The organism is Actinopolyspora lacussalsi subsp. righensis (assembly GCF_900116555.1).
GTDB lineage: Bacteria > Actinomycetota > Actinomycetes > Mycobacteriales > Pseudonocardiaceae > Actinopolyspora > Actinopolyspora lacussalsi.
In genome coordinates this window covers 172,592-230,262 of record NZ_FPAT01000008.1, presented here as the reverse complement: position 1 = coordinate 230,262, position 57,671 = coordinate 172,592, and the positions used below count along the sequence as shown (strand labels likewise).

Here is a 57,671-nt window from a genome sequence, read left to right as displayed (position 1 = left end):
TCCGGACGGCGGGCTGTTGGCGTACCGCAACGTTTCCGAGGCGCTCGCGGACACCCCGTGGTATCTGCGGTTGTTGCGGGACGAGGCAGTGGTCGCCGAACGGCTCGCCTTCCTGCTGGGCACTTCGAAGCTGGTTCCCGAGTTGCTGGTACGCGCTCCCGAAGTGCTGCGACTGTTGGCCGACACCGCGGAACTGTCCGAACGGGATCCGACGGAGGTGGCCGGTTCGCTGTGCAGCGCGGTGGCGCGGCACAGCGATCCGGAGCGGGCTGCCTCGGCGGCACGTTCGCTGCGCAGGCACGAGTTGCTGCGGGTGGCGGCGGGAGATCTGCTCGGGGTGATCCAGCCGCACGACGTGTTCGCCGCGCTCTCCACGGTGTGGGTGGCGGTGTTGCAGGCCACGTTGGACGCCGCTGTCCGTGACGTGGCGGCCAGGTCGGAGTGGTCGGCTCCCGACGGTGGGGTCGACGGTGCCGCGCGGCCCGCCAGGATCGCCGTGATCGGGATGGGCAGGCTGGGAGGTGCCGAACTCGGCTACGGTTCCGACGCCGACGTGATGTTCGTCTGCGAGCCGGCCGAGGGGGCGGACGACAGTACCGCCGTGCGGTTCGCGACCGCTGTGGTCGAGCAGGTGCGCAGGCTGTTGGGCAAGCCGAGTCAGGACCCGCCGTTGGAGGTGGACACCGATCTACGGCCGGAAGGGAGGTCGGGGCCGCTGGTCCGGACGCTGGACTCCTATCTGAACTACTACCGGAGATGGGCCCAGATCTGGGAGGCCCAGGCGTTGTTGCGGGCGCGTCCGGTGGCGGGGGATGCCGAGCTGGGGGAGAGGTTCCGCTCCGCCGTGGACCCGATCCGCTATCCGGAAGGTGGACCGGACGCGGGCAGGGTACGTGAGATTCGACGTATCAAGGCACGGGTCGATGCCGAGCGGTTGCCGCGCGGTGCCGATCCGACCACCCACACCAAGCTGGGGCGCGGCGGACTGGCCGATGTGGAGTGGACGCTGCAGCTGTTGCAGCTGCGTTTCGCCCACGAGTTCCCCGAACTGCGCACGACCTCGACGATCGGTGGGTTGCGCGCCGCTGCCGGTGCCGGACTGCTGACCGAAGAGGACGCGGCGACCCTGGAGAGCGCGTGGACGCTGGCCATGCGGGCGCGCAACGCCGTGATGCTGGTGCGGGGCAAGGGAAGTGATCAGCTTCCCAAGCACTCCAGGGAGCTCAACGCGGTGGCCGCGGCGTTGGGCTATCCGAGCGGCTCGGACTCCGGTCAGGTGATGGACGACTACCTGCGCGCGACCCGGCGTGCCAGGAGCGTGGTCGAACGGGTCTTCTACGAGGACGTGCTGAGTTGACCGGAGTTTCCGGGGGCGGGAGCCCGGCAGGTGCGACCTCCACCGGTTCTCGTCACCGTCGACCGGGCGGTCGGAAAGCTCGGCCGGCGGGCCGGACGCGCTGCTCCGAATGCCGGAATAAGATCGCGACGAAACGTCGTTGCAGGGACCATGAAGGCTATCGCGCTCACCGAATTCGGCGAACCCGACGTTCTTTCGTACCAGGAGTTGGACGATCCGCTGGTGGGTCCCGACCGAGTGCTCGTCGAGACCAGGGCGGCGGGGGTGAACCCGGTGGACTGGAAGATCCGCCGTGGTTACCTGCGCGGTCTCTTCCCGCACCACACGCCGTTGATCTCCGGTTGGGACCTCGCGGGCGTGGTCCGTGCCGTCGGGCCCGCCGTGACCGAGTACGAACCCGGGGACGAGGTCGTGGGCTACGTGCGCGAGGACCACGTGCAGCACGGCACCTATGCTGAGCTGGTCGCCGCTCCGGTGCGCACCCTGGCCCACAAACCGGGCGCGGCGGACTTCACGCAGGCCGCGGGACTACCGCTGGCCGGACTCACCGCGCTGCAGATGCTGCAGGCGGTGGAGACCGGCACCGACGATTCCGTGCTGGTGCACGCCGCGGCAGGCGGTGTCGGGCACCTCGCGGTACAGATCGCGTTCGCGCTGGGGGCCTCCCGGGTGATCGGGACCGCCTCGGAACGCAATCATGATTTCCTACGGGAGCTGGGAGCCGAGCCGGTCACCTACGGCCCGGGGTTGCAGGGGCGCGTCGCCGAGCTCGTCGGTGGTGACGGCAAGGTCGACACCGCGATCGACATGGCCGGTGGAACCGCGCTGCGCGAAACCCCGGAGATCCTGCGGGACAGCTCGCGGCACGCCTCGGTGGAGGATCCCGAGACCGTGCTGCAGCAGGGCGGGCACTACGTGTTCGTCCGACCGGACACCGAGGACCTGACCTGGTTGAGCAAGCTGATCGATCGCGGTCAGCTGCGGGTAGAGGTGCAGCGCACCTTCCCGCTGCGCGACGCGGCCCAGGCGCACGAACTGCTGGAGCAGGGCCACGTGCGGGGCAAGCTGGTACTCACCGTCGACTGAACCGAAGCCACCCACCCGTGAGAGTGCGTCGGGCGCGGTGCCGTGCTCGTGAGGCCCGCACCGCGCCCGGCGTGGACGAATCCTGCCGCTCGGTTGTTCTCCGTGGGTGGGTTGCTGGGCCGAACCCGGTGATGACGGTGCTTGTTCGGCGCCTGCCGCACGCGTTCAGCGGCAGGCCGAGTACCAGCGCTCGACGTCACGGATGCCGAGCCGTTCCCCGATCCCGTGGCAGCGGCTCACGCGGTGTCTCACTGCTCCGGTCCGCTGCTGTGATTGTGCTCGGTCTCGGGCGTTCGGCGGTCGACGTGGCGCCGTTGTTTTTCGTACGCGCCGTGCAGGAGATCAACCAGGGTGGCCACGGTCCGTTCCGCCGGATTCACGACAGCCACCCAGCCGCGAGCACCGTACACGGGATGGGGCATGAACACGTCCGATTCACCGAATTCCCGCGATTTCTTGTCGCTCGAGTCGAAGTCGCGGGGGGTTTCGCCGGTGAGCTCGATGAATGTCGACCGGCCGACATCGACATTCACGCGGTATCGGTCCGCTGCCCCCAGGTTCGACGACGGCTCGCCGGGATAGTCCTTCGTGACGACCGTGGCGAACGGCTGGTGGTGCCGCGGGATTCGCCCGTCCGGTGAGTAGTAGAAGAAGTGGTCGCCCCAGGCGATCTCGGGAAACTCGCTTCCCGCGCCGGGCGCGAGCTCGAGGATTCCTTCGAATTCGCGGACCGCGCTGAGGATGTGGTGCATACTCATGGTTCGAGCGTGGCATTGAAGTGCTTGTGGAGGGTTAGACCGCTGTGAATGATTCGGGGGCACACCGGGGGAGTCTCAACACCTCCGCCGTTGCCGCGGCCGCGGGCTACTCACCCCAACAGGTCCGTGATCTCGAACGGCTGGGAGTCATCCCGGCTGTCCCTCGAACCGTGAACGGATACCGTGAGTTCTCCAGCGTCCATCTGCTCGCGCTGCGCACCTACCGCAACCTGGCCGTCGCCATCGGCCCGGTGGAGGCGAGAGATGTTCTTCGGCGAGTGCCAACCCTTCCCATCGACGAGGCGGTGGCGCTGATCAGTTCTTTGCACGGCAAGCTCGTCCGTGCGCGGGAGGACGCCCTCGAAGCCCAACGAGCGCTGCTGTCGATACGCGACGAAGCCGTGTACGACTCCGAAACCGGTGCGGCGGACACCATGACGATCTCGGAACTGGCCACGGCCCTCGGCGTTCGCACATCGACGCTGCGGTTCTGGGAACAAGCCGGATTGGTGGCCCCGGAACGCGTGACCAGTCGCAGCGTTCGCCGATATCCCTTGTCCGCGATCCGAGAGGCTCGCATCACCGCCGCGCTACGCGCAGCGGGTTACCGGATCCCCGATATCCGTAAAACCATGCACGACATCCGAGAGCTCCACGAGATCGACGATCCGATCGCGGCACTACGAGCCAGAATCGACGTCATCGCGCAGCGCACACTCGCCCTTCTCACAGCAGGCACCGATCTCACGGAAATCATCCGGAACGGCTAGCCCGCTACCTCCCTGATACGACTTCCGCGCCGAACAGGCGGCGAGCGGAACAGCACACGACAGAGTGGGCCCCGCCGCGGCGGGGCCCACTCGTGTCACGCGGTGCGTCGGTCGATCACACGTCGAAGTACATCGCGAACTCGTGCGGGTGCGGACGCAGCCGGATCGGGTCGATCTCGTTCTCCCGCTTGAGCGAGATGAAGTTCTCCAGCAGGTCCTCGGTGAACACGCCGCCTTCCAGCAGGTACTCGTGGTCGGACTCGAGGTTGTCCACCGCGTCGCTGAGGCTGGAGGGAACCTGCGGCACGTTCTTGGCCTCTTCCGGCGGCAGCTCGTAGAGGTCCTTGTCGATCGGGTCCGCGGGCTCGATCTTGTTGCGGATGCCGTCCAGGCCCGCCATCAGCATCGAGGCGAAGCCGAGGTAGGGGTTACCGGACGGGTCGGGGCAGCGGAACTCTACGCGCTTGGCCTTCGGGTTCGTCCCGGTGATCGGGATGCGCATGCAGGCCGAGCGGTTCCGCTGCGAGTAGACCAGGTTCACCGGTGCCTCGAAGCCGGGCACCAGGCGGTGGTAGGAGTTCACCGTGGGATTGGTCAGCGCCAGCAGGCTCGGGGCGTGGTGCAGGATGCCGCCGATGTAGTACCGCGCCGTGTCCGACAGTCCCGCGTACCCGGACTCGTCGTGGAACAGCGGCGAGCCGCCCTGCCACAGCGACATGTGGCAGTGCATACCGGAGCCGTTGTCACCGAACAGCGGCTTCGGCATGAAGGTCACGGTCTTGCCGTGCCGCCAAGCGGTGTTCTTGATGATGTACTTGAACAGCTGCAGGTCGTCGGCGGCGTGCAGCATCGTGTTGAACTTGTAGTTGATCTCTGCCTGGCCGCCGGTGCCCACCTCGTGGTGGGCCCGCTCCACCTCGAACCCGGCCTTGGCGAGCTCGGTGCTCATCTCGTCGCGCAGGTCGGCGTAGTGGTCGTACGGCGAGACCGGGAAGTAACCGCCCTTGTAGCGGGTCTTGTAACCCAGGTTTCCGCCGTCCTCGGCGCGGCCGGTGTTCCACCAGCCCTCGATCGAGTCGACCTCGTGGAACGAGGAGTTCGCGTCCTCGGAGTAGCGCACCGAGTCGAAGATGTAGAACTCGGCCTCGGAGGCGAAGAAGGCCGTGTCGGCGATGCCGGACTCGTTCAGGTACTGCTCCGCCTTGCGGGCGATGTTGCGCGGGTCGCGGCTGTAGGGCTCCAACGTGAACGGGTCGTGCACGAAGAAGTTGAGGATCAGCGTCTTCTCGATCCGGAACGGGTCGATACGAGCCGTGTACGGGTCGGGCAGCAGCAGCATGTCCGACTCGTGGATCGACTGGAAACCACGCACCGACGAACCATCGAAGGCCAGCCCCTCGGTGAAGGTGTCGTGGTCGAACGCCGAAGCGGGAACGGTGAAGTGCTGCATGACGCCCGGCAGGTCGCAGAACCGGACATCGACGAACTTCACGCCCTCGTCGGAGATGAAGCGTAGGACCTCGTCTGGATTCTTGAACACCCTCGATGGCTCCTTCACGCATTGGTGCCGCTCACCGGCCATTCCTCGTCGCCGGCTCGTGAATGAGGCTAGGGGGGCGGTGTTGCTCGGTCGTCACCCGCGTGTTTCGCCGACGTTAACGAAACGGTCCGTTGTCTCCGGGATGGAGCGGGCGTCAGTTCGGAGCGCTCGAACGCCCCCGTATGCTGGTCACGTGGGTAGAATACTCGGTTCCTGGCTCTCCGGCCCCGCATCCGTGCGGGAGTCGGGGCAACCGGAGCAACGCTGGCGGGGCGAACGTCTGGGACTGCCCGAGCAGGGCTCCGGATCGGTGGCGCCCACGGGACGGCGAGCACTGGGTTTTCTGGTGGACATCGTGCTCGCGGCGCTCGTGGCAGGGCTGTTCACGGCTCCGGAGCTGCCCGGAAACTGGAGTCTGGTCTCGTGGGCGCTGATCACGGTGCTGCCGGTCGCGTTCTTCGGGTTCACACCCGGAATGGCGGTGACGCGGATCTGGGTGGCACGCGTCGACGCGACCCCGAGCGTGGGGCTGCCGCGTGCGCTGCTTCGCTGCGTGCTGACTGCCGTGCTGGTGCCCGCCGTGCTGTGGAACCTCGACGGGCGTTCCTGGCACGACAGGCTCAGCGGCACCGTGGTGCTGTGTCGCTGACCTCGGACGGGCCGCTGACCTCCTCGGACGGGCCGTGCTCTCGCGCGGCGTCGACTTGGCCGTGACAGCCGGTGTGCCGCTGAAACCGTGTAACCGACAACAGCCGTGCGATTCCGACAGCCGCCGTGTAACACCACGGCGGATCGGTTCACTCCTTCGGAGGAGCCGAGTAATCCGCCCTTCATCGGGTGGAAAAGCGGGCGGAAAGCGCGGCACGCGCCGCGCTCTGCCGTGCTCGGTTACTTCCTGCGGCTCGCGCGCTGCATGTTGCGCATCTTCGCACCCTGCGGCGCGGGACCCTTCGGCATCGGGTTGGCCCTGTTGCCCAGCGCTTCGAGCTGCTTCTCCAGCGAGTCGATCTGACCGGCGTTGATGTTGCGGGGCAGCTTCATGATGTTGGACTGCAGTTTCCGCAGCGGAACCTGCTCCTGCCCGTCACCGACCATGATCTCGTAGATCGGTGTCTCGCCGACCAGCCGCGAGATGCGCTTCTTCTCCTGGGCCATCAGGCTCTTGACCCGGTGCGGTTCACCCTCGCCGACGAGGACGATTCCGGGCTTGCCCACGAGCCGGTGCACCGCGTCCAGCTGGCTGTTGCCGGTGATGCCCTGGGTCAGCTCCCACTTGCCGCGCATGTTCTCCAGCGCCCAGCCCGCCGCGCCCGGTTGGCCGCTGGCCTTGCTGTAGACGTTGCGCTGTACGCGCCTGCCGAACACGATCACCGCGCCCAACGCGCCGAGGGCCACACCCACGGGCAGGAAGAACCACTCCAACCCCCAGACGAGGCCGAGCAGGAACGCGACGACCGCCGCACCGAGCAGTACCGCCAGCATCAGCGGTACCAGCAGCCGGTCCTCTCGGCGTTGCATCTTGAACGCCTCGAACAGCTGTTTAAAACGACCTCTCGACGCCTGTCGTCTCTGTTTGGCCGCTTCTTTCTTCGCGGCTCGGTCCTGCTTGGCCATAGCTCCAGGATACGGCGCGGTCCCTCGGACGCGTCCATACGGTCCGGGGCGTTTCCCGCCGCGAAACGCGCCGGAGGGAGGCATCGCCGTCGTACACTGCCCGCCAGGACCGTCGCTCACGGAGGTGCTGCAGGTGTGCCGGGCTGCCGTGTTCCAACTGGACGCCACTTACCGGGCCGTCGGCGCGTCCCCACCGCCGGAGCTCGGGAACATCCGCTCCGCTCCGCGTGAGGAAACACGTCGTGATCCGTGGGAGGAACTCCCGTTCGGTTCTCCGGCCGGTGTGTGGCGATCGTTGGCCCGGCTCCGTCCCGCCGGGGTGCATCGGAACCGGATGTGGCGCAGTCCGCTGCGCGGGCCCTGGCTGACCTCGGTGCTCGGTGCCGTGCTGCTGGTGACGCTACCGCTGGTGACCATCACCGGGCTGCTTTCCTACATCGCCTACGGCCCGCGGTTCGGACAGGCGTTTCCCCGTGAGGTCGGTTGGTTGCGGCTGCCCGCCTTCGACTGGCCGACCAGCCCGGCCTGGTTGTACGTGCTCAACCAGGGGACGCACGTGATTCTCGGGCTGGTGCTCATCCCGGTCGTGCTGGCGAAGCTCTGGTCGGTGGTGCCGAAACTGTTCGAATGGCCCCCTGCCCGCTCGCCGGCCAAGGTCCTGGAACGCCTCGCGCTGCTGCTGTTGGTCGGGGGCGTCCTCTTCGAGATCGTCACCGGTGTCCTCAACATCCAGTACGACTACGTGTTCGGCTTCAGCTTCTACACCGCGCACTACTACGGCGCCTGGGTGTTCATCGCGGGATTCGTCGTGCACGTGGCGCTCAAGATCCCCCGCATGCTCGCCGCGCTGCGATCACGTTCGCCGTGTTCCGTACTGCGAACCACGCGGGCCGAAACCCGTCCCGAACCGTTGGACAGCACCGGTCTGGTGGCCGCCGAGCCCGCCGCGCCCACCATGAGCCGTCGTGGCGCGCTCGGTCTGGTGGGAGCCGGATCCCTGCTGCTGGGGGTGCTCAGCATCGGCCAGGTGGTGGGAGGCCCCGCTCGTCGCGCGGCCCTGTTGTTGCCCCGCGGCAGAAGCTACGGTTCCGGTCCCAACGACTTCCAGGTCAACCGCACTGCCGAGGCAGCGCGGATAGATCCCGCCGATACGGGGGAGAGCTGGCGGCTGGTGCTGCGCTCCCGGAACGGGGCCACCCGGTTCTCCCGACGGGAGCTGCTGGGAATGCCGCAGCACACCGCGACCCTGCCGATCGCCTGTGTGGAGGGGTGGGCCACGACCCAACGCTGGAGCGGGGTACGGCTGCGTGAGCTGGCGGTGCTGGTCGGGGTTCCCGATCCGACCTGGGCCAGGGTGAGTTCGATCGAGACCGTCGGTGCGTTCCGGGCGGCCACGCTGCAGTCCAACCAGGTGCTCGATCCCGACGCGCTGTTGGCGCTGCGGGTCAACGACGTCGACCTCGCCATGGACCACGGTTACCCGGCCAGAGTGATAGTGCCCGCGTTGCCGGGGGTGCACAACACCAAGTGGGTGCGTGACATCGAATTCGGGAGCGATTGAGATGCGCGTGTTGCTCCGCCGGTTCTCGCGGGCCTACGGTGCCGCTCCGCACCAGCTGCTACTGGTACTGGGGGCTTTCGCGCTGACCGCCTACGTGGTGGTGGTGCTCGTGCCCGATCCGAGCTTCACTCGGATGTTGGTCTGGTTCCTGGCCGCGGTGGTGCTGCACGACCTGGTGCTGTTCCCCGTCTACGCGGGGGCGGATCGGCTGCTCCGCGCCGGTGCCCGTCGCGGGAGGACGGCCGTGGGGTGGATCAACCACGTACGCGTGCCGGTGCTCGGATCCGCGTTGCTGCTGCTGGTGTTCCTGCCCGGCATCATCGAGCAGGGGGAGTTCACCTACTACGCGGCGACCGGACAGACCCAGCAGCCCTTCCTGGGACGCTGGTTACTGCTCACCGCCGCGATGTTCGCGCTTTCCGCGCTGTGGTACCTGGTTCGCGTCATGCGCTCCCGGCACCTCGGCGTCGGCAGGGACGGGAATTGATCCACCAGCCACGACTCGCCGATGCCGTCCCCCGGAGCGCGTGGGCGTCCCCCACGCGCTCCGGGGAGCGGTTCAGCGGGAGAGCAGGTTGCTGGCCTCCTGGGCGGCGGTTCCCGCCTGCGCCAGGTGCGCGAGGTTCTCCGACAGCGGCATGCCGCGGTGCTCGGTCGCCTTGGCGTACAGCCGTCCCGCCCGATAGCTGGAGCGGACCAGCGGGCCCGCCATGACGCCCGGGAAACCGATGCGCTCCGCCGCCTTGGTGTGCTCGACGAACTCCTCGGGCTTGACCCAGCGGTCCACCGGGTGATGCCGGGGGCTGGGACGCAGGTACTGCGTGATGGTGATGATGTCGCAGCCCGCCTCGTGCAGGTCCCGCAGGGTGGGCTCGACCTCCTCGGGCGTCTCGCCCATGCCGAGGATCAGGTTCGACTTGGTCACCAGACCCGCCTCACGCGCGAGGGTGAGGACCTTCAGCGAGCGGTCGTAGCGGAACGCGGGGCGCATCCGCTTGAACACGCTCGGCACGGTCTCGATGTTGTGCGCGAGCACCTCGGGGCGCGACCCGAACACCTCGGCGAGCTGGTCCGGCTCGGCGTTGAAGTCGGGGATCAGCAGTTCGACACCCGTACCGGGGTTGAGCTCGTGGATCCGGCGCACCGTCTCCGCGTACAGCCACGCGCCGCCGTCGTCGAGGTCGTCGCGGGCCACACCGGTCACCGTCGAATAGCGCAGCCCCATGGCCTGCACTGACTCGGCGACCTTGCGCGGTTCGGTGGTGTCGAGCTCGGCGGGTTTGCCCGTGTCGATCTGGCAGAAGTCGCACCGGCGGGTGCACTGGTCACCGCCGATGAGGAACGTGGCCTCCCGGTCCTCCCAACACTCGAAGATATTGGGACAACCCGCCTCCTCGCAGACGGTGTTGAGGCCCTCGCGCCGCACCAGCCCCTTGAGTTCCTGGTACTCCGGACCCATGCGAGCGCGCGTTTTGATCCAGGACGGCTTCTTCTCGATCGGCGTCTGACTGTTGCGGGCTTCGAGCCGCAACAACTTCCGCCCCTCCGGCGCCACAGTCACGACCACAGGCTACGCCCCGACCACCGGTGCTCGACAATGACCGAACTCACCCGATCCCGCTCTTCACCGAAACAGCGTGCCGCCCCGGCGCGGCTGTTCGGCGGGTCCTTACCCGAGGTCTCCGTCCCGGAGCGAGAGCCGGTGGGAGGTTCCGCCGAGCGGGTAGCTCGCCGACCCGCCCGGAAAAACTTCGATCAGAACGGTTCGGGAGAGATCCCGGTCAGCTCCGCGGTGAGCTCCCACAGCCGTGCCGCGCTCGTGTCGTTCCGCGCGGCCGGATTGAGCCGGGCCCGTTTGGGATGGCCGCGGACCTCGGCCAGTCGTGCCGGCCCGAAGTAGTCGCCGCCTGCCACGTTCGGTGCGGTGGCCGCGTACAGCTGTGGCAGTGCTCCGAGTTCCACCCGTTGGGTGATCAGTGTGTTGCCCTTGCTCACCGCGGCACTGACGACGCCGGGGAGCGCGCGGTGCCGTGCGGAGTTGGGGGCCAGTTCCGTGGCGGTCATACCGGGGTGGGCCGCGGTGCTGGTGATGTCGAGTCCGGCCGATCGGAGTCTGGAGTCGAGTTCCCTGGTGAACAACAGGTTCGCCAGTTTCGACTGGGAGTAGGCACGCAGCGGCGAGTAGCGGCGGCGCCGGAAGTTCGGATCAGTGGTGTCCAACCCGCTGCCGTGGTGGGCGAGGCTGGAAAGCGTCACCACCCGGGAGTGCCTTCCACCGCGCAACGCTGGCATCAGCAGCCAGGTCAACGCGGCGTGCCCGAGGTGGTTGGTCCCGAACTGCAGCTCGAAACCGTCCGCGGTGTGCCGGAACGGCGTTGCCATCACACCCGCGTTGTTCATCAGCACCTCGAGGCGGTCACCGGTGCGTTCCCTGATTCGCGAAGCCGCCTCGCGTACCGAGCTCAGGTCGGCCAGGTCGAGCTCGACGACCTCGGGGCGCACGTGCGCCGATCCCTCGATTCGCTCCGCGGCCTGCTTGCCGCGTTCGGGGTCCCGGCAGCCGAGCAGCACCCGTGCTCCCCGGGAGGCCAGCACCTGTGCGCTTCGCAGTCCCAGCCCAGAGTTGGCGCCGGTGATCAGCACCGTCCGCCCCGACTGGTCCGGTACGGCGGTCTCGTCCCATTTGGTCATGACCGCATTTCTATATCCCGCCGAGGTTTCGAACAACTCTCGCGTTTGGGGTTTCAGACCGTGACCGGCGCCGGGGTGTGCGGTTCGGTGTGCTCAGCGGCGTGCAGCAGGCGCGACAACGCCGCTCCGGAGCGGCTTATCTCGGCATCCGGCTCCGAGTGCTCGGCCACGCCGGCTGTCAGCGCCAGCAGGCGTCGCTCCCGTTCCACGGCTTCCCGCAGTTCGCCCTTCGGGGCAGTGGCGTGTCGGTCCAGCGCCGCGCGCAGCACGGGATTCTCGGCCGCGGTGTCCTGCCAGGCCAGCCGAGCGGCCTCCAGCCTGTCACCGCTGCTGCCGTCGCACTCGCTCAGTCGCGTGTCGAGTCGACCGGTCAGCTGCTGCGTCCATTTGTGCTGCAGCGCGCACAGCAGTCGCTGCCTGTCGGCGAACACGTCCGACAGTTCGTCGTGATTTCGGGGGTCCGGAAGCCGGTCCGGGGTTCGCGCCAGCCGCTCCAGCAGGAATCCGATCGCTTGTTGTCTGCGGTGGAACCGTTGCCAGGACATGCCTACCTCGCAAGTTGGCCGTACCTGTGGTGTGTGGCATACCGACGGTATGTCGCTTGTGGTGACGTTATCAGCCCGTACGCACCGACGGTATGGTGAAGCGATGTGAGTAGGGCGACAGAGCAACCACGCCGGGTCGAGTACTCGGAATCCACCCGTGCCGCGCTGGTGGAGTCCGCCGTGGCGCTGTTCACCGAACGCGGATACGCCCAGGCCTCGTTGGACGAGATCACCGGGCGTGCCCGCGTGACGAAGGGAGCCCTCTACCACCACTTCGGGGGCAAGCGTGCGCTGTTCGAGGCCGCCTTCGAGGAGGTCGAGATCGGTGTCGTCGCCCGGCTGGCCGACGTGATGCCCGGTGAACGCGATCCCTGGGAGGAACTGCGTGCCGGCCTGGAGGCGTTCCTGCGGGTCTGTCTGGAGCCTGCCTTCCAGCGCATCGTCGCCCAGGAGGGGCCGGTGGTGCTGGGATACCAGCGTTGGTACGACCTCGGTGAGCGCTACACGTTCGGCCTGGTGCGCGGAAGCGTCCAGCGGTTGGTGCACACCGGCCGTATCGAGGACTCGGTGTCGGTGGACGTGCTCGCCCGGGTGATCTTCGGTGGGCTTTCCTCCGGGGCCGCCACCATCGCCGGATCGGATGATCCCAATCGGACCAGTGTCGAGGTGGGGGAGGCGCTGGAACGGCTGCTGCGTGGCCTGCGCGACGGTTGACCGCCACCCCCGCACGTGTGACTCCCGAACTCGCACGGGCCGGTTAGCCTCGGGATGTGACCGAGGAATTCAAACTCAGAATCTTCACCGAGCCCCAGCAGGGCGCCACCTACGACGATCTGCTCCGCGTCGCCCGCACCACCGAGTCGGCGGGTTACGACGCCTTCTTCCGCTCCGACCACTATCTGCGGATGGGCGATTCGAGCGGCCTGCCGGGGCCGACCGACGCGTGGTTGACCCTGGCAGGACTCGCGCGGGAGACCTCCCGGTTGCGACTGGGGACGCTGATGAGCGCGGCGACGTTCCGCCTTCCCGGCCCGCTGGCCGTCTCGGTGGCCCAGGCCGATCAGATGTCGGGTGGGCGCATCGAGTTCGGAATCGGCAGCGGTTGGTACGAGGAGGAGCACACCGCCTACGGCATCCCGTTCCCCTCGCTGCGGGAGCGTTTCCAGCGTTACGCCGAGCAGCTGGAGATCGTCACGGGGCTGTGGTCCACGCCCTCGGGCGAGACCTTCGACTACTCGGGAACGTACTACCGGCTCGATGACTCGCCCGCGTTGCCCAAGCCGGTGCAACAGCCACGTCCTCCGGTGCTCATCGGAGGTGCCGGCAAGAAGAGGACCCCGGAACTGGCGGCGAGGTTCGCCGACGAGTTCAACCTGCCGTTCGTCGACCAGGAGACCGCGGCGGCGCAGTTCGACAGGGTGGGTCAGGCGTGCACCGCGATCGGCAGGAACCCCGACAAGATCGTGCGTTCCGCCGCGCTCGTTCTCTGCGTCGGCAAGGACGAGGCCCAACTGGCGCGGCGTGCCGAGGCGATCGGTCGTGACCCGGTCGAACTCCGCGCCAACGGCCTCGCCGGCACTCCCGAGGAGGTGGTCGACAAAATCGGCCAGTGGCGACGGAACACCGGCATCACCAGGCTGTACCTGCAGGTGCTGGATCTGTCGGACCTGGACCACATCGAGCTGGTCGCCGCCGAGGTCGCGAACCGGCTCGACTGATCGGACCCTCCCGTCCCGTATCCCGGTCTCGGGGAGGGACAACGGCGTGGTGGGTGAGCCGCTCGCCCACCACGCCGCGAGTGCTCGGCCGGAGCGGCGTCGGTCAGCGCAGCTCCGGATCCAGCGCGAACGTCACGCCCGCCGGGGCCTCCGACTGCTTCCTGACGTCGCGGTCGGTGACCGGAAGGGCACCGTCCAGGGCCTCCGGGACGGCCTGCTTCACCAGGGGCAACGCTTCGGCCACCGTGACGTCCCTGCCCAGTTCGGCCGACAGCGAGGTGACCCCGGCATCGCTGATTCCGCAGGGAACGATCCGGTCGAACTCGGCCATGTCGGAATCACAGTTCAACTCCAGGCCGTGCATGGTCACCCCTCCCTGCACCCGGATGCCGATCGCCGCGATCTTGCGTTCGGGCCGATCGCCGTCAGCGGCGAGCCACACGCCGCTGCGCCCCTCGACCCGGCCGGTTCGCAGCCCGAACCGTTCGCACACCCGGATCAGTGCCTGCTCCAGCCTGCGCACGTAGTCGACCACGTCGATCGGATCGGACAGCCGCACGATCGGATAGCCGACCAGCTGGCCGGGGCCGTGCCAGGTGATCTTGCCACCGCGATCGACGTCGATCACCGGCGTGCCGTCCCGCGGGCGGTCCTCCGGTTCGGTTCGCTTGCCCGCCGTGTACACGGAAGGGTGTTCCAGCAGCAGCAGCGTGTCCGGTCCGGTTCCCGCCGCGCGGGCCGTGGCCAGTTCCTGCTGACGTTGCCAAGCCGTCAGATAGTCGATCGTGCCCAGCTCGAGTCTCTCGATCGGCTGATCCGAGGCCCGGCACGAGTTCTCACCGTGACTCACGGGCGCCACCCTACCGCTGTCGGTTTCGACCGCGATATCGCGCTTCGTGCTCGTCGCGGCACCGCGGCTCGTACATTTCGCGCGAAATCGTCGACCGTGGTGCGGTAGCCGGTCAGGCCGAGACCGCCGCTCCGAGCGCGGAACGAACCGTCGGGTGCTGGAAGGTGAAGCCGTGTTCCTCCAGCACGGCGGGCACCGCGCGTTGTCCGGTCAGCGCGACCTCCTGGGCGAACTCACCGAGTACCCCTCGCATCGCGAAACCGGGAATGACCCACGGTGCCGGGCGGCCGAGCGCCTCGCCCAGCGCTCTGGTGAACTCCGCGTTGGTCACCGGCTCGGGCCCCGTCATGTTGACCGGCCCCGAGATTTCCTGGCTCTCCAGTACGAACCGGATGGCGGCTATCTCGTCGTCCAGCGATATCCAGGGCATGTACTGGGTGCCGTCGCCGAGCCTGCCGCCGAGCATCAGCGAGAACAGCGGTTTGAGCTGGCCGAGCAGTCCGCCGGAGGGGGAGAGCACCGGACCGGTACGCAACCGCACCACCCGAGCGGGACGGGCGGCGTCGGCCGCGGCTTCCCAGCGTTGACACAGATCGGCGAGGAAACCGCTGCCGGGACCGGCCGTTTCGGTGATCAGCCTGCCGCCGGTGTCGCCGTAGAAATCCACCCCGGAAGCGTTGATCAGGGTGGGGATGCCGCGTTCCCCGATGGCCTCGGCGAGTACGGCGGTGGGTCTGGTGCGGGAACGCAGCAGCTCCCGCTTGCGCTCGGCGGTCCACCTCTTGCCGCCGAGCGGGGCGCCGCAGAGATTGATCACGGCGTCGACGCCGTCCAGGGCGCCCGCCTCGATCTCACCGGACCCGGGGTCCCAGCCGCGTTCGTCCGGGGCCTGTGCGGCGCGTCTGACCAGGCGAATCACTTCGTGGCGGGCGTGCCGGAGCGCCGGCACCAGATGGCTTCCGAGCAGGCCGGAGGATCCGGCGATAACCACACGCATGCCCCGATCTTGTCGCAATGATCGCCACAGTGCGAGACCGTCGCCCGATCGAGTGGGTAGCGCTTCGCTGTGGCGCGTTCTCCGGGATCGTCGCTACGGGGCTCGGGACGGTTCGCGCTTGGTCACCGGCCACGAGAACCGGGGCCGCCCACCGAGAGTGGACGGCCCCGGAAAGTCGAGCGGCACCGCCGCCTCACCGGTTGTGTTCGACCGGCGAACTCACAACCCGAGGTCGGCGTCGAAGGAGCCCTCCTCCAGCCGCTGCTTGACGGTGTTGAGGAAACGAGCGGCATCGGCACCGTCGACGAGGCGGTGGTCGTAGGACAGCGCGAGGTAGACCATCGAGCGAATGGCGATGGTGTCACCGCCCGCTTCGTCGGAGACGACCACGGGACGTTTGACGACCGTGCCGGTACCCAGCATTCCCACCTGCGGCGGGTTCAGGATCGGCGTGTCGAACAGGGCGCCCCGGCTGCCGGTGTTGGTCAGCGTGAACGTGCCGCCGGACAACTCGTCGGGTTTGACCTTGTTGTCGCGGGTGCGATCGGCCACGTCGGCGATCTTGCGGGCGAGCCCGCCGAGATTGAGGTCACCGGCGTCGTGGATGACCGGGCTCAGCAGCCCCCGGTCGGTGTCCACGGCGATCGCCAGGTGCTCGGCACCGTGGTAGGTGATCTCGTTGGCCTGCTCGTCGATCGAGGCGTTGAGCTTGGGGTGCAGCTTGAGCGCCTCCACCGTGGCCTTGGCGAAGAACGGCAGGAAGGAGAGCTTGACGCCCTCCGACGCCTCGAAGTCGTCCTTGGCGCGCTGCCGCAGTCGTGCGATGCGGGTGACGTCGACCTCGATGACGGTGGTCAGCTGGGCCGCGGTCTGCAGCGAGTCCACCATCCGCTGGGCGAGCACCTGCCGCAGCCGCGACATCTTCTGGGTGGTGCCGCGAAGCGCCCTCGCCTCGGCGGAGGGCTCCTCCTGCCCCGTGGCCGAAGCGGCCGGTTCGGCGGTGGCCGCTCCGGCGGGCTGCCCGTCGGGACGCGAGCCGGTGGCCGCGTCGGTCGACCGCTGCGTGATGGCCGCCTGCACGTCCTGCTTGCGGATGCGTCCGCCGACGCCGGTTCCCCGCAACGAGTGCAGGTCGATACCGTGCTCGTTCGCCAGCTTGCGTACCAGCGGAGTCACGTAGGGCGCCGATCCCTCCGCGCTCTGCTCGGCCGGGGCCTGCTGTGCCGATGTGGCTTGTGCCGGAGCCGACTGGGCCGGAGCGCTCGGCGCGGACTGCGGTGCGGTTTCCTGCCGCGGTGGCTCCGGGGTCGGCTCGGGAGCGGGGGTTGCCGCGGGCTGCGGTTCCGGGGCGGGTTGTGGCGCGGGCTCTGGCGCGGCTGCCGGTTCCGCCGACTGGTCGCCGACCACCGCGAGTTTGGCACCGACCTCGACGGTGTCGTCCTCACCGGCCGACAGTTCCAGGATCGTGCCTGCCACGGGGGAGGGGACCTCGGTGTCGACCTTGTCGGTGGAGACTTCCAGCAGGGGCTCGTCGACCCCGACGGTGTCGCCGACCTGCTTGAGCCATCGGGTGATGGTTCCCTCGCTGACGCTTTCACCCAGCGCGGGCATGTGCACGTCGGTGCCCTGGGCCGCGGACGCCCGGGGCGACGGTGCCGCGGGCTCCGGTTCGGGGGCGGGCTCCGGGGCTGGCTGTGGCGCGGCTGCCGGTTCCGCCGGTGCCTGCGAGGGCTGTTCGCTCGCGGCCGGTTGCTGCGGTGCGGCCTGCTCACCGCTGTCGCCGATCAGCGCGAGTTCGCCGCCGACCTCGACGGTGTCGTCCTCGCTGGCGATGAGTTGCTGTACCACCCCGGCCGCGGGGGAGGGGATCTCGGTGTCGACCTTGTCGGTGGAGACTTCCAGCAGGGGCTCGTCGACCTCGACGGTGTCGCCGACCTGCTTGAGCCATCGGGTGATGGTTCCCTCGCTGACGCTTTCACCGAGTGCCGGCATCTGGACGGAGAAGGCCATCTGTTGCTGACTCCTCGTACTCGTGGCGTGTGATGGGCTCTGACGTGACCGGTTGAGCGGAATGCGTCAGCCGTGTACGTGGAGCGGTTTGCCCGCCAGGGCGAGATGCGCTTCGCCGAGCGCCTCGGACTGGGTCGGGTGGGCGTGCACCAGCGGAGCGACGTCCTCCGGCAGGGCCTCCCAGTTGTAGATGAGTTGGGCTTCGCTGATCAGTTCGCCCACCCGGTCACCGATCAGGTGCAGCCCCAGCACCGGCCCGTCCGCGGCACGAACGATCTTGGCGGCTCCCGCCGTCTTGAGGATCTGGCTCTTGCCGTTGCCCGCGAGGTCGTAGGTGAAGGTCTCCACTTTGTCGTACTGCTCCCGGGCGGCGCTCTCGGTCAGTCCGACCGAGGCGACCTCGGGGTGGCTGTAGGTCACTCGCGGGATGCCGGCCTCGTCGATGACCGGTGGGTTCAGCCCCGCGATGTCCTCGGCGATGAACACGCCCTGCTGGAACCCGCGGTGCGCCAACTGCAGCCCGGGGACGATGTCGCCCACCGCGTACACGCCGGGGAGGTTGGTGCGCAACCGCTCGTCGGTGCGCACGAAACCGCGCTCCAAGGACACGCCCGCCTCTTCATAGCCGTGCCCGGCTGTGTTGGGTCCGCGTCCCACGGCGACCAACAGCAGATCGGCGTCGATGGTCTCGCCGTTCTCCAGGCTGACGGTCACGCCGGACTCGCTCTGCTCCGCGCCGGTGAACTTCACGCCGGTGGAGAACTTGATCCCCCGCTTGCGGAAGGCGCGTTCGAGCTGCTTGGAGCAGTACTCGTCCTCGTTCGGCACCAGGTGGGGCAGCGCCTCGACGATGTTGACCTCCGCACCGAAGGAGCGCCACACGCTGGCGAACTCCACACCGATGACGCCGCCGCCGAGCACGACGACCTTGTCCGGTACGTAGTCGAGGTTGAGTGCCTGCTCACTGGCGATGATCCGGCCGCCGAACTCCAGACCGGGCAGCGTCTTGGAGTAGGAGCCGGTGGCGAGCACCACATTGGTGCCGGTGTAGCGGGTGCCGTCGACCTCCACCGTGTTGGCGTCGACGAGGGTGCCCGCACCCTCAACGTAGTTGATCTTGTGGGCCTTGGCGAGCCCCTGCAGACCCTTGTGCAGTTTGGTGACGATGCCGTCCTTGTACGAGTTGACGCCATCGATGTCGATGCCCTCGAGGGAGGCCTTCACGCCGAACTGCTCGCTCTCGCGGGCCGAGTCCGCGACCTCCGCGGCGTGCAACAGCGCTTTGGTGGGGATGCACCCTCGGTGCAGACAGGTCCCACCGAGCTTGTCCTTTTCGATGAGGGTGACGGAAAGGCCCAGCTCCGCCGCGCGGAAAGCGCAGGCGTAGCCGCCGGAGCCGCCACCGAGAATGACTAGATCGGCGGACGTGTCGGTCACTTCGCACTCCTCGACAGGCATCATTTCTTCAACTCGTTACCGGAGCCCGCGCGGAGCTCCGGCACCGAAAGCCATCTTGTCACCACGCGAGTCACGGGCGCGAGACGGGCTGCCCGTGTTTCCGGGACAAATGGCGTGAAGATCACACTCGCTACCGGGTGCAACGTCACGAAAGGTGGTTTTTATGCCCCGACTGGCAATATCGTGGTAACCGGTCAAGGAGGTAGAACCGTGGGCCTGTTCGAGCGTCTACGCCGTCGTGGTCGGTCGCGACGCACCCGCCCCGAGCGGAACCAGGACACCGAACACCTCCGGCAGTGGGCTGCGCAACGTCGCGGTGTCGAGGGGTTCCTGGAACCACCGACTCCGGTGACCGAGACGACGATCGTCTTCGTCGCCCACGACGGGGAGTGGACGCGGCGTCGGATCGAGGGTCGGGATGCCGCGATCCGTTTCACGCATCGGCTGGGTGTTCCGTTTTACGAGGTCAACAAGGTCGGTTACCCGCAGCGGATGCGCGACTACCAGCGCAAGCAGCGCGTGCTGCGCCGTCGCGAGTACCGCCGCGGGCTCGAGAAGTGATCCCACGGCGGTACCCGCGCCCGGCTGAGTCGCGGAGCCCGGGCAACCACAGCGGAGAGTTCGCCTCACCCGAGTACCCGGCCGACGACGACCGGGACTGTCCCCGGTGCGTGAGTCGGATGCGTCGCGAGGCCGGGCCGCTCGCCGCGTAGGTCGCCACTCGAGAGCGGCCCCACGCGGCAAGGCGCCGACTCACGTGCCGGCCACCCGAACCCGGGTAAGCTCCACTGCTGGGCTCGTTCAGTTTCGTTCGGCGATATCCGCCAGCACAGCGGCCATCGTCCGCACCGGAACACCGGTTCCCCCCTTGGGGGTGTAGCCCCACGGGGAGTTCGAGTTGTACGCCGGACCGGCCACGTCGATGTGTGCCCAGGCGACGTCCTCCGCCACGAACTCGCTGAGGAAACGTCCGGCCACCAGCATGCCCGCCCAGCGCTGGCCGGTGACATTGGCGATGTCGGCCAGCTTCGAGTCGAGGTCGCCCCGCAACTCGTCCGGCAACGGCATGGCCCAACCGGCCTCACCGGTCGCCCTGGACAGTTCGGCCACGCGGTCCCGGAAATCTTCGCTTCCCATGACACCCGGTGTCCGCTTGCCCAACGCGACCAGCTGCGCACCGGTCAGGGTCGATGCCTCGATCAGGTACTCGGGATCGTCCTCGCAGGCGCGGGTGATCGCGTCCGCCAGGATCAACCTGCCCTCGGCGTCGGTGTTGAGAACCTCGACGGTCTTGCCGCCGTACATGCTCAACACGTCACCCGGCCGGTAAGCGGTGCCGGACGGCATGTTCTCCGCCATCGGAACGGTGGCGGTGATGTCGAGCGGGTAGTTGAGTTTGGCCGCCAGCACCATGGTGGCGATGACCGCGGCCGCACCGGACATGTCCGAGGTCATCTCGTCCATCCCCGCGGCGGGCTTGAGGGAGATGCCGCCGGTGTCGAAGGTCACGCCCTTGCCGACCAGCGCCACCTTCCGGGAACCCTTCTGCCCCTTGTGCCGCATCCGGACCAACCGCGGTGGCCGGGAGGATCCCTCGCCGACGCCCAGGATGCCGCCGTAGCCGTGTTTGCGCAGATCGTCGGCGTCGAGCACTTCGACGTCCAGCCCGGCCGAACGGCCCAGTTCGGAGGCGCGCTCCGCCATCGCGGCAGGTGGCAGGTCGTTCGGCGGGGTGTTGATCAGGTCCCGGGCGGTGTTGACCGCCTCGCCGATCGCCGTGGCTCCCTTCAGCGCGGATTTCGCGGAGTCGTCCTTGGCCTCGGAGACCACCAGGTCCACTTTGCTCACCGGGTCGTCACCGGGCGAGGACTTGTACCGGGTGAACGCGTAGGAACCCATCACCGTTCCCTGCACCGCCGCTGAAACGTCCAGTTCGGACAGCGTGGTGGCCGCGTGCGAGACCCCGGTCATCGCGCGCGCCGCCGCGCCCGCGGCGCGGCGCACCGACTCGCTCGGGATCTCCTCGTTCGGATCGCGCTTGCCGAGTCCGACAGCGAGCAGGACTTCCGCCCGCAACGACCCACTCGCCGCGAGTTTGACGACCTCCTCGGCCTTGCCGGTGGCGCCCAGCAGGGTCAGCGTCTCGGTCAGGTTGCCGTCGAACGCCGCGGCGATCTCGTTCGTTCCCGGTGCGAGTTCGAGGCCGTCCGCGCCTTCCACGGTTCCGATGACGAGGGTTTCCACCGTCAGCTTCGCCGCGGCGCCGTCGACCAGGGCGAGTTTGGGGGTTGTCACCTGTGGCTCCTCCCGGAGTTGTGTGCCGTCGGGCCGATGCTTAGCACCTGCCCACCGCATATCGCTTCCGCGGGCACTGTAGAACGGTGTCTCCGTCGGTGCGCGTACCAGCCCGTGTTCGTGTCGCCGTGTCGTCGGGAGATCACTCGCGGCACACGGTTTCGCCCCGAGTCCCCGACTTCGCGGTTTCGTTCCCGAGTACCGTTTCGGTGAGCGGTCGATGCCGTCAGTGCGTTGTCCGGTGGTGACGTGCTCGTCGTGGCTTCCGTGTGCCCGCGGTGCGGCCCGCACCGAGCGGGGAGCCGCGGCGTGGAGAACCGGCGGGACGTTCCTCGGGGCGAGGACGAGGTCTCATTACTACGAGGATGATTTGCTTGGCCGAACGATCGGGGCCCTCGGTTGGTTCGACAGTCGTGAGGCGAGCGGCTCCGCTCGCGCTCGGTGCCATGCTGGGTGCCGGGGTGTTCCTCGGCGTGGCACCGGCCGTGTCGATCGCGGGACCGTGGACGCCGTTCGCCGTGCCGGTGGCGGTCGTCACCGCCTGGTGTGCCGCGAGCGCCACGAGGCACCAGGCCGATTCCTACGGGCCTACAGGTGCCGGATACGCGTGTGTGCGGGACAAACTGGGAGTGGTTCCCGGCCGAATCGCCGCCGGTACGGGACTGTTCGGTCATGTCGCGGCGCTGACGGCCGTAGCGGGCGCGGCCGCCCGCTATCTACCGACCCCACAGCCGTTGGCCGCGGTCTCGTTCCCGCTGCTCGCGGTACTCGCCTCCACCGCAGGACTTCGGATCAGGGGATTGGCCGGTTGGCTCTGGCTGGCGCTGACGATCGCGGTGCTCGGTGTGGTGACCGCCGCGTGCCTGGCGATCACTCCGGTGGACTCCCCGTCGGTCTCGCCCCAGGGGCCGTTGGCGGTTTCCGGAGCGGCGGGAGTGTTGTTCTTCGGCCTCGTCGGTTTCGAGCGGCTGACCGCCGCCGCGGACAGGACGGATCGGTATCCGGCGGCCGTGCTGGACCGTGCCCTGCCCGCTGTGTTGCTCGCCGCCGGTGTGGTGCTGACGGTGGTGCTGGTGGCGGTGTCGTACCAGCTCGGTTCCGCGCGGCTGGCGTTGTCGCCGGCACCGCTGCTCGACGCGTTGCGTGCGGCCGACGCGGCAGCGCTGACCTCGGGAGTGGGGACGGCGGCCGCGCTGGCCATGTCGCCGGTGCTGCTCGCGGTGCTGGAATCGGCGCGTTCCACCGGTGCGGCTCTGGTCTCCGACGGTGAGCTGCCGGTGCTGTCGCGTCGTGCCGGTCCCGCCGGGACCCCCTACCCGTTCGACCTGGTGCTGGCCGTGGTGGCCGCGTCGCTGACGTTGTTCCTCGGGCCGGAACAGGCCGTCCCGATCGCCGCGTGCTGTCTGCTGGTCCACTACGCGCTGGTCAACGCGGCGGCGAGAGTTCTGTTGCTCGACGGCGGGAAACTGCCCAGGCGGACGGCCTGCCTGGGGATGGGCCTGTCGGTGATTCTGGCCATGAGCATGCCCGTGCCCGCGATGGCGGTCACGCTGGCGGTGGTGGTCCTGGTGCCGGTGACGGCGGGGGCGATTCGGCGGTCGCGTGGTTTCGAGCGAAGCTCGCACCACGAGCGCCCTCCCGAGGAACACGACGTCCGGTAACTCCGCGAACACCCGACGCCAACGAGCTCTCACGGCGCGTCCCGCGAGGTGCCTACGACTGTCGTACGACCGACCATAAGGGACGCTGATACTCGGTCGCCCAATCGTTACCGGTCAGGTTTCCACTGCTCTCGGGCGCGCGATACGGTACGTTCATGAGCCAACCCGTCGTTTTCACCCGGACCGAGACCCCGCGACCCGCGAGTGCGGAACATCGTTCGAAGGTACTCGCCGATCCCGGGTTCGGGAATTACTTCACCGATCACATGGTCACCGCACGGTGGAGCACCGAGCAGGGTTGGCACGACGCCAGGCTGGAGCCCTACCACCCCGTCGAGTTGGATCCCGCCACTACGGTGCTGCACTACGGACAGGCCATCTTCGAGGGGCTGAAGGCCTACCACCAGCCCGACGGCTCGATCGCCTCGTTCCGCCCGTGGGCCAATGCCGCCCGCTTCCAGGACTCGGCACGCAGGCTGGCCATGCCGGAACTGCCCGAGGAGATCTTCCTCGACTCGCTGCGTGAACTGGTCTCGGTCGACAACCAGTGGGTGCCTACGGAAGGCGAGAGCTCGCTGTACCTGCGGCCGTTCATGATCTCCACCGAGCGCACCCTCGGGGTCAACCGCCCGGCGAGCAGCTATCTGTACACGCTGATCGCCTCGCCCGCCGGTTCCTACTTCGCGAGCGGCGTCAAGCCGGTCACCGTGTGGCTCAGCAGGGAGTACGTCCGCGCCAGCCCGGGCGGCACCGGAGCCGCGAAGTTCGCGGGCAACTACGCCGCCTCGTTCGTGGCGCAGGCCCAGGCCGCCGAACAGGGCTGTGACCAGGTCGTCTGGCTGGATGCCGTGGAACGGCGTGCCGTCGAGGAGATGGGCGGAATGAACCTGTTCTTCGTGCTCGGTTCGGGTGCGGAGGCACGGTTGGTCACCCCGGAACTGACCGGCAGCCTGCTGCCCGGCATCACCAGGTCCTCGTTGCTGCGGATGGGCGAACGGCTCGGGCTCGAAGTCGAGGAACGCCGCATCACCACCGACGAATGGGAGCAGAAGGCCCTCTCCGGCGAGATCACCGAGGTGTTCGCCTGCGGGACCGCCGCCGTCATCACCCCGGTGGGCAAGGTCAGGCACAGCGGCGGCGAATTCACGATCGGGGACGGCGGGCCGGGAGAGCTGACCATGAAGCTCCGTGAGCAGCTGACCGGCATCCAGTACGGCGAACTGCCCGACCCCGAGGGCTGGATGACGAAGCTGGCCTGATCACTTCCTCCGATCCGGTTACCGTGACACGGCGACTGTCGGGGGTCCGGCGTACCTTCCCGGTGAGAGTCCACTCAACACCCACGGGAGGCAGTCGTGTCCTCGTCCGTATTGCTCGTGATCGGTACCCGGAAGGGGTTGTGGCTGGCACGCCGGAACGGTGGGCGTTGGCACCTCACCGGCCCCTGGTTGCCGATGACCGAGGTCTACTCGGTGGCCGTCGACACCAGGGGCAAACCGCGGGTGTTGGCCGGTACCGAGAGTCCGCACTTTGGCCCCACCCTGGTGACCAGTGACGATCTGGGAGACAGCTGGCAGGAGCCCGAGCACGCCCCGGTGGCTTTTCCCAGCGACACCGGGACCTCGTTGCGGCGCGTGTGGCAGATCGTGCCCGGACCTTCCGGCGAGCCCGGAGTGGTGTACGCGGGGACGGAGCCGTCCGCGCTGTTCCGCTCCGAGGACGGCGGCAGCAACTACGAACTCGTGCGTGGGCTCTGGGACCACCCGCATCGCGCCGAGTGGTTCCCGGGGTTCGGGGGACAGGCGGTGCACACGATCCTGCCCGACCCCCGGCACCCGGACCGGGTCCTGGTCGGTATGTCCACCGGCGGCGTTTACCGCACCACCGACGGCGGTGCCGAGTGGACCCCCGCCAACCACGGCATCCGTGCCTACTTCATGCCGGAGAACGAATACCCGGAATTCGGGCAGTGCGTACACCGGATGGCCCGGAACACCGCCACGCCCGACCGGATCTACCTGCAGAACCACCACGGCGTCTACCGCAGCGACGACGGCGCCGACACCTGGGAGTCCATCGCCGAAGGACTACCCGCCGACTTCGGTTTCCCCGTCGCGGTGGATCCCGCCGATCCCGACACGGTCTACACCTTCCCACTGGTCGCCGATGCGCACCGGTTCCCACCGGAGGGAGACTGCCGGATCTACCGCAGCAGGGACGCGGGCGCGTCCTGGGAAGCTCTGGGTGAAGGACTCCCCCGGCAGGGGTTCTGGTCCGCCGTCATGCGTGACGCGCTCTGCCTCGACGACGGCGACCCCGCCGGAGTGTACTTCGGATCCCGGTCCGGCGAGGTCTACGCGAGTTCCGACCGGGGAGAGAGCTGGACCCGGATCGCCGAACACCTGCCGGACGTGCTGTCGCTGCGCGCGGCCGTGGTCTGACCACCAGCCGCGAACCGTTGCCCGCCCACTGCCATCGGGAGACGATCATGCGAATCACCCTGGTAATCCCGCAGATGCTTCGTTCCACGGTCGATGGGGCGGGCACCCTGCGGCTGTCCCTCGAAGAGGAGGCCACGCTGCGGCAGCTGCTCGACGAGCTGGCCGTCACCCACCCCGCCCTGGAACGCAGACTTCGGGACGAGACCCGAACGTTGCGCCGCTACGTCAACTTCTACGTCGACGGCACGGAGTGCCGTGCGCTGGACGGCGCCGCCACCGCGCTCGGCGACGGTGTCGAGGTCCGGATCGTGCCCTCCGTCGCGGGCGGATAGCTCCGCGACATCCGACGCACGCACCCGGGCACGTGCGTCCCGGGGCGGCGGCGATTTCGCGAGAAATTGGCGCCCCTTCGTCGCTCTCAAGCCGAACCCCGACCACTCGCGCGGTCCGAGCCCCCAACCCTCTCGCAGCCCGCACCGCCGCGGGTTCTCCGGTGCGGCTCTCGCGAGGAAGGTCCGACGTTGTGTAGTAACTACCCGATGTCGGGCCTCCCCGCAGCGAGAGCCGTGCCAGAGGTTCCGCTTCTCGACCAGCTATGACAACCGAGTTGCCAACCCTAAGAGTTCAGCCGAGGGCGCATATGGCTAGTAGGAGGGTGGTCCCGAGTTCACAACAGGCGCCGAGCACGTCACCGGTAACTCCGCCGAACCTGCGTAGCACGTGCCTGCTCAGCACCCACAGCGAGCCGAAGGTCAGTACCACGGCGGCGAGACCGACCCACCACGTTCCCGGTGTGGCGAAACCACCGGCGAGCAGCAGTGCCGTCCACCAGGCGAACACGGTGCCGCGAGGTTGCGTGCCCGCCACCAGCGCGCCCATGCCCTCTTGCCGCGCCGCCGGGATCCCCCTACGACAGCACAGCGGAAAAGCGGCTCTCCCACCGGCGCAGGCGAGTACGACGACTCCCCACTCGCCGTGCGAGGCGGCAGCGGCGAATCCCGTGGCCTGCACTCCGATCGTCAGCACGAGTCCGGCCACCGCGAACGGGCCGGTGCTGCCGTCGCGCATCACCGAAAGCGCCCGTTCGGCAGCGCCGTAGCAGCCCAACCCGTCCACGGTGTCGGCCAGCCCGTCGATGTGCATTCCCCTGGTGGCCAGTGCCAGCGCGGCCACGGTGAGCAGTCCCGCCAGCAGTGCGGGGGCTCCCAGTGCGAGCAACGCCCAGAGGAGGAGAGCGGCGAACACCCCGAGAGCGGCTCCCACCAGCGGAGCGAACGAGATGGCACGCCTGCCGGTGCGATCGTCGACGGTGTCGACCCGCACCGGCAGTACGCTCAACCAGGCGAACGCCAGTCGAAGCCCTTGCACGCCGCTCAGTCCGCGGCGTCGGTCGGGGAGACTCCCGCCGCCTCGTCGGCAGTGGGGCCCGCTATACCCGCTTCGGCGAAGCTCGCCATCTCGGCCAGCACCCTGATCGCGGCGTTGACCACCGGCAGGGCCGAGACGGCTCCGGAACCCTCGCCCAGTCGCATGTCGAGATCCAGCACCGGCCGCAGGTCCAGGTGCTCCAGCACCAGGGTCGCCCCCGGCTCGACCGAACGATGCCCCGCCATCCACCACTGAGTCGCTCCCGGAGCGAGCTCCTCGGCGACCATCGCCGCGGAGCCGACCACCACACCGTCGAGGATCACGGGAGTGCGGCGCACCGACGCCTGCGCGAGGAAGCCCGCCATGGCGGCGATGTCGGCACCACCCGCCGTGCGCAGCAGCACCAACGGATCATCCACTACTTTGCGCGCACGACGCAGCGCATCCCGGATGGCCGCGGTCTTGCGCATCCACGCCGCGTCGTCGATCCCGGTGCCACGTCCGACCACCGCCACCGGTTCGTTCTCGGTCAGAGCCGCGATGAGGGTGGCGGCGGGGGTGGTGTTCCCGATACCCATGTCACCGGCGATCAGCAGATCGGCTCCGCTGTCGACCTCTTCGTCGGCCAGTGCCCTGCCCGCGGTGACCGCCTCGTGCGCCTGCTGGGCGGTGAGTGCGTCCTCGACGTTGAGCGAACCGGACGACTTGCGGACCTTGTGCGCCGAGATCGTCCGGTTCGTCTCGCCGTCCACGGCCATGTCGACGACGCGTACCCCAGCTCCGGCGTTGGCGGCCAGCGCGTTCACCGCGGCTCCGCCGGTGAGGATGTTCTCGACCATCTGTGCGGTGACCTCGCTGGGGTAGGCCGAGACGCCGTTGGTGGCGATCCCGTGGTCACCCGCGAAAACCACCACGCGGGGCCGGTCGAACGGCCTGGGTGGGCAGGTGCCCTGCCTGGCCGCCACCCAGACGCCCAGTTCCTCAAGCCTGCCGAGCGAGCCGGCGGGTTTGGTGAGCCCGTCGTGCCGCGCCACCGCCTGCCGGTGCGCCTGTTCGTCGGGTGGCCGGACCACGCCGAATTCGATACCCGGCCGGTCCGTGCCGTCCGCCGGTTCTGCCGATGGGGTGTGCACCGGTTGTGGATCGGGCACCGTGGACAAGCCTTACCTCCGTAGTCGTTCGGCCGGAGTCGTGCTTGGCAACACCGCGCTCGGCTACGCACCGCCGTCGAGCTCCCACGTCGGGGTGTGCTCGCGGTGACCGACTCCGGGGCTTCAGCGTAGGTCAGCCACTCAACGTAGTCGCAATGGTAGTCCCGCGACCAGCAGCAGCACGTCGTCGCAGACTTCGGCGAGCCCGGCGTTGAGCGCACCCAGCTCGTCCCGGAACAGCCGACCCGCCCTGCTCTCCGGGACCACACCCAGACCGACCTCGGCCGAGACGAGGAGCAGCCGTGCCGAACACGATTCGCTCGCGCGTCTCAGTTCGTCACGCTGTCCTCGCACGATTGTCAGCGCCGAGGTGTCACGCTCCCATGCCCCCGCGTCGTCCAGTGCGCCCGTCAACCAGGTCGCCAGATCGTCGACGAGGATCGGTGGATCCGTCGCCCTGGCGTTGTCCAGCAGGTCGACCAGCTCGTCCGGACGCGGAGCCTCCACGGTGTTCCAGTTCGCCGGACGGCGCGCGACGTGGTCGGCGATACGCCGGTTCCACTCCTCGTCGCGGGGATCCCGCCGTGCGGTGGCGACGTAGGTGGCGGCACCCTCCCGAGGCAGCAGTCCCTCGGCATGGGCGGACTTGCCGGAGCGCGCTCCGCCCAGTACCAGGGTGCGGTGCTCGGAGCCGGTCACGGCGTGGTGGTGTGGCGGGGGTCGGTCTCTGCCACGTGCCCGATGACCTCGTCGATCTTGTCGAGCACGTCCTGGTCGAGTCTCACCCCTGCGGCCCGCACGTTGTCGGTGACCTGCTCCGGACGGGACGCGCCGATGATCGCGGCGGAGACGTTCGAGTTCTGCAGCACCCAGGCCACGGCCAACTGGGCCATGGACAGCCCCAGGTCCTCGGCGATCGGCTTGAGCTGCTGCACCGGTTCCAGCACCTCGTCCCGCATCCAACGCGAGATCATGTTCGCGCCGCCCGCCTCGTCGGTCGCCCGCGAACCGGTGGGAGCCTCCTGCCCGGGCAGGTACTTGCCGGTCAGCGCGCCCTGCGCGATCGGCGACCACACGATCTGACCGAGGCCCTCCCGCTCCGAGGTCGGGATCACCTGGGACTCGATCACCCGCCACAGCATCGAGTACTGCGGCTGGTTGGACACCAGCGGTACGCGCAGTTCCCGCGCCAGCTCGGCGGCCCGGCTGATCTGCTCGGCGTTCCACTCCGAAACGCCGATGTAGAGCGCCTTGCCCTGGCGCACCAGATCGGCGAACGCGGTCATGGTCTCTTCCAGCGGAACGGTCCGGTCGAACCGGTGCGCCTGGTAGAGATCCACGTAGTCGGTCTGCAGCCTGCGCAGCGAGGCCTCACAGGACTCCATGATGTGCTTGCGGCCCAGACCGCGGTCGTTGGGCCCCTGCCCGGTGGGGAAGTAGACCTTGGTGAACAGCTCGATGCTCTCCCGGCGCACCCCCGACAGCGCGCGCCCGAGTACCGCCTCGGCCCGGGTCGCCGCGTAGACGTCCGCCGTGTCGAAGGTGGTGATTCCCTCGTCGAGAGCGGTCAGCACGCACGCCTGCGCCTGTTCCTCCTCGACCTGCGAACCGTGGGTGAGCCAGTTTCCGTAAGCGATCTCGCTGATGTTCAGGCCGCTGCGGCCGAGCCGACGAAACTCCATGACATCCAGCCTAGATCCACATCCCGGCGCGCGCCCAGCACCGTGACCGAGCCGTGCTCACCGGACCTCGTTGATGTCCTTCGGAGTGACCCGGGGGCGGGGAACACGCAGTTTGCGCAGCTGCATCGCACGGGTGAAGGCGTACCACCCCATGCTGATCCCCTTGTCCTTGGCGTCGGGGAACTTGGCGCGCACCTGTTTCGTGACGATCCGACCGAGCATGGTGCCCTCGAAGATCATCGTTATCAGCAGCGCCAGGCAGAACACCGTGGCGATCTGGACGACCATCTGGATCTGCACCAGCGTGGCCAGGAATATCACCAGCACCAGCGGCATGAACAGCCCCATCAGGTGCCTGCGGGAGTCCACGATGTCGCGAACGTGTGCCCGGACCGGTCCGCGGTCGCGCGGCATGAGGTAACGGTCGTCACCCGCCATCATCCGTTCGCGCCGTTCGGCCGCGGCCTTGCGCCGCTCCGGCTTGTTGCGACGCATCCGCTTGAACGCCTCGCGCTGGGTGCGTGGCGGCGGCGGAACCGGGCCCCGACGTTTGCTCTCGGACTCGCGACGTTTCGGGGTCGGCCTGCCCTTGGCCTGGCTCGAATCGTTCGCGTTCTCCCGCGTCGCCTCGCCACCGTGCTCGTCGCTGTCGACGGTGGCGGTTTGCTCGGCGGTGTTGCGACGGAGGAACTTCACACCACCAGCGTAAGTGACACTGTCCGTGTCACGAATACCGACTCCGCGGGTGGGTGCCGATCGTGGAAATCGCTCGTGGTGCGGTGGGCCGCTCCGGCAGCGGCACGTCGCGGCGCACCTCCCGTGCCGGGCCCTGGTCTCGTTCGCGACGCGCATCGTTTTCCGTGCGTACCATGTGCGGTGCTACCCGCGGGTGTCACAATCGGCGTGCGCGGGTTGGACCGCGGGAATACTCGCACTTACCGTGGCCGTTGAGGTCGCGGGAACCTGCCAGCAGCCGCTAACCGCAAGGGAGAGCCATGACCGCCCAGGAAACAGCCGTGGAGACCGAAGCGCCCGCTCATGGCGTCACGTTGACCGACCCGGCGGCCAGCAAGGCCAAGACCCTGCTGGACCAGGAGGGGCGCGATGACATGCATCTTCGCATCGCGGTCCAGCCGGGTGGGTGTGCCGGACTGCGCTACCAGCTGTTCTTCGACGAGCGCACGCTCGACGGGGACGCGGTGCGCGACTTCAACGGCCTGGACGTGGTCGTCGACCGGATGAGCGCCCCCTACCTGCAGGGCGCCGTGATCGACTTCGTGGATTCGATCGAGAAGCAGGGCTTCACGATCGACAACCCGAACGCCGGCGGTTCGTGCGCCTGCGGTGACTCGTTCCACTGAGCGGGCGCGATCGGCTTTTTCCGGGGATGGTGCGGCGAGGGGCCTCGCCGCACCATCCCCGTTTTCGTGCGTCGCACGTCGCTGTTCAGGGACGGGTGTGTCCGTCACCCCAGACGAGCCACTTCGTCGTGGTCAGCTCCGGCAGCGCCATCGGGCCGCGGGCGTGCAGCTTCTGCGTCGAGATCCCGATCTCGGCTCCCATGCCGAACTGGGCGCCGTCGGTGAAAGCCGTGGACGCGTTGACCACGACCGCGGCTGAGTCGACCCGCGTGGTGAATCGGCGGACGGTGGAGACGTCCTCGCTGACGATGGCCTCGGTGTGACCCGTGCCGTGTCGTGCGATGTGCGCCATCGCCTCGTCCGGGGAGTCGACCACCGCCACCGCCAGGTCCATCGACAGGTACTCGGTGTCCCAGTCCTGCTCGGTGGCGGGAGTGACCGGTGCCGCGTTCCCGATCGTCTCGGCAGCACGCTCGTCCGCGTGCAACGTCACCCCGGTCTCGGCCAGTTCCCGGGCCAGTCCCGGCAGCAGCGTCTCGGCGACCTCCCGGTGCACCAGCAGCGTCTCCGCCGCGTTGCACACGCTGACCCGGCGCGTCTTGGCGTTGCGGACCACTTGCCGTGTCTTTTCCGTGTCGGCGGCGCGGTCCACGTAGACGTGACAGTTACCCACGCCGGTCTCGATGACCGGCACCGTCGCCTCCTCGACCACCGCGTTGATCAGCCCGGCACCACCGCGTGGGATCACCAGGTCCACGAGGCCGCGCGCGGTGACCAGGTGCCCAACCGAGGAACGGTCCGCACACGGCAACAGCGTCACCAGGTTCGGGGAGAAGCCGGATTCGACCAGCACGTCCCGCAGGATCGAGACCAGCGCGGTGTTGGAACGTACCGCCGAGGAGGAGCCGCGCAACAACACGGCGTTACCCGATTTCAGGGTCAGTCCGGCCGCGTCCACGGTGACGTTCGGACGCCCCTCGTAGACGATGCCGACCACCCCGAGTGGCACCCGCACCTGTCGCAGCTCCAGGCCGTTCGGCAGCATGCTGCCGCGCACAGTCTCCCCGACCGGATCCGGCAGCCCCGCCACCGTACGCAGCCCGGAGGCGACCTCCGCCACGCGTGATTCGGTCAGTTTCAGGCGATCCAGCATCGCCTCCGGCATCCCGGAGTCGCGTGCCGCGGTGAGGTCGAGCTCGTTGGCGTCGAGAATCTCTCCGGAGCGGCGTGCCAACGCGTCGGCCATCGCGTTCAGCAGGGTGTCCTTGGTGTCCCGGGTCGCGGCGGCGAACTCGGCGGCGGCCTCGCGGGCACCGCGCGCCGCGGCCAGGATCTCCTCCCGGCCGGTGTCCGCTCCGGCGGCGGAACCCGTGGGTGACTTTTCCGGCATAGTGGTGCTCACACCGCCCAGGGTAGAAGATTCACATCCGGCAGCGGGAGCGTGGTGAGGCGACTACCTCGCGTGATCCGGTGGTTCGCGGCGGCGCTCGGAATGCCCCTTTCGGAGTATCGCGGAAAAGCGCGATACCTCTCCCGGCGTTTCCTTTTGGCGGTTCCGGTTCCTCCGGGGGTTTCTCGGACGGCGTTCCCGAAATTCTGAACAGTCGCAAGATGTCGTTTTCCAGGGGACTCTTCTTTATCGATTGCGCAAGTCCTGTTGCGTATGTAGAACACCGTCCCGGACGAATCGTCGGCCGGGCGTTGTGCGGTGCCCGGGAAATGTTTCGCCGACCTTTCGAGCACTGGAAAGGAATCGATGATGGGATTACCGCCGAAGCGGGGAACGAGGAGGGCGGCCAGCCGCTCGGCTGCGTTCTCCGCCGCTGTGCTCGCCCTGGTGACCGTCCTCGGGTCGGGTGTACCGGCCGGAGCGGTTTCCGCGACCGCGCCGGGCGCTCCGGGCATGTCCTCCGCGTGGACCACGGGTGCCAAACGAGGTGTCGGCACTTCCACCACACTGGAGTCGAAGGTCTGGCACACCCTGGGGCAGGGAATTCTCAACGAGGTCTACTACCCGCGCCTGGACGTGCCGAACGTGCAGGACATGCAGTACGTCGTCAGCGACGGGCGGAGCTTCACCGAACTGGAGCGCGACGCCACCACGAGCCGGATCCTGCTGCCCGACTCGCGCTCGCTGCGGTACCGGCAGGTCAACACCGACCGCGACGGCAGATACCGCATCACCAAAACCTACATAACCGATCCGCGGCGTTCGGTGCTGCTGGTCCGGACGCGTTTCGAGGTGCTGGAGGGTGGGCCGCTGCGGCTCTACGCGCTGTACAACCCCTCGCTCAACGGCAGCGGGATGGGCGACAGCGGAGCCACTTCCGGAGGCACCCTGGTCGCCAGTGACGGTGAGGTCGCCAGCGCGCTGGCCGCTTCGAACGGCTTCAGCGCCGCCACGAGCGGTTACAGCGGTACGTCCAGCGACGGTTACCGCGATCTCCGCGCAGATCACCGGCTCGACAATCGCTACGACCGGGCGGACGAAACCGGAAATCTCGTGCAGACGGCTCGCGTTCCGGTCGAGACCGACACCACGTTCACGCTCGCGCTCGGCTTCGGCGGCGACAGGGCGGCGGCGAAGAGCGCGGCACATGGCGCGCTGGCGAACGGTTACGGCGCGGCCAGGCACGAGTACGACGCGGGTTGGCACCGCTACCTCGCCTCGCTCGACCGGGTTCCCGAATCGGTGGCCTCGCGCGGGTTGACCACCCAGTACAACGTCGCCGCCATGACGCTGAAGTCCCAGGAGGACAAGACCTACCGAGGTGCTTTCGTGGCGTCCACCTCGATTCCGTGGGGTGGTGCCAAGAACGCCGACAGCTGCTGCACCGGCGGTTACCACCTGGTGTGGTCGCGTGATCTGTACCATACTGCGACGGCCGCGATGGCACTGGGCGATCGCGCCGCCGCCAACAGAGCGCTCGACTACCTGCTGAACGTGCAGTGGCGGGAGGACGGTTCGTTCCCGCAGAACACCTGGCTCGACGGCGAACCCCACTGGCCGAGTCTGCAGCTGGACGAAGTCGCCTATCCCATCGTGCTGGCGCAGCAGCTGGGCCGGACCGGTGACGCGGAGTGGACCAAGCTCCGGAAGTCCGCCGACTTCATCGTCGAGAACGGTCCCGCCACCCCGCAGGAGCGTTGGGAGGAGGAAAGCGGTTATTCCCCCTCGACCATCGCGGCCGAGATCGCGGGCCTGGTCACCGCGGCTGACATCGCCCGACAGCACGGTGACCGGCAGGCGGCACGACGGTATCTCGCCACCGCCGACGAATGGCAGCGCAAGGTGACGGACTGGACCTTCACCACGACCGGCCCGCACGGTGACGGCGAGTACTACCTGCGTGTGGATGACGACGGTGATCCGAACAACGGTAACCAGCTGTGTCTGAACAACGGGGGCGGATGTCACGACGAACGTGCCGTGGTCGACGCGGGATTCCTGGAACTGGTGCGGCTCGGCGTCAAGCCCGCCGACGATCCGGCGGTGCTCGACTCGCTGTCCGAAACCGACGACCGGCTGCTGGTCCGGACTCCGAACGGTCCCGGCTGGTACCGCTACAACCACGACGGTTACGGCGAGGCCGCGGGCGGTGAGCCCTACACCGGAACGGGCATCGGCAGGCTCTGGCCGTTGCTGACGGGCGAACGCGGTGAGTACGAGATCGCCTCCGGCGATTCGGCCGGTACTCATCTGGAGACGATGGCCAGGATGGCCAACGAGGGCTACCTCATTCCCGAACAGGTCTGGGACAGGCCGTCCGAGAACGGCTTCGTGTTCGGGGAGGGAACCGGATCGGCGACTCCGCTCGCGTGGTCCATGAGCCAGTTCGTCCAGCTGGCGAACAACATGGACGCGGGCAGGAATCTGGAGACACCGGACGTGGTGGCCCGGCGCTACACCGACTGAACGATGTGGCGACGACCGGCGGCGAGAGCCCGGTGCCCCGGTGGAGTTCCGGGGCGTCGGGCGGTGGCGGTCGAAGCCGGACCCCCTGCCGGGTGCTATGGACTTCGTGCTCTGTCCTCACCCGCCCGCACTCCCTAGTGTCCGTGCAACGGGCGGCTCGGTGCGGCCCGCCCGCGTCCCAGACGTAGCTCCCCGGGATCCGAGGTGACCGGACATGACAGTGCGGGATGTGGACCCGGCGACTGTCGATCGACTCCGCGGCGGTTTCCACGGTGTGATTCACACACCGCGCGACGCGGACTACGAGAGGCAGCGCGAGATCTTCAACGCGATGATCGAATCGCGGCCCGCGGCGATCGCGGCCTGCGCCGACATCGACGACATTCGCAGGTCCCTGGACTTCGCCGGGGAACACGACCTCGAAGTCGCGGTGCGCGGCGGCGGGCACAGCGTTGCCGGTGCGGGTCTCGTCGACGGTGGGCTGGTCATCGACATGCGCCGGTTCAACCGGGTGACGGTGGAGCCGCAGAACCTGTTGGCCACGGTGGGCGGCGGCACGCTCTGGGGAGAGTTCGACGGGGCGGGACGCCCCCACAAGCTCGCCACCACCGGAGGCCGGGTCTCCACGACCGGAGTGGCCGGACTGACCCTCGGAGGCGGTTCCGGCTGGATGGAACGGAAATGGGGACTGGCCTGCGACAGCCTGGTGTCGGTCGAGCTCGTCACCGCTTCGGGAGATCGGGTGACAGCCGACGCGGAACGGAATCCGGAACTGTTCTGGGCACTGCACGGCGGGGGAGGCAATTTCGGGATCGCCACCTCGCTGACATTCCGGTTGCACGAGATTCCGGAATTCTCGATGGCGTTGTTGCTCTGGCCCGCGACACGGGGTCGTGCCGTGGCGGGCGAGTATCGCGATTTCATCGCGGGAGCACCGGACGAGATCAGCGGTGGGCTGATCTACCTGACCGGGCCGCCGGAGGATTTCGTGCCTGCCGAACTCGTCGACACGCTGTGCTGTGCCGTCCTGGTCACTTTCATGGGCGACGAGTCGGAGCTGCGCGAGCGGATCCGGCCGCTGCTGGGGCTGCGCCCCGCCGGACAGCTGATCACCGACATCGACTACGCCGACCTGCAGTCACTGCTGGACGATCCACCCGGGTACCGCAACTACTGGTCGGCCGAACACATGGCCGAGCTGCCCGACGAGGCGCTGGACCGGTTCTGCGCCCGGGCGAACGACATGCCGGTGCCGTCCCCGGCGCAGCACGCGCTGCTGCCGTGGGGTGGCGCGGTCTCGGCCAACGGGGTGGGTGCGGCGATGTCCGACCGCGCGGTTCCATGGGTGGTCCACCCGCTCGGGCTGTGGTCGGACGCCGCCACCGACGAGCGGGCCATCCGCTGGGTGCGCGAGCTCCGTGCGGACATGCGGCCGTGGACCACCGGAGCGGTCTACCTCAACTTCATCGGTGACGAGGGGCACGAACGGGTGGTGGCCGGCTACGGCGACGACAACTACCGGCGACTCGCACGGGTCAAGGCGGAGTACGACCCGGACAACGTCTTCAACCGCTGGCACGACATTGTTCCCGCTGCCGCGCCGGAGCGGAGCACCGCGACGCCGACCCCGACCGCCGGCTGAACACCGCCGCTCGACCGCCGCTGCGGCGTCGATTTCTCGCGAAATCGCCGCGCCGGTGCGAGGCAGTGCCGAACCGACCACCCTCGTAGGCCGAACTCCGGCCACTCACGCGGTCGGCACCGCCGCGGGTTCTCCGGTGCGGCTCTCGCGAGGACGGCCCCGACGTTGTGTAGTGACTACCCGATGTCGGGACACCCGCAGCGAGAGCCGTGCCAGAGGTTCCGCCACGTGATCGGCTAGGAAAACCGGGCCACCAGAGATTCACTAAAGCTTCACGGGGTAGTGCGGTTCCGGCACCTGGGGCGTGAGCCGGTTCTCCACGAATATCCCGTGCCAGATCATGAACACCAGCAGCGCCCACAGCCTGCGACTGTGGTCCAGCACTCCGGAACGGTGTTCCTCCAGCAACTGCAGCACCGCCGGTTTGTTCAGCAGGGCGTCGGTCTGGGACTCCTTGATGATGTCGCGTGCCCAGTCGTGCATCTCGTCCCGCAACCAGTGTCGGATCGGGACGGGGAAACCGAGCTTGCGCCGGTTGAGCACGTGGCCGGGAACCACCTTGGCCAGCGCACGGCGCAGCGCGTACTTGGTGGTGTCCTTGGTGATCTTCTGCTCCAGCGGGATCGTGCTCGCCGTCCGGAACACCTCGTTGTCGAGGAACGGAACCCGCAGTTCCAGGGAATTGGCCATGGTCACCTTGTCGGCCTTGACGAGGATGTCCCCCCGCAGCCAGGTGAACAGGTCCACGTGCTGCATCCGGGTCACCGGGTCCCAGCCCTGCGAGGTCCGGTAGGCCGCCGCCGTCACGTCGGTGTGCGAAACGTGCGGGTCGTAGTCCGGCAGCAGGTTCCGCAACTCGTCGTCGCGGAAGATCCGCGCGTTGCCGTAGTAGCGTTCCTCCAACGGCAGCGCACCTCGCCGGAGCAGGTCCTTGCCGCGCACCCCTTCCGGGATCGCGGTCGAGACCCGACCCATCACCTTGCGCACGGATCCGGGGACCCGCTCGAACGGGGCCAACGAGAGCGGTTCCCGGTAGATCGAGTACCCGCCGAACAGTTCGTCGGCGCCCTCGCCGGAGAGCACGACCTTGACGTGCTTGCGCGCCTCCCTGGCGATGAACCACAGCGGAACCAGCGCGGGGTCCGCCACCGGATCGTCCAGGTACCAGATGATCAGCGGCAGCGTCCGCATCATCTCCTCGGCGGAGACCGTACGCACGACGTGCTTCACCCCGATGGCCGCCGCCGATTCCGCGGCCACGTCCACTTCCGAGTAGCCCTGCCGCTCGAACCCGGTGGTGAACGTGATCAGGTCCGGATTGTGCTCCTTGGCCAGCGCGGCGATGGCCGTCGAGTCGATTCCGCCGGAGAGGAAGGCACCGACGGTGACATCGGCACGCATGTGCTTGGCCACCGAGTCGCGCATCACGTCGACGATCTCGTTGTGCAGCCGGTTGGCCTCGCCGTCGTTGTGAATCTCACGCGAGGTGAAGTTGGGGGAGAAGTACCGCTCGGTGACCAGTTGCCCACCCGGGGCCACGGTGAACGAGGTGCCCGACTCGATCCGCCTGATCGAACGGTGCAGCGATTCCGGCTCCGGCACGTACTGCAGCAGCAGGTAGTGCTGCAGCGAACGCCGGTCGACGTCCTCGTTGATCCCCAGCGTCGCCGCGAGGTGCAGCAGGCTCTTCTTCTCACTGGCGAAACCGACCCCGTTGGGGCCGGTCGCGTAGTACATCGGCTTGATCCCGAAGGGATCCCTGGCGCCGAACACCACGTGCCGGTCGTTGTCCCAGATCAGGAACGCGAACATCCCGCGTAGCCGCCCCACCATCGAAGTCCCGAGGTAGTGGTAGGCGACGATGATCGTCTCGCTGTCCCCGTCGGTGTTGAACGCGGCGCCGTACTGCTCGGTCAGTTCGGCCCGCAGTTCGAGGTAGTTGTAGATCTCACCGTTGAACAGGATCGTGTACCTGCCCGGTGATTCCGGCGGCCCCCAGCTCAGCGGCTGGTGCGAATGCTCGACGTCGATGACCGACAGGCGGTTGAAACCGAAGACGACCTCGCCGCCCTGCCACGTGTCACTCTCGTCCGGTCCTCGGTGCCGCTGACACGGCAGCGCGTTGGCCACCGCGTTCGTTGCGTTGCTTGCGTTCTCTTCGGTGGGACAAACCAGTCCAAGCAGGCCGCACACGCGTCTCGCGCACCTCTCGTGTCGCGGGTTGTCGGATTTCGCTCAAGCCCAATAGGGGTGATCCGGTTCTACAGTATGCCGTGCGCCTGCGGGCGAACCGCACGCACGGGTTCATTGTGCCGGTGCTCCGGTCGACGGCGCCCGGTGTTCACCGCGCGTCGTACGGCGGAGTGACTGACTGGTGATCTTCGGTCACGGGCACGACCATGATTCGGGCGGTGTCGTGACCCCGGAGCAGTATCGCGGCTACTACTGGGCTAGGGTCGCTACAGTATTCCGGCGGCCGATCTTCCGTCCCGAACACGAGGCGGGGATCAACGCCAGCGCCGTGCCGGTGAGTTTCACATGGAGGAGGCGTCGCGCAGTGGCCCTGAAGGACGGGACCCGAGTGCCACGGCTGGTCAAGGTCGGTGGACTGGTCGGCTTGGTGTGTGTCGTGGCCACGGGCTGCTCCCCTGACCAGGTCCTGCGGTTCGGCTGGCCCACCGGTGTCACCAGTGACGCCGAGTCGATGCGCCAGCTCTGGACCTGGTCGGTGATCGCGGCTCTCGCGGTTGGTGTGCTCGTATGGGGACTGATCTTCTGGACGGTGGCTTTCCACCGCAAGAAGAGTGACGAGCTGCCTCGTCAGTTCCAGTACAACAACCCGCTCGAGATCATATACACGGTCATCCCCTTCGTGATGGTCGTCGTGCTGTTCTACTTCACTGCCACGACGCAGCAGGAGGTGCAGGCCGAGGAGGAGCCGGACGTCGCCGTCGACGTGATCTCGTTCCAGTGGAACTGGGAGTTCCGCTACCCGGGTTACACCACCCCGAACGGTGAAGCGGTCAACACCGTCGGCACCACCGACTGGACGCCGCTGTTGGTGTTGCCGACCGACTCCAACGTCGAGTACCGGCTCAGCTCCAAGGACGTCATCCACTCGTTCTTCGTCCCCAAGTTCCACTTCAAGCGGGACACTTTCCCGCACCCGGACAAGAACAACCAGGACAACGTCTTCCAGAACACGATCGACCGTGAGGGATCGTTCGTCGGACGCTGCGCCGAACTGTGCGGTACCTACCACTCGATGATGAACTTCGAGGTGCGTGCGCTCTCACCGGACAAGTTCGAGCGCTTCATGGACCTGCGTACGCAGGTGAACCCGAGCACGGGCCAGCCCTACACCACGGCCGAGGCGTTGACCGAGATGGACTGCGGTGAGCTCTGCAACCCGAACTCGGTGACGACCATCCCGTTCGATCCGGACCGGCAGAGCTCGAGTCCGCGGCAGGATGGTCAGGCCGTCGGCGCGGGTAACTGACGGTGTCGACGGGAAACCAGGTCACACGAGTGCGCCGGACGCGGCGTACGGGGTGAGAGTGAGGACTCCATGAGGGTCGAAGCCAAGATCTTCAACATCATTACCTTCTTCTTCTTCCTGTCGGCCCTGGTCTACGGGCTCTGGGCCAAGGAACCGGTGGGGACGGTGGCGCTGATCCTGGTCGGTGCGCTGTCACTGCTGATCGGCAGCTACTTCCAGTTCGTCGCTCGTCGCATCGAGTTGCGTCCGGAGGACCGTGAGGAGGCCGAGATCAGTGACGGTGCCGGTGACCTCGGGTTCTTCAGCCCCGGCAGCTACTGGCCCTTCGGGCTGGCGGCTGCCTCGGCCCTGACCGGTGTGGCCCTGGCCTTCGGCCACGTCTGGATGATCGTGCTCAGCGCGGGCGCGGTACTGATCACCGTCTCCGGGCTCGTCTTCGAGTACCACACCGGCCCCAACCACGAGTGAGCCCGAGTACGCTCCCTCACGTCCGGCCGACGCGAGGGAGCCGAGCCGCCGCCGTAGGAGGTCCGCAACCGTGATTACCGCGTTCGTGCTGATCCAAACCGCCGCTGATCGCCTGACGGAGGCCGCGCAGGAGATCGCCGACATCGACGGTGTCACCGAGGTCTACTCCTGTGCGGGCGACGTGGATCTGATCGCCGTGATCCGTGCGTCCGAGCACGAGCGGATCGCCGAGATCGTGCCGGGCGCGATCAACAAGGTCGACGGAGTGGTGGACACCGACACCCACATCGCGTTCCGGTCGTACTCGAAGCAGGACTCCGAGGACGCCTTTTCCATCGGCCTGGAGTCCTGAGCCGAACTCTTCCGGTCGGTTTGCCGGACCGGTCGCGTGGCGGAACCGTTCGTGCGGCTCTCGTCGCGGGCGCCCCGACATCGGGTGGGGCGCGGCGATTTCGCGAGAAATCGACGCCGTACCGAGGTGTGCGCGTGTCCCCACAACATCGCCGCTATCGCGGGGAACCGTGGAGTCACAGAGCACGAACAGCGCTGTGCTCGCCGCCGTCCAGGTGTGGATCGCTCAGCTGTGCCACGACCAGCCGATCGGAGCAGCCGGTCTCGTCGGGATAATGCTGTCGGGGGACGGATTCGTTCGTGCTCAGGCGTGCTCCCGCAGTTTTCCGGAGAGTTCCGTCCAGGAGTCGAGCAGCCGTGCGGCGGCGCCGGAGTCGATGGCCTCGGCAGCGCGCTCGATACCGTCGGCCAGCTTTCCGTTCAGATCGGTGATGGGCCCTTCGTAGGCGGCGATCGCCCCCGCGGTGTTCAGCAGCACCGCGTCCCGCACCGGCCCTCGGGTTCCGTTCAGCAGATCGCGGACCACTCCGGCGTTCACCGTCGCGTCGCCCCCCTGCAGCTGTTCGGGCTCGGTCAACGACAGGCCCAACGCGGTGGGGTCGATCCGCTCCCCCCGGACGGTGCCCTCACCGATGACCCAGGCAGTGCTGGTCGTCGTCGTGGTGATCTCGTCCATCCCGTCGTCCCCGCTGACCAGCAGTACCGAGTGGCCCCGTCGGGCGAACACCTCGGCCATGACCGGTGCCAGCCTGCGGTCCGCGCACCCGATCAGACCACTGGTCGGGCGAGCCGGATTGGTCAGCGGGCCGAGCACGTTGAACGCGGTGGGAATGCCGATCTCCCGCCGGGGAGCGGAGGTGTGCTTGAAGGCGGGGTGGAACAGCCCCGCGAAGCAGAATCCGATCCCCAGTTCCGTCACACATCGCTCGACACCCTCGGGCGGCAGGTCGATCGCCACTCCGAGCTCTTCGAGCACGTCGGCGGTGCCGCACTTCGACGAGGCCGCGCGATTACCGTGCTTGACCACAGCGTTGCCGCACGCGGCCAGCACGATCGAGGTCATCGTGGAGATGTTCACCGTGCCGGCACGATCGCCGCCGGTTCCCACCACGTCGACGGCACGAGTGGAGATGTCGAGCTGCCGTGCGTGCGAGAGCATCGTGTCGGCCATTCCGATGATCTCGGAAGAGCTCTCGCCCTTGGCGCGCAGCGCGACCGCGAACGCCGCGACCCTGGCTGGAGTGGCTTCGCCGGTCATGACCTGGTCCATGGCCCAGGAGGTCTCGGCGACCGAGAGATCCTCGTGGGAGACGAGCCGGTTCAGCAGGTCGGGCCAGGTCGTTGTCGCTGTCTGCACGTGGCGTCCTCGAAAGTCCGTATCAGCCGCCGGCGGTGGGCAGGGCGTGGGCGCGCAGCACCTCGGCCACCGACTCGGCCGCCGTCAACGGGTCGAGCGGGTGGACCAGTACCGCGTCCGCCTGGGACCAGGTTGCCAGCCACCGGTCGTCCTTGCGTCGTACGGTGACCACCGTCGGCGGGCAGGAGGCGAGCTCGTTCTTCAGCTGCCGCGACACTCCCATACCTCCGGTGGGCTGCGCCTCACCGTCGAGAATCAGGAGATCCACGTTGCCCGCGTCCACCTCGCCGATCACTTCGGCCACCGTCGATACCTCAATGTAGTGCACGCTTCGGATATCGGGGGAGGGGCGACGCCCGATGGCTGTGATGATCGCCTCACGGACTTCCTGACGGTGGCTGAACACGAGGACGTTGCTCGTCGATGTGCTCATGGGCACTCCTTGGCTGCCGGTGCGGCCCGCACGGACGGGGAGGTTCGTGTCGGGTAGTCACGAGTGCTCGTATCGTATCCGTAACGCCGCTCCGGAGGGTAATACACCTCACTGACGTGATCGATCACTCCCGTTCGGCAGCTGCAGCGCCTGCCATCCGGCCAGGTGGCCGCCGTGTCGCTGCGCCAGTCCCACCATCCGGGAGCTCTCTCTGGCGCATGTCATCGTATCTATCCGGCGAACACACTGCGCGACGAGAACCGTGGACTCCGAGGTGGACGCGTCGCCCGAACCTGGTGTCGCCGTTTCGGTGCGCAGTAGCCAGCCCTCGGCCTCGAGGGGCTCGCGGAGTTCGGGCACGGCGGCGGGACCGACCGCGATCCGGTAGCGCAGCACGGCGGGATATTCCGGGATCCATGCAGGTGAACGGGCCAATACCGTGGAGGCCGACTCCGTCTCGTCGATCGCTTCCACCACCACCGTCAGCTCCGGATCGTCCGGAGTGGGCCATGCCGGTTCCCGGCTGCCGCGCCACGTGCGCAACAGTCGGGACAGACCACCGCGGATGCTCACGCGCGGTAACCTCCCGTCGATCTCGTAGTAGGCGAACGGGGCTGCGGCGGACCCGACCGGGCGTCCCGAAATCGTCCGCGACATAATGCGTCGCGTGACAACGGCAGCGCCCTCAATCAGTCAACGCGTGCACTCGCTGAACCGACCGAACATGGTCAGCGTGGGCACCATCGTTTGGTTGGCCAGCGAGCTGATGTTCTTCGCCGGGCTCTTCGCCATGTTCTTCACGGTGAAGGCCCAGCACGAGGGACCCTGGCCGCCGCCGCCCTCCGAACTCAACGTGGCCTACGCCCTACCCTTCACTGTGATTCTGGTGGCTTCTTCGTTCACCTGCCAGTGGGGTGTGTTCGCGGCGGAGCGCGGTGACGTCTACGGCCTTCGCCGCTGGTACATGCTCACGCTCGCCATGGGCACCATCTTCGTGCTGGGCCAGGCGGGTGAGTACCACACGCTGATCACCGAGCACCACACCACGATGGCCAGCTCGGCGTTCGGCACGGTGTTCTACATGACCACGGGCTTCCACGGTCTGCACGTGATCGGCGGACTGGTCGCCTTCGTGATCCTGATGATCCGTACCAGGATGAGCAAGTTCACACCGGCCCAGGCGGTGGCATCGATCGTCGTGTCGTACTACTGGCACTTCGTCGACATCGTGTGGATCGGCCTGTTCATGGTCATCTACCTGGTGCCGTGACGCGGCGGCGAGTATGTCGCGACAGAGCCATGGGTAGGCAGCTAGGCGAGAAGTCAAGCGTGATGTTGTTGCCGCTGAACCACCCCGAACATGACAGCAAGGGTTTTGCGCACTCATGACCACCAACAAGAAACGCAACCGCGCGGGTTCCAAGTTCCGGCGACGGCTTTCGGGTGTGCTGGCGCTCGGGATCGCCTTGGTGGCTGCGGGCGGCCTGTACAGCCTGCTGCTCCCCGAGCCGCAGACCGCCACCGCGGCCGAGGACCCGGCACTGATCAGGCAGGGTAAGGAGCTCTACAACAATGCCTGCATCACTTGCCACGGCGAGAACCTGCAGGGCGTTGAGGATCGGGGCCCCAGCCTGATCGGTGTCGGTGGTGCGGCCGTGCACTTCCAGGTCTCCAGTGGTCGGATGCCGCTGATGCGGCAGGAGGCACAGGCACAGCGCAAGCCTCCGAAGTACTCCGAGCAGGAGATCCAGGCACTGGCCGCGTACGCGCAGTCCGTCGGCGGCGGACCCGAGCAACCGGCGGAAACGGGCGAGCAGCTCCAGGGGGACGACCCCGCACGCGGTGCGGAGTTGTTCCGGCTGAACTGCGCTTCCTGTCACAACTTCACCGGACGCGGTATCGCGCTTTCATCGGGCAAGTACGCCCCGAACCTGGATGCCGCGTCCGAGCAGCAGATCTACGAGGCGATGGAGACCGGTCCGGAGAACATGCCCAAGTTCTCCGAGCGCCAGCTCACACCCGACGAGAAGAAGGACATCATCGCCTACGTGAAGTCGGTGACCGACGGCAACAACAACCCCGGCGGCAACGCGCTCGGCGGTTACGGGCCCGGCCCGGAGACGGTCGTGGTCTGGGTCATCGGGCTGGGTAGTCTCGTCGGCCTCACGCTGTGGATCGGAGCCAGGGCATGAGTGAGCGGGATATGAGCGAACACAGCAGCGGACAGCACGACGAGGAACACACCTCCGGCGAGCAAGCGGCCGGGAACCGGGGCGCCAACCCGACGGACGCCGAACTCGCGGAGATGAGCAGGGACGAGAAGGTCCGGCTCGGACTGGCCCAGGACGACGTCGAGCTCGTCGAGTACCCGGACCCGTGGCCGGTCAAGGGAACCCGCGCCGAGCGGCGCGCCGAGCGCGCCGTGGCGGCCTGGTTCTCCCTGGCCGGGCTGTCGGCACTGGCCTTCATCGGCGTGTTCATCTTCTGGCCCTGGCGCTACGTCAATCCGCTGGTCGACGAGCGGGGACACTTCCTGTACTCGCTGTACAACCCGTTGATCGGTTTCTTCCTCGGGTTGTCGATCCTGGCGGTGGGTATCGGCGCCATCCTGTACTCCAAGAAGTTCATGCCGCACGAAACGGCGGTGCAGCAGCGACACGACGGGCACGGTTCCTCCGAACTGGACCGGCAGACCACCGTCGCGGAGCTCGCGGACGCGGGAAACCGCAGCACCATCGCGCGTCGTTCCATGATCAAGCGGACCGCGGGTTTCGGCGCGGGTGCCTTCGGGCTGGGAACCGGGGTGCTCGTGCTCGGCGGCATGGTCAAGAACCCCTGGGCGGAGACCGGTGCGGACTCGCTGCAACACACCGGCTGGTTGCAGACCAACGACGAGAAGGTCTACCTGCGGCGCAACACCGGCGATCCGCACGACATCTCCCTGGTGCGCCCGCAGGACCTCTCGCCGGGCGGTTTCGAGACGGTCTTCCCGTTCCGCGAGTCCGAACGGCACAATGAGGAAGCGCTGCTGCACGCGTTGCGTCGTTCCGACAACCCGACCATGTTGATCCGGTTGCGGCCGGGTGACTCGCCGGTGGAGCGCAAGGGCCAGGAAGACTTCAACTACGGCGACTACTACGCCTACTCGAAGATCTGTACCCACCTGGGCTGTCCCACCTCGTTGTACGAGGCGCAAACCGGCCGGCTGCTCTGCCCCTGCCACCAGTCGCAGTTCGACGTGGCCAACAGCTACGCCAAGCCTGTTTTCGGGCCGGCGACACGGGCGCTGCCGCAGCTGCCGATCACCGTGGACGAGGAAGGGTACTTCGTGGCGCGAAGCGACTTCATCGAGCCGATCGGCCCGGCTTACTGGGAGCGGAATTCATGAGTTCGATCACTACCCCGACCAAGTCGGAAGGTGCGTTGCAGCGTGCCGCCGGTCAGCAGGCCGACGAGGTCGACAAACGGTTCCAGGTAGCGCCGGGCCTTCGTCGGCAGATCAACAAGGTGTTCCCGACGCACTGGTCGTTCCTGCTCGGCGAGGTGGCGCTCTACACCTTCATCCTGCTGCTGCTGACCGGTACCTACCTGGCGTTCTTCTTCGACCCGTCGATGGCCGAGGTGCAGTACCAGGGGGCCTACACCAACCTGCGCGGCATCGAGATGTCCCGGGCGTTCGCCAGCACACTGGACATCTCCTTCGAGGTGCGTGGCGGAATGTTCGCCAGGCAGGTGCACCACTGGGCCGCGCTGCTGTTCATGGCCTCGATCGTGGCCCACATGCTGCGGATCTTCTTCACCGGCGCTTTCCGGCGCCCCAGGGAGACCAACTGGATGATCGGCATCCTGCTGTTCATCCTCGGCATGTTCGAGGGTTTCACCGGCTACTCGCTGCCGGACGACCTGCTGTCCGGCACCGGTGTGCGGATCGCCTCGGGGATCACCATGTCCATCCCCGTCGTCGGTACCTGGATCCACTGGGTCCTGTTCGGCGGGGAGTTCCCCGGCACCGAGCTGATCCCGCGCTTCTACATGATGCACATCTTCCTGCTGCCCGGGATCATCCTCGGGTTGATCGCGGTGCACCTGGCGCTGGTCTGGTACCAGAAGCACACCCAGTTCCCCGGGGTGCGCCGCAAGGAGACCAACGTCGTCGGCGTGCGGATCCTGCCGGTGTTCGCGACCAAGGCGGGCAGCTTCTTCGCCGTCGTCACCGGTGTGACCGCCATCATGGGCGGCATTCTCCAGATCAACCCGATCTGGCACCTGGGGCCGTACAACGCCTCGCAGGTCTCGGCGGCCTCGCAGCCCGACTGGTACATGATCTGGACCGACGGTTCCAGCCGACTGTGGCCGGCCTGGGAGGTCTATCTGTGGGGCGAGTACACGATCCCCGCGGTGTTCTTCCCGACGGTGCTGTTCATGGGGATGATATTCACCGTGGCGCTCGCCTATCCGCTCATCGAGCGCAAGCTCAGCGGGGACGAGGCGCACCACAACCTGTTGCAGCGTCCCCGTGACGTTCCGGTGCGTACCAGCCTGGGCATGATGGCGCTGACGTTCTTCTCGGTCCTGATGATCTCGGGTGTCAACGACATCGTCGCGTTCATGTTCGACATCTCGTTGAACGCGATGACCTGGATCGGCAGGATCGGGCTGTTGATCGCTCCACCCATCGTCTACTTCATCACCTACCGCATCTGTATCGGGCTGCAGAAGTCCGACCGCCAGGTGCTGGAGCACGGCATCGAGACCGGCATCATCAAGCGGCTGCCGCACGGTGAGTTCGTCGAGGTGCACCAGCCGCTCGGTCCGGTGGACGACCACGGCCACCCGGAGGAGCTGGAGTACCAGGGTGCGCCGGTGCCGAAGAAGATGAACAAGCTCGGTGCCGCGGGCAAGCCCGTCGAGGGCGGCTGGCTCAAGCCGGACCCCTCGGTCGAGACCGCCGCGCTGGAGCACGCTCGGGCCAAGGAGCACGCGGTCACCTCGGAGGAGGAGTCCGTGGAGTCCGAGGAATCCGAGCGGGGCGAGCTCGTCGGTGGCAAGGCTCGCGAACCGGAGGAGTGAGCTCGCGGCGTTGAATCCGTGAGTACCCGTCCCGGGGGTGGTTCCCACACCCCCGGGACGTTTCTCGTCCGGACCCGTCCTGTCCGGACCCGTCTTGTTCGGACCCGCCGTGCGGCGTGCCCGAGCCGTGCCGCGGCACTACCGTGGGAATCATGACGACGATCACTTCGGGCAGAGTTCGCTCCTTCCTCGACGAAGGGGGACGTACCGGCAAGGTCGGTTACCTGGGTGCCGACGGCAGGCCGCTGGTGGTGCCGGTGTGGTTCGCCGTGGACGGCGACCGGATCGTGTTCAACACCGCCGCCGACAGTGCCAAGGGGACGGCCATAGCGCGGGATCCGCGGCTGACGATGTGCGTCGACGAGCAGAGCGGCCGTACCTTCGTGCAGGTTCAGGGCACCGCCGATACCACGGCGGAACACGGTGAGGTACTCCGGGTCGCCACCGCTGTCGCCGCCCGTTACGTGGCCGAGGGCAAAGTGGAGCGAGTGGCGGGCAAGATCGCGGGCCCCGGCCAGCTGGCGGTCTCCCTGCGTCCGACGCGAGTGGTCACCAGCGGTGATCTGTCCGAATAGGACGCCTGAGTTCGGGTCAGTCCGCACCCTCGTAGGGGGTACGCGCCGTCGCTGCCGCTTTCGCCCACTCACGCCAGCTTCCCGCGGCACCGGCTGGTTCGGCCCAGGGGACATCGCAGCGCACCATGCGGGAGTCCTCGGCGGTGAGCCAGCGGTACACCGCCCCCAGCTCGTCCACCGGGGCGTCGCGCAGCGGGCCCGACCCCGGCAACACGGTCTGGGCCGCGGCCTGGAGTCGGTCCACTACCGGCATGGGCGCGGTCCCGCGCGGAGCCGTTCCGGCCGAGGCCAGCCTGCCGTGCCGCACCACCGCGAACAGCCAGCCACCGGAGCCGTCCGGCCGTGCCGCCACGAGTTCCGGTATCGCCGCCAGCGCGGCCAGTCGCTGCCCGCGGTCCAGGGCCCGGACGAGCTCGACCAACCTGTCCCGATGCGTCGCCGCGTCCTCGAAGCGCTGTTCCTCGGCGAGTTCCCCGATCGTCGCCCGCAGCCGTCGCAGCGCGGAGTCGCCGCTGCCGGACAGCACCTCCCGTACCGGCACCACGTGTGCCTCGTACTCGGCCACCCCCTCGTGGCCGACACACGGAGCCCCGCAGCGCCCCATCTCGTAGGCGGCACAGGGGTGCTGCCGGGATCCCGCCACCGGAATGCGGTCGGTGCAGCCGCGCAACCGTGTGGCGTCCTGCAGTGCCTCCACCGCGTTCTTGGCCGTGTTCCTGCCGCGAAACGGACCCAGTGCGGCGGGCCTCGGTTTTCGGGTGATGGTCAGCCGGGGGAACACCTCATCGGTCAGCGAGACCCACCAGACCGCTCGTGGGAACTTGGATCGCCGGTTGTAGCGCGGCTGGTGCGCCTCCAGCAGCCGCAGCTCCCGAACCTCGGCTTCCAGCGCGTGCGCGCACTCCACGTGCTCGACCCGGTGTGCCAGCGCGACCATTTCGCGGATCCGGCCGCGTCGTTCTCCCGCCGTGAAGTACTGGCGCACCCGTCTGCGCAGGTTCGTGGCGGTACCGATGTAGAGCACCTCCTCGTTCGGGCCGCGGAAGAGGTAAACACCGGGTGTGTCCGGCAGCCCCTCGGCCAGCGTGCGGTTGCGCCGTTGCCGCGCGGTCACTTCCGGTAGGAAGTCGAGCAGGTCCTCGAGTGAGTACACGTGGTGTGTGCCGACCCGCTCCAGCAGGGCGTGCAACACGTCCACCGTGGCCCGCGCGTCGTCCAGTGCGCGGTGTCGCGGCGCGGTTCGCGCGCCGAGCACGTGGGCGAGCGTCGCGAGCTTGTGATTCGGTGTCTCCTCGCGGGAGAGCACCCGACGGGACAACCGGACCGTGCACACCACCGGTGGTTTGGGCCAGTGCAGTTCAGCGCGTTCGCACGCGGCCCGGAGGAATCCGGTGTCGAAGCTCGCGTTGTGGGCCACCAGTGTGCTTCCCGCGCAGAACTCCAGAAAGGAGGGAAGCACCGAGGTGACAGCGGGTGCCTCGGCGACCATCTCGTCGGTGATGCCGGTGATGGACACGATGCCGGGCGGGATAGGCCGCCCGGGATTGACCAGGGTGGAGAACTCGCCGACGGTTTCCCCACCACGCACCTTGACCGCCGCGATCTCGGTGATCTCGTCCGAGGAACCGCGACCGCCCGTGGTCTCCAGGTCCAGTACCACGAAACTGACGTCCCGCAGCGGCTGTCCCAGCTCCTCGAAGGACAGCTGCGGGTCCTGCGGCAACCGGCTCATCGACTACGACGGTATGCCCTCCCGCGCGGGAGCCGGTGGGCAGGCCGTTCCCGGGGCTTGAGGAGCGGTGTGGTTTCGAGGACCGGAGGTGGCGGACGTTGTGGCAGCGTTCCGTTCCCGCCGGGTGGGCCCCGGAGTGCGTGCCGGGGACCTAGGCAGCAGCGGAACACGACACGGGAAACCGCCGGATGCGGGCATCCGCACGGGCAGCACTTAGCCTGGAAGAGTGATACCGCCGACATCGGGCGACAACGTCGACCCCCAAGCAGCCAACGAGGGTCCCGAGACGGCGAACGACCTCACCGTGAGTCACGAGGAGCAGTCCGTCGACTGGGACGAGCTCCCCGGTCCGTTGCGGGGTCGGATAGCCGAGCTGGCCGCTGCCGCGCTGGGCGGCATGCGCCCCGGTGACGTCCCGATGCGGTTGCGTCCCGTCATGCGGTTCGCCGCCGCGAAACGCGCCAAACTCGGCCAGTCGGATCTGCTGGTGGCGATGCGGGACTCGTCGGTGTTCCGCGCGGCGGTACTGGACTGGTGCCGCAGGAAACAGCCCGCGGCGCTGGAACAGCAGCAGGCGGACCCGCTGGGGGCGGCCACGGCGGCCGTGCTGCTCAACAGCGTCACCGCCGCCCACTACGTCGAGCTCATCGGTCACCGCGTGGAACACGGGAAGCTGCGCGAGCAGCACGAGGCCGCGGTGTCGCGCGCGGAGAGACTAACCACCGACAACGAGCGGCTGCGTGGCGAGCTCGACGAGGCCAACCGGCTCGCGCGCTCGGCCGAACAGCACAACAGCTCCGATGCCGACCGGCTGCGCAACCGGCTGCGCCAGCAGGGCGTTCGGCTGAAGGAGCAGAAGGACGAGGTGGCGCGGCTCACCGCCGAACTGGAGCGGGTGGTCGAGGAGAAGGACCGTGAACTGGCCGACCTCGCCGCGGAACGGGACCGGGACCGGGCCAGGGCGGCCGACGAGCGTGCCAGGGCCGAGCGTTCCGACCACGAGGCCGCGACCGCACAGCAGTCCGCCCGTGAGGCCAGACGAGGGGACGAGGTCAGGTTGTCCTTGTTGTTGGACACGTTGGAGGGATCGATCGCCGGTCTGCGGCGTGAACTGGGGCCCACCAGACGCGGACAAGCCGGTGGCGGCCCACTGCCCGCGGAAACCGTGGGTGGGGTTCGGGCTCACACCGCCGTCACGGCGGACGTGCCGGATGCCGCCGCGCTGGACCGGTTGCTGGCGCTGCCCGCGGTGCATCTCGTCGTGGACGGTTACAACGTCACCAAGACCGGTTATCCGGACATCCCGCTGGCCGAGCAGCGTGACCGGCTGGCGCACCAGCTGGCCGTGCTGGCGGCCAGATCGGGCGCCGAGGTGACCGTCGTCTTCGACGGTGCCAACGTCGTCTCGGTCCCCAGGACGGGGCCGCGCGGGGTGCGGGTGCTGTTCAGCGAGCCCGACGTCCAGGCCGACGACGTGATTCGCGATCTGGTCGACGCCGAACCCGCCGGGCGGCAGATCGTGGTGGCCACCTCCGATCGTGAAGTGGTCACCTCGGTGCGGAGGAGGGGGGCTTACGCCGTGGCGTCCGCCACGCTCCTGGAGCGCGTCAACCCACTCTGACCTCGCACGATGGTGATTCCTTTTGGTCGAGGGCCGGTTAGCTACGGCTAGCCAACTTGGTCATCTTCCACAACGCAGTCGACATCGCCGACATTGTCCGCGAGCTGGTAACGGCGAGTGGACCATCACAGCCAACGAGCTCGCTCGGATCGAGCCCTACCTGCTGGCCCACATCAGCCGCTTCGGCGCCTACACCACCGAGGAACTTCACCACGAGCCGCGCGCGTTCAAACCCGTACTGACAGAAGTCGACTTCACCACCGGGGAACTCGTGGCCTGACAAGAGGAAGAGCCAGAATACGCCAGATCCGACTTCCTGCACTGTATGACAGGCGCGGGTTCACGCGTGGGTGTTGTGGGTCTGTGGATCGCCGGTGAGTTGTCGGCTGTGTTCGACGAGGGCGGGATAGTCGGTGGCGATGCCGCGCAGGAGGGCCTCCACGGCGTGGTCGACCTCGGATTCGGTGGTCGGGGCGTGGCCGAACAGGGCGCGGTAGTGCACCAGGGAGCCGAGCATGTCCAGGATCAGGCCGCGGTCGAGGTCAGCTCGCAGATCGCCCCGGGCCACGGCGTGGTCGAGCATCCGGGCCACGGCGGCCCGGGGGGGATCGAACAGCGTGGTCATGAACTCGTCGTGCAGGCGCGAGTCCGCCGTGCAGTCGGCCAGTAGGGGGCCGAGTACGTCCGGGTGGATCCGGCGAAACGCCGCGACGAAGACGTTGAGACCTTCGGTGAGGTCGCAAATGGTACAGCCGCTGTCGGGGGTCTCTACGCCGCCGAGTCGAGTGGCCAGAGCGGCCAGGGCCAGCCGGGGTCGATTCGACCAGCGACGGTAGATCGCAGGCTTGGTCGTACCCGCGCGGCGCGCGACCTCTTCGATGGCGAGCTGTCCGTAGCCGGACTCGTCGAGCACAGCCAGCGTGGCCTCGAGCACGGCCATGCCGATCTGCGGATCGCGGGGGCGGCCACTGTGCGAGGGCGCGGAATCCGACTGGGAGGTCATTGCACCAGTCTACTATATAAATTACGGTACGAGTCGTAATGTAATATCATCGCCTGGAAGTGCAAGTTGCTGCCTGCCGGTGACTCGAGGAGGCCGCGTGTCCTCGTCCGTTGCACCTGATCCCGCACTGCGGGCGACACCACGGGAGTGGGTCGGGCTGGCCGTGCTCACCCTGCCGCTGCTCGTGCTGGCGCTGGACGTCAGCGTGCTGTTTCTGGCTGCCCCGCACCTGAGTGCAGATCTGGATCCCAGCGGCACACAACTGCTGTGGATCATGGATGTCTACGGGTTCATGATCGCCGGTTTCCTGATCACGATGGGCACCCTCGGCGATCGGGTCGGCCGACGCAGGCTATTGATGATCGGAGCGGTCGCGTTCGCCGCAGCCTCCCTGGCGGCGGCTTTCGCGAGCACCCCGCTGATGCTGATCATCGCCCGTGCCGTACTCGGTGTCGCAGGGGCCACCCTGATGCCGTCCACACTGGCTCTGATCAGCACCATGTTCCCCGATCCCCGACAACGTGGGGTCGCCATCGCGATCTGGATGACGACCTTCTCGGCCGGAACAGCACTGGGCCCGATCATCGGTGGCGCCCTGCTGACGGTCTTCGGATGGGGCTCGGTGTTCCTCCTGGCGGTGCCGGTCATGCTGCTGCTGGTGGTGCTGGCCCCGGCGGTACTACCCGAACACCGCACCCCGAACCCGGGCAGGCTGGACCTGACCAGCGTTGCGCTGTCCCTGGCAACGCTGCTGCCGATCGTCTACGGCCTCAAGGAAATCCCCACCCACGGCCCGTCCTGGTCGTCGAGCGCGACGATGGTGGTCGGACTCCTTGCCGGGGTAGTGTTCATACGCAGGCAGCGCAGGCTGGCCGACCCACTCGTCGACGTGCGACTGTTCGGCAGCCGCGCTTTTTGCGCTGCCCTGGCCCTGCTGTTGCTCGGCATTCTGGCCATCAACGGCGTCAACTACCTCTACCCGCAGTATTTGCAGCTGGTCGCCGGACTCGCCCCGCTCCGAGCGGGGCTGTGGATGATCCCACTGGCCCTGGCCGCGATCACCGGTTCCCTGCTGACCCCGTTTGTCGCACGCCGCCTGCGCCCGGCCTTCACCATCGCCGGTGGAGCACTGGTATCGGTGCTCGGTTTCCTCCTGATCACTCAGGTCACCGGGACCAACGGACTCGGGTGGCTCATCGCGGCCGGCGTCGTCGCACTGCTGGGACTCAGCCCGATGGGGGTACTGACCACCGACATGGTCGTGGGCTCGGCCCCACCGGACAAAGCCGGATCGGCCGCGGCGATGTCGGAAACCAGCGGCGAACTCGGCGTCGGCCTAGGTGTGGCGATTATGGGCACCCTCGCCACAGCGATCTACCGCATCCAGATGTGGGACTCCGCGCCCGCCGATATCCCGCCCCAGGCGGCTGAGGCCAGCCGGGACACCCTCAACGGTGCCCTCACCGTCGCCGAGCAATTACCCCAGGACCAAGCCGCTACCCTGCTCGTCTCCGCTCGCGAAGCCTTCACCGCCGGTCTGAACACCGCAAGCGGGCTCAGCGCGGTCCTGCTGATCGCCCTCGCGGTCATCGCAGCCACCCTCCTGCGCCATATCCCTCCCACGGGCAGCACCAACACCACCGAAGGCGGCGAGACCGCTGACACGTGAATACCGACTTCACGGCAACCACCGACGTCGGGAAAGGGGCCGCTACGTGAGTCGGTGCCGCTGGCATCGGTGGCGCGGCGATTTCGCGAGAAATTGACGCCGCCCGGAAGTTCAGCGGCGCAAAATCTCACTCGGTCAGATGAATCGATCACATTCTGTCGCATTACGCCCCCCGCTCTGGACTGTGCGGGCGACCTCTCGTAACCTAACCGAGACTTCGCGGCGATCAGTTGCCCAAACCGGGCGGCTCCGCGGAGTTGTCGCCTGATCGGCTCGTCGGGGGAGCCGGCCCGGGAACCCTCCCGGACGCGCCGTCGGCTCGAACGGTCCGCACCGTGGTGGTGCGCCGGCACGTCGTTCTCGCGTGCCCGCCGTCGCCGATGGATTCCAGCGTTCGCCGTGGAAGCGTTCTCCCGGAGGGCGACCGAGTGGACGAAGGAGCAATGCGCGACGTGGCCTCGCACGCACTCAAACGCTCTATGCGGGGAGCACTGACGGCCACGGCGGTTGCCACCGCCGTCACCGTGAGCTCCGCACCCGCCATGGCGGACCCCGATCTTCCCGACAACAGGTCCGACGCGGTCGAGCAGTTGCAGGAGCTTTCCCGCAAGGCGGAGAAGCTCACCGAGAAGTACAAGCGGGCCAAGGACGACCACGAGGCTCGCCTCGCCGATCTGGAGAAGGCGAAGAAAAGGGCCGCCGAAGCGGAAAAGACTCTCCAGCAGGCCCACACCAAGGAAGAGCGGTTCCGCGGCAAGGTGGACGAACTGACCAAGTCCGTCTACCAGGGCTCCAGGATGAACCAGATCTCGGCGCTGCTGTCGAGCGAGTCGCCGGACGCCTTCCTCGACCGGGCGTCCATCCTGGATGAACTGGCCCGCGACAAGCAGAACGCGGTCTCGGAACTCTCCGAGGCCACCCAGCAGGCCGAGTCCGCCAAGAAGAGTGCCCAGCAGGCCAAGGAACAAGCGGCCAAGGCAGAGGCCGACGCGAAGAAACTCCAGGACGAGATCGCCGAGAAGAAGGCGGCGATGGAGGATCGGATCGCCGAGGTCGAGGAGCAGCTCGCGGAGCTGACCGCCGAGGAGGAGCAGTCCTACACCGGCGGTGGGGAGACGAACTACGAGTACGCGGGTGGTGCCGGCTCGGCTTCCGGCGCCGTACAGGCGGCGCTGGGCAAGCAGGGCTCGCCCTATGTGTACGGGGCCGATGGTCCCAGCCAGTTCGACTGCTCGGGCCTGATGTACTGGGCCTACGCTCAGGCAGGGGTGGATCTGCCGCGTTCCAGCAGCGCCCAGGCACAGGTGGGGCAGCCGATCTCCGCATCACAGCTGCAGCCGGGCGATCTCATCTTCTACTACAGCCCGGTCAGCCACGTCTCCATGTACGTGGGCAACGGAAAGGCCGTGCACGCGCCCACCAGCGGCCAGGTGGTCAAGGTGGTTCCCTACGGCGACATCGCCCCGATCAACCGGATGCGTCGCGTGGTGGGCTGATCCGGGCACACTCACCCGGAAGCCGCCCCTTCGGTGACGGACGAAGCGGGGCGGGGCACGTCATCGAAGTGCCCCGCCCCGCCGATCCGATCGGGAATCAATCAGGAGTAGATGGCGGCTATCTCCGAGGCGTAGTTCTCGGCGACCTTGTTGCGCTTGACCTTCAGGCTCGGGGTCATCTCTCCCCGGTCCTCGGCGAAGTCCCTCGGCAGGATCCGGAACTGCTTGATCCGCTCCGCCTTGGAAACCGCCTGGTTGGCCTCGTCGACAGCCCGCTGTACCTCGGCACGCATCTCGGGGTCCTCGGCGAGGTCGCTCGCCGGGGTGTCCGTGGGACGCCCCCGCTCGGCCAGCCAGGAGGGCAGGAACTCCGGATCCAGCGTCACCAGCACACCGATGAACGGTTTCTGGTCACCCACCACCATGCACTGACTGATCAGCGGGTGGGCGCGGATGTGGTCCTCCAGCACGGCCGGTGCCACGTTCTTGCCACCCGCGGTGACGATGATCTCCTTCTTGCGGCCGGTGATGCGCAGGAAGCCGTCCTCGTCCAGTGAGCCGAGATCCCCGGTGTGGAACCAGCCGTCCTCGAGGGAGTTCTCGGTGGCCGCCTCGTTGTTCCAGTAGCGCCGGAAGACCACGTCGCCCTTGACCAGCACCTCACCGTCCTCGGCGATGCGGATCGTGGTTCCGGCGATGGGCTTGCCGACCGTGCCGATCCGGTAGTCCTCCTCCACGTTGACCGCGGCCGCCGCGGTGGTCTCGGTCAGGCCGTAGCCCTCCAGGATCGGGACTCCCACACCGAAGTAGAAGTGGGTCAGCCGCTCGCCGAGCGGGGCACCCCCCGAGACCGCGGCGACGCAGCGGCCTCCCAGCGAGGCACGCAGCTTGCTGTAGACCAGCTTGTCGAACACGAAGTGCTTGGCCCGCAGCACCAGTCCCGGGCCGCCGCTGGATTCGGCCTTGGCGCGACTGTAGGCCACCGCGGTGGCCTCGGCGGCATCGAAGATCTTGCCCTTGCCCTCGCTGTGCGCCTTCTGCTTGGCAGTGTTGTAGACCTTCTCGAAGACCCGCGGCACCGCCAGCACGAAGGTAGGCCGGAACGAGCCCAGGTCGTTGACCAGATCCTTCACGTCGCTGGTGTGCCCCAGGGTCAGCCGGGCGTAGACGCTGGATATGGTGATCGCCCTGGCGAGCACGTGCGCCATCGGCAGGAACATCAACATCGAGTTCCCGGGCCGCATCAGCTGCGGGAACGCGTCGAGATCCCCACGGACCTCGGCGAGCATGTTGCGGTGCGTCAGCACGCAGCCCTTCGGCCTGCCGGTCGTGCCCGAGGTGTAGATCAGGGTGGCGGTGTCCTCGGCGCCGACCGAGCGCCTGCGTTCGTGGACTCGTTCGTCCTCGATCTCCGCGCCGGAGGAGGTGAGCTCCGCCACCGCCGTGGAGCGGTCCTCCTCGACCGGCCCGTCGATCTGCCAGACGTGTTCCACGCCCGTGACGTTGCCGATGATCGTGTTCACCTCGGCGCGGTGCTCGGGCGTCTCCACGATCAGGGCGCGAGCCTCGGAATCGCCCAGGATCCACTCGATCTGGTCCGCCGAGGAGGTCTCGTAGATGGGCACGGTCACACAACCGGCCGACCAGATCGCGAAGTCGAACAGGGTCCATTCGTACCGCGTTCGTGACATCAAGCCCACTCGGTCGCCCTGTCGCAGACCCGCCACGATGAGCCCCTTGGACACCGCGAGCACCTGCGCGGCGAACTCGGCCGTGGTCACATCCACCCAGGTGCCGTCCACCCTGCGACGGAAGCCGACCGCGTCGCCGAATCGCTCGGCGTTGGCCCACACCATGTCGGTGAGGTTCTCCTCGGCGGCCACCGTGACAGTGGCGGGGGCGCTGAACTCTCGCACGTTACATCC

At 67.9% G+C, this 57,671-nt stretch carries 51 protein-coding genes and 1 pseudogene (1 of these 52 cut by a window edge); 28 read left to right on the top strand and 24 right to left on the bottom strand.

Features of this window, described 5'->3' with window-relative positions; all coding sequences use genetic code 11:
• Both BM394_RS15850 and BM394_RS15845 read left to right on the top strand, forming a co-directional pair.
• Positions 1–1,357, top strand: the 3' portion of a protein-coding gene (locus tag BM394_RS15850; RefSeq protein WP_092979351.1) for a bifunctional [glutamine synthetase] adenylyltransferase/[glutamine synthetase]-adenylyl-L-tyrosine phosphorylase. The gene continues 1,724 nt to the left of window position 1, outside the view; only the last 1,357 of its 3,081 coding nucleotides appear in the window; its start codon lies beyond the left edge, outside the window; the stop codon is at positions 1,355–1,357.
• 150 nt (positions 1,358–1,507) lie between these two features.
• Entirely contained in the window at positions 1,508–2,443 is a 936-nt protein-coding gene (locus BM394_RS15845) for an NADP-dependent oxidoreductase (protein ID WP_092979349.1), read from the top strand.
• A gap of 248 nt (positions 2,444–2,691) precedes the next feature.
• Here the strand turns inward: BM394_RS15845 and BM394_RS15840 are convergent, their stop codons facing one another.
• Positions 2,692–3,201, bottom strand: coding sequence for a DUF6194 family protein (locus tag BM394_RS15840; RefSeq protein ID WP_092979347.1), 510 nt, complete (start codon positions 3,199–3,201; stop codon positions 2,692–2,694).
• Between the two features lie 44 nt (positions 3,202–3,245).
• Between BM394_RS15840 and BM394_RS15835 the strand changes: the two genes are divergently transcribed.
• Positions 3,246–3,971, top strand: a complete 726-nt coding sequence (locus BM394_RS15835; protein WP_092979345.1) for a MerR family transcriptional regulator — start codon at positions 3,246–3,248, stop codon at positions 3,969–3,971.
• Positions 3,972–4,086: 115 nt separating this feature from the next.
• Here the strand turns inward: BM394_RS15835 and glnA are convergent, their stop codons facing one another.
• Positions 4,087–5,511 carry a type I glutamate--ammonia ligase gene (gene glnA, locus BM394_RS15830; RefSeq protein ID WP_092926994.1) on the bottom strand — a complete coding sequence of 475 codons (1,425 nt, stop codon included), beginning with the start codon at positions 5,509–5,511 and terminating at the stop codon, positions 4,087–4,089.
• 193 nt (positions 5,512–5,704) lie between these two features.
• Between glnA and BM394_RS15825 the strand changes: the two genes are divergently transcribed.
• A complete protein-coding gene (locus tag BM394_RS15825; RefSeq protein WP_165400667.1) occupies positions 5,705–6,160 on the top strand; it encodes an RDD family protein in 456 nt (151 codons plus the stop codon).
• A 239-nt stretch (positions 6,161–6,399) separates the two neighbouring features.
• Here BM394_RS15825 and BM394_RS15820 read toward each other — a convergent pair whose 3' ends face one another.
• On the bottom strand, positions 6,400–7,125 hold the full coding sequence (locus BM394_RS15820) for a DUF4191 domain-containing protein (protein WP_092979342.1): 726 nt from the start codon (positions 7,123–7,125) through the stop codon (positions 6,400–6,402).
• 334 nt (positions 7,126–7,459) lie between these two features.
• Here BM394_RS15820 and BM394_RS15815 point away from each other — a divergent pair, with 334 nt between their 5' ends.
• Positions 7,460–8,686, top strand: coding sequence for a molybdopterin-dependent oxidoreductase (locus tag BM394_RS15815; protein ID WP_092979434.1), 1,227 nt, complete (start codon positions 7,460–7,462; stop codon positions 8,684–8,686).
• 1 nt (position 8,687) lies between these two features.
• Entirely contained in the window at positions 8,688–9,173 is a 486-nt protein-coding gene (locus tag BM394_RS15810; protein WP_092979340.1) for a hypothetical protein, read from the top strand.
• Positions 9,174–9,245: 72 nt separating this feature from the next.
• Here BM394_RS15810 and lipA read toward each other — a convergent pair whose 3' ends face one another.
• The 3 genes from lipA to BM394_RS15795 all read right to left on the bottom strand — a co-directional run bounded on the left by lipA (position 9,246) and on the right by BM394_RS15795 (position 11,922).
• Positions 9,246–10,247: a lipoyl synthase gene (gene lipA, locus BM394_RS15805; RefSeq protein WP_092979432.1), complete on the bottom strand. Its 1,002-nt coding sequence runs from the start codon at positions 10,245–10,247 to the stop codon at positions 9,246–9,248.
• A 194-nt stretch (positions 10,248–10,441) separates the two neighbouring features.
• On the bottom strand, positions 10,442–11,377 hold the full coding sequence (locus BM394_RS15800) for an oxidoreductase (protein WP_092979338.1): 936 nt from the start codon (positions 11,375–11,377) through the stop codon (positions 10,442–10,444).
• 53 nt (positions 11,378–11,430) lie between these two features.
• Positions 11,431–11,922, bottom strand: a complete 492-nt coding sequence (locus BM394_RS15795; protein WP_092979335.1) for a hypothetical protein — start codon at positions 11,920–11,922, stop codon at positions 11,431–11,433.
• 105 nt (positions 11,923–12,027) lie between these two features.
• On the opposite strand from BM394_RS15795, the gene BM394_RS15790 reads away from it, so the two are divergent.
• Together BM394_RS15790 and BM394_RS15785 are read left to right on the top strand one after the other, a co-directional pair.
• Positions 12,028–12,636 (top strand): TetR/AcrR family transcriptional regulator, encoded by a 609-nt coding sequence (locus BM394_RS15790; protein WP_092979333.1) that lies wholly within the window; start codon positions 12,028–12,030, stop codon positions 12,634–12,636.
• Between the two features lie 56 nt (positions 12,637–12,692).
• Positions 12,693–13,640 carry an LLM class F420-dependent oxidoreductase gene (locus BM394_RS15785; RefSeq protein ID WP_092979330.1) on the top strand — a complete coding sequence of 316 codons (948 nt, stop codon included), beginning with the start codon at positions 12,693–12,695 and terminating at the stop codon, positions 13,638–13,640.
• A 103-nt stretch (positions 13,641–13,743) separates the two neighbouring features.
• Here the strand turns inward: BM394_RS15785 and lipB are convergent, their stop codons facing one another.
• The 4 genes from lipB to lpdA all read right to left on the bottom strand — a co-directional run bounded on the left by lipB (position 13,744) and on the right by lpdA (position 18,934).
• On the bottom strand, positions 13,744–14,490 hold the full coding sequence (gene lipB, locus BM394_RS15780) for a lipoyl(octanoyl) transferase LipB (protein WP_092979326.1): 747 nt from the start codon (positions 14,488–14,490) through the stop codon (positions 13,744–13,746).
• A 112-nt stretch (positions 14,491–14,602) separates the two neighbouring features.
• Positions 14,603–15,487: a TIGR01777 family oxidoreductase gene (locus BM394_RS15775; protein ID WP_092979323.1), complete on the bottom strand. Its 885-nt coding sequence runs from the start codon at positions 15,485–15,487 to the stop codon at positions 14,603–14,605.
• A 219-nt stretch (positions 15,488–15,706) separates the two neighbouring features.
• Entirely contained in the window at positions 15,707–17,497 is a 1,791-nt protein-coding gene (gene sucB, locus BM394_RS15770; protein ID WP_092979321.1) for a 2-oxoglutarate dehydrogenase, E2 component, dihydrolipoamide succinyltransferase, read from the bottom strand.
• 66 nt (positions 17,498–17,563) lie between these two features.
• Positions 17,564–18,934 (bottom strand): dihydrolipoyl dehydrogenase, encoded by a 1,371-nt coding sequence (gene lpdA, locus BM394_RS15765; RefSeq protein ID WP_092979430.1) that lies wholly within the window; start codon positions 18,932–18,934, stop codon positions 17,564–17,566.
• A gap of 231 nt (positions 18,935–19,165) precedes the next feature.
• On the opposite strand from lpdA, the gene BM394_RS15760 reads away from it, so the two are divergent.
• The gene (locus BM394_RS15760) at positions 19,166–19,516 is read left to right on the top strand and encodes an oxidoreductase (protein WP_092979319.1); all 351 of its coding nucleotides are present in this window, start codon (positions 19,166–19,168) and stop codon (positions 19,514–19,516) included.
• A gap of 240 nt (positions 19,517–19,756) precedes the next feature.
• Here the strand turns inward: BM394_RS15760 and BM394_RS15755 are convergent, their stop codons facing one another.
• Positions 19,757–21,250: a leucyl aminopeptidase gene (locus BM394_RS15755; RefSeq protein ID WP_092979317.1), complete on the bottom strand. Its 1,494-nt coding sequence runs from the start codon at positions 21,248–21,250 to the stop codon at positions 19,757–19,759.
• Between the two features lie 413 nt (positions 21,251–21,663).
• Between BM394_RS15755 and BM394_RS15750 the strand changes: the two genes are divergently transcribed.
• From BM394_RS15750 to BM394_RS15735, 4 genes are all read left to right on the top strand, one after another.
• Complete coding sequence (locus BM394_RS15750) at positions 21,664–22,911, top strand: APC family permease (RefSeq protein ID WP_245780234.1); 1,248 nt, start codon at positions 21,664–21,666, stop codon at positions 22,909–22,911.
• A 155-nt stretch (positions 22,912–23,066) separates the two neighbouring features.
• Positions 23,067–24,170 (top strand): branched-chain amino acid aminotransferase, encoded by a 1,104-nt coding sequence (locus BM394_RS15745; protein ID WP_092979314.1) that lies wholly within the window; start codon positions 23,067–23,069, stop codon positions 24,168–24,170.
• Between the two features lie 96 nt (positions 24,171–24,266).
• On the top strand, positions 24,267–25,352 hold the full coding sequence (locus BM394_RS15740) for a WD40/YVTN/BNR-like repeat-containing protein (RefSeq protein ID WP_092979310.1): 1,086 nt from the start codon (positions 24,267–24,269) through the stop codon (positions 25,350–25,352).
• A gap of 47 nt (positions 25,353–25,399) precedes the next feature.
• Positions 25,400–25,684 (top strand): MoaD/ThiS family protein, encoded by a 285-nt coding sequence (locus tag BM394_RS15735; RefSeq protein WP_092979307.1) that lies wholly within the window; start codon positions 25,400–25,402, stop codon positions 25,682–25,684.
• 292 nt (positions 25,685–25,976) lie between these two features.
• Here BM394_RS15735 and BM394_RS15730 read toward each other — a convergent pair whose 3' ends face one another.
• The 5 genes from BM394_RS15730 to BM394_RS15710 form a co-directional block, all read right to left on the bottom strand.
• A complete protein-coding gene (locus tag BM394_RS15730) occupies positions 25,977–26,720 on the bottom strand; it encodes an adenosylcobinamide-GDP ribazoletransferase (RefSeq protein ID WP_092979305.1) in 744 nt (247 codons plus the stop codon).
• Positions 26,721–26,725: 5 nt separating this feature from the next.
• Positions 26,726–27,853 (bottom strand): nicotinate-nucleotide--dimethylbenzimidazole phosphoribosyltransferase, encoded by a 1,128-nt coding sequence (cobT, locus tag BM394_RS15725; protein ID WP_425427666.1) that lies wholly within the window; start codon positions 27,851–27,853, stop codon positions 26,726–26,728.
• Between the two features lie 159 nt (positions 27,854–28,012).
• The gene (locus BM394_RS15720; protein WP_092979302.1) at positions 28,013–28,570 is read right to left on the bottom strand and encodes a bifunctional adenosylcobinamide kinase/adenosylcobinamide-phosphate guanylyltransferase; all 558 of its coding nucleotides are present in this window, start codon (positions 28,568–28,570) and stop codon (positions 28,013–28,015) included.
• The gene (locus tag BM394_RS15715; protein ID WP_092979298.1) at positions 28,567–29,553 is read right to left on the bottom strand and encodes an aldo/keto reductase family protein; all 987 of its coding nucleotides are present in this window, start codon (positions 29,551–29,553) and stop codon (positions 28,567–28,569) included. Before BM394_RS15715 ends, BM394_RS15720 begins: the two co-directional genes overlap by 4 nt.
• Positions 29,554–29,610: 57 nt before the next feature.
• Positions 29,611–30,249, bottom strand: coding sequence for a DUF3043 domain-containing protein (locus tag BM394_RS15710; protein WP_092927030.1), 639 nt, complete (start codon positions 30,247–30,249; stop codon positions 29,611–29,613).
• Positions 30,250–30,548: 299 nt separating this feature from the next.
• On the opposite strand from BM394_RS15710, the gene BM394_RS15705 reads away from it, so the two are divergent.
• Positions 30,549–30,914, top strand: a complete 366-nt coding sequence (locus BM394_RS15705; protein WP_092979295.1) for a HesB/IscA family protein — start codon at positions 30,549–30,551, stop codon at positions 30,912–30,914.
• Between the two features lie 85 nt (positions 30,915–30,999).
• On the opposite strand, the gene BM394_RS15700 is transcribed toward BM394_RS15705, so the two are convergent.
• A complete protein-coding gene (locus BM394_RS15700; RefSeq protein ID WP_092979292.1) occupies positions 31,000–32,304 on the bottom strand; it encodes a glutamate-5-semialdehyde dehydrogenase in 1,305 nt (434 codons plus the stop codon).
• Positions 32,305–32,673: 369 nt separating this feature from the next.
• Here BM394_RS15700 and BM394_RS15695 point away from each other — a divergent pair, with 369 nt between their 5' ends.
• Together BM394_RS15695 and BM394_RS15690 are read left to right on the top strand one after the other, a co-directional pair.
• On the top strand, positions 32,674–34,830 hold the full coding sequence (locus BM394_RS15695) for a glucan 1,4-alpha-glucosidase (protein ID WP_092979425.1): 2,157 nt from the start codon (positions 32,674–32,676) through the stop codon (positions 34,828–34,830).
• A 214-nt stretch (positions 34,831–35,044) separates the two neighbouring features.
• Positions 35,045–36,472 (top strand): FAD-binding oxidoreductase, encoded by a 1,428-nt coding sequence (locus BM394_RS15690; protein ID WP_092979290.1) that lies wholly within the window; start codon positions 35,045–35,047, stop codon positions 36,470–36,472.
• 264 nt (positions 36,473–36,736) lie between these two features.
• Here BM394_RS15690 and asnB read toward each other — a convergent pair whose 3' ends face one another.
• Positions 36,737–38,665 (bottom strand): asparagine synthase (glutamine-hydrolyzing), encoded by a 1,929-nt coding sequence (gene asnB, locus BM394_RS15685; protein ID WP_092927040.1) that lies wholly within the window; start codon positions 38,663–38,665, stop codon positions 36,737–36,739.
• Between the two features lie 364 nt (positions 38,666–39,029).
• Here asnB and ctaC point away from each other — a divergent pair, with 364 nt between their 5' ends.
• The 3 genes from ctaC to BM394_RS15670 all read left to right on the top strand — a co-directional run bounded on the left by ctaC (position 39,030) and on the right by BM394_RS15670 (position 40,791).
• A complete protein-coding gene (ctaC, locus tag BM394_RS15680) occupies positions 39,030–39,971 on the top strand; it encodes an aa3-type cytochrome oxidase subunit II (protein WP_092979287.1) in 942 nt (313 codons plus the stop codon).
• 69 nt (positions 39,972–40,040) lie between these two features.
• Positions 40,041–40,439: a cytochrome c oxidase subunit 4 gene (locus tag BM394_RS15675; protein WP_092628695.1), complete on the top strand. Its 399-nt coding sequence runs from the start codon at positions 40,041–40,043 to the stop codon at positions 40,437–40,439.
• A 70-nt stretch (positions 40,440–40,509) separates the two neighbouring features.
• Positions 40,510–40,791, top strand: a complete 282-nt coding sequence (locus BM394_RS15670) for an Lrp/AsnC family transcriptional regulator (RefSeq protein WP_092979283.1) — start codon at positions 40,510–40,512, stop codon at positions 40,789–40,791.
• Between the two features lie 303 nt (positions 40,792–41,094).
• On the opposite strand, the gene trpD is transcribed toward BM394_RS15670, so the two are convergent.
• The 3 genes from trpD to BM394_RS15655 form a co-directional block, all read right to left on the bottom strand.
• Entirely contained in the window at positions 41,095–42,147 is a 1,053-nt protein-coding gene (trpD, locus tag BM394_RS15665; protein ID WP_092979281.1) for an anthranilate phosphoribosyltransferase, read from the bottom strand.
• 22 nt (positions 42,148–42,169) lie between these two features.
• The gene (locus tag BM394_RS15660; protein WP_092979279.1) at positions 42,170–42,580 is read right to left on the bottom strand and encodes a hypothetical protein; all 411 of its coding nucleotides are present in this window, start codon (positions 42,578–42,580) and stop codon (positions 42,170–42,172) included.
• A gap of 108 nt (positions 42,581–42,688) precedes the next feature.
• A complete protein-coding gene (locus BM394_RS15655) occupies positions 42,689–43,153 on the bottom strand; it encodes a hypothetical protein (protein WP_217643531.1) in 465 nt (154 codons plus the stop codon).
• 85 nt (positions 43,154–43,238) lie between these two features.
• On the opposite strand from BM394_RS15655, the gene ctaE reads away from it, so the two are divergent.
• The 5 genes from ctaE (at position 43,239) to BM394_RS15630 (ending at position 48,225) form a co-directional block, all read left to right on the top strand.
• Entirely contained in the window at positions 43,239–43,850 is a 612-nt protein-coding gene (ctaE, locus tag BM394_RS15650; protein ID WP_092979277.1) for an aa3-type cytochrome oxidase subunit III, read from the top strand.
• Positions 43,851–43,965: 115 nt separating this feature from the next.
• Positions 43,966–44,772: a cytochrome bc1 complex diheme cytochrome c subunit gene (qcrC, locus tag BM394_RS15645; RefSeq protein WP_092979275.1), complete on the top strand. Its 807-nt coding sequence runs from the start codon at positions 43,966–43,968 to the stop codon at positions 44,770–44,772.
• Between the two features lie 11 nt (positions 44,773–44,783).
• Entirely contained in the window at positions 44,784–45,968 is a 1,185-nt protein-coding gene (gene qcrA / locus BM394_RS15640; protein ID WP_092979273.1) for a cytochrome bc1 complex Rieske iron-sulfur subunit, read from the top strand.
• A complete protein-coding gene (gene qcrB, locus BM394_RS15635; RefSeq protein WP_092979271.1) occupies positions 45,965–47,650 on the top strand; it encodes a cytochrome bc1 complex cytochrome b subunit in 1,686 nt (561 codons plus the stop codon). Before qcrA ends, qcrB begins: the two co-directional genes overlap by 4 nt.
• 152 nt (positions 47,651–47,802) lie before the next feature.
• Positions 47,803–48,225 carry a PPOX class F420-dependent oxidoreductase gene (locus BM394_RS15630; RefSeq protein ID WP_092979267.1) on the top strand — a complete coding sequence of 141 codons (423 nt, stop codon included), beginning with the start codon at positions 47,803–47,805 and terminating at the stop codon, positions 48,223–48,225.
• A 16-nt stretch (positions 48,226–48,241) separates the two neighbouring features.
• On the opposite strand, the gene BM394_RS15625 is transcribed toward BM394_RS15630, so the two are convergent.
• Positions 48,242–49,957, bottom strand: a complete 1,716-nt coding sequence (locus BM394_RS15625) for a DEDD exonuclease domain-containing protein (RefSeq protein WP_092979262.1) — start codon at positions 49,955–49,957, stop codon at positions 48,242–48,244.
• Positions 49,958–50,186: 229 nt separating this feature from the next.
• On the opposite strand from BM394_RS15625, the gene BM394_RS15620 reads away from it, so the two are divergent.
• Together BM394_RS15620 and BM394_RS23945 are read left to right on the top strand one after the other, a co-directional pair.
• Positions 50,187–51,578: an NYN domain-containing protein gene (locus BM394_RS15620; protein ID WP_425427665.1), complete on the top strand. Its 1,392-nt coding sequence runs from the start codon at positions 50,187–50,189 to the stop codon at positions 51,576–51,578.
• 47 nt (positions 51,579–51,625) lie between these two features.
• A pseudogene (locus BM394_RS23945) lies at positions 51,626–51,858 on the top strand (Tn3 family transposase); the annotation flags it as partial.
• A 60-nt stretch (positions 51,859–51,918) separates the two neighbouring features.
• On the opposite strand, the gene BM394_RS15610 reads toward BM394_RS23945, so the two are convergent.
• Positions 51,919–52,581, bottom strand: coding sequence for a TetR/AcrR family transcriptional regulator (locus tag BM394_RS15610; RefSeq protein ID WP_092979258.1), 663 nt, complete (start codon positions 52,579–52,581; stop codon positions 51,919–51,921).
• A 97-nt stretch (positions 52,582–52,678) separates the two neighbouring features.
• Between BM394_RS15610 and BM394_RS15605 the strand changes: the two genes are divergently transcribed.
• Positions 52,679–54,250: an MFS transporter gene (locus BM394_RS15605; RefSeq protein ID WP_245780231.1), complete on the top strand. Its 1,572-nt coding sequence runs from the start codon at positions 52,679–52,681 to the stop codon at positions 54,248–54,250.
• A gap of 428 nt (positions 54,251–54,678) precedes the next feature.
• Complete coding sequence (locus BM394_RS15600; protein ID WP_245780230.1) at positions 54,679–55,746, top strand: C40 family peptidase; 1,068 nt, start codon at positions 54,679–54,681, stop codon at positions 55,744–55,746.
• Positions 55,747–55,847: 101 nt separating this feature from the next.
• Here BM394_RS15600 and BM394_RS15595 read toward each other — a convergent pair whose 3' ends face one another.
• Positions 55,848–57,662, bottom strand: a complete 1,815-nt coding sequence (locus BM394_RS15595) for an AMP-dependent synthetase/ligase (protein WP_092979253.1) — start codon at positions 57,660–57,662, stop codon at positions 55,848–55,850.
• Positions 57,663–57,671: the final 9 nt, after the last annotated feature.

What these genes read in the sequence shown, in the direction of transcription:
- BM394_RS15845 (WP_092979349.1), top strand. Translation starts at nt 1,508, where the DNA reads ATGAAGGCTATCGCGCTCACCGAATTCGGCGAACCCGACGTTCTTTCG.
- BM394_RS15840 (WP_092979347.1), bottom strand. Translation starts at nt 3,201, where the DNA reads ATGAGTATGCACCACATCCTCAGCGCGGTCCGCGAATTCGAAGGAATC.
- BM394_RS15820 (WP_092979342.1), bottom strand. Translation starts at nt 7,125, where the DNA reads ATGGCCAAGCAGGACCGAGCCGCGAAGAAAGAAGCGGCCAAACAGAGA.
- BM394_RS15815 (WP_092979434.1), top strand. Translation starts at nt 7,460, where the DNA reads ATGTGGCGCAGTCCGCTGCGCGGGCCCTGGCTGACCTCGGTGCTCGGT.
- BM394_RS15810 (WP_092979340.1), top strand. Translation starts at nt 8,688, where the DNA reads ATGCGCGTGTTGCTCCGCCGGTTCTCGCGGGCCTACGGTGCCGCTCCG.
- BM394_RS15800 (WP_092979338.1), bottom strand. Translation starts at nt 11,377, where the DNA reads ATGACCAAATGGGACGAGACCGCCGTACCGGACCAGTCGGGGCGGACG.
- BM394_RS15795 (WP_092979335.1), bottom strand. Translation starts at nt 11,922, where the DNA reads ATGTCCTGGCAACGGTTCCACCGCAGACAACAAGCGATCGGATTCCTG.
- BM394_RS15775 (WP_092979323.1), bottom strand. Translation starts at nt 15,487, where the DNA reads ATGCGTGTGGTTATCGCCGGATCCTCCGGCCTGCTCGGAAGCCATCTG.
- sucB (WP_092979321.1), bottom strand. Translation starts at nt 17,497, where the DNA reads ATGGCCTTCTCCGTCCAGATGCCGGCACTCGGTGAAAGCGTCAGCGAG.
- BM394_RS15745 (WP_092979314.1), top strand. Translation starts at nt 23,067, where the DNA reads ATGAGCCAACCCGTCGTTTTCACCCGGACCGAGACCCCGCGACCCGCG.
- BM394_RS15735 (WP_092979307.1), top strand. Translation starts at nt 25,400, where the DNA reads ATGCGAATCACCCTGGTAATCCCGCAGATGCTTCGTTCCACGGTCGAT.
- BM394_RS15715 (WP_092979298.1), bottom strand. Translation starts at nt 29,553, where the DNA reads ATGGAGTTTCGTCGGCTCGGCCGCAGCGGCCTGAACATCAGCGAGATC.
- BM394_RS15705 (WP_092979295.1), top strand. Translation starts at nt 30,549, where the DNA reads ATGACCGCCCAGGAAACAGCCGTGGAGACCGAAGCGCCCGCTCATGGC.
- BM394_RS15700 (WP_092979292.1), bottom strand. Translation starts at nt 32,304, where the DNA reads ATGCCGGAAAAGTCACCCACGGGTTCCGCCGCCGGAGCGGACACCGGC.
- BM394_RS15695 (WP_092979425.1), top strand. Translation starts at nt 32,674, where the DNA reads ATGGGATTACCGCCGAAGCGGGGAACGAGGAGGGCGGCCAGCCGCTCG.
- BM394_RS15690 (WP_092979290.1), top strand. Translation starts at nt 35,045, where the DNA reads ATGACAGTGCGGGATGTGGACCCGGCGACTGTCGATCGACTCCGCGGC.
- BM394_RS15675 (WP_092628695.1), top strand. Translation starts at nt 40,041, where the DNA reads ATGAGGGTCGAAGCCAAGATCTTCAACATCATTACCTTCTTCTTCTTC.
- BM394_RS15660 (WP_092979279.1), bottom strand. Translation starts at nt 42,580, where the DNA reads ATGAGCACATCGACGAGCAACGTCCTCGTGTTCAGCCACCGTCAGGAA.
- ctaE (WP_092979277.1), top strand. Translation starts at nt 43,239, where the DNA reads ATGCGTCGCGTGACAACGGCAGCGCCCTCAATCAGTCAACGCGTGCAC.
- qcrC (WP_092979275.1), top strand. Translation starts at nt 43,966, where the DNA reads ATGACCACCAACAAGAAACGCAACCGCGCGGGTTCCAAGTTCCGGCGA.
- qcrA (WP_092979273.1), top strand. Translation starts at nt 44,784, where the DNA reads ATGAGCGAACACAGCAGCGGACAGCACGACGAGGAACACACCTCCGGC.
- qcrB (WP_092979271.1), top strand. Translation starts at nt 45,965, where the DNA reads ATGAGTTCGATCACTACCCCGACCAAGTCGGAAGGTGCGTTGCAGCGT.
- BM394_RS15630 (WP_092979267.1), top strand. Translation starts at nt 47,803, where the DNA reads ATGACGACGATCACTTCGGGCAGAGTTCGCTCCTTCCTCGACGAAGGG.
- BM394_RS15625 (WP_092979262.1), bottom strand. Translation starts at nt 49,957, where the DNA reads ATGAGCCGGTTGCCGCAGGACCCGCAGCTGTCCTTCGAGGAGCTGGGA.
- BM394_RS15610 (WP_092979258.1), bottom strand. Translation starts at nt 52,581, where the DNA reads ATGACCTCCCAGTCGGATTCCGCGCCCTCGCACAGTGGCCGCCCCCGC.